This window comes from Nonomuraea sp. CX421 (assembly GCF_059358955.1).
Window position 1 is genome coordinate 1 of record NZ_JCADBK010000019.1, and the last position, 57,149, is coordinate 57,149.

Annotated in this window: 48 protein-coding genes; 25 read left to right on the forward strand and 23 right to left on the reverse strand. The window is 71.8% G+C overall.

Annotation, left to right across the window (positions count from 1 at the left end):
* Positions 1-319: 319 nt before the first annotated feature.
* On the reverse strand, positions 320-850 hold the full coding sequence (locus AC5L3X_RS27985) for a YbhB/YbcL family Raf kinase inhibitor-like protein (RefSeq protein WP_494860835.1): 531 nt from the start codon (positions 848-850) through the stop codon (positions 320-322).
* 136 nt (positions 851-986) lie between these two features.
* Complete coding sequence (locus AC5L3X_RS27990; RefSeq protein WP_494860837.1) at positions 987-2,999, reverse strand: HelD family protein; 2,013 nt, start codon at positions 2,997-2,999, stop codon at positions 987-989.
* A gap of 113 nt (positions 3,000-3,112) precedes the next feature.
* Here AC5L3X_RS27990 and AC5L3X_RS27995 point away from each other — a divergent pair, with 113 nt between their 5' ends.
* A complete protein-coding gene (locus tag AC5L3X_RS27995; protein ID WP_494860839.1) occupies positions 3,113-3,457 on the forward strand; it encodes a hypothetical protein in 345 nt (114 codons plus the stop codon).
* A gap of 198 nt (positions 3,458-3,655) precedes the next feature.
* On the opposite strand, the gene AC5L3X_RS28000 is transcribed toward AC5L3X_RS27995, so the two are convergent.
* The 5 genes from AC5L3X_RS28000 to AC5L3X_RS28020 form a co-directional block, all read right to left on the reverse strand.
* Positions 3,656-5,308, reverse strand: coding sequence for a DNA repair helicase XPB (locus AC5L3X_RS28000; protein ID WP_189128549.1), 1,653 nt, complete (start codon positions 5,306-5,308; stop codon positions 3,656-3,658).
* A gap of 63 nt (positions 5,309-5,371) precedes the next feature.
* On the reverse strand, positions 5,372-5,743 hold the full coding sequence (locus tag AC5L3X_RS28005; RefSeq protein WP_189128550.1) for a DUF4190 domain-containing protein: 372 nt from the start codon (positions 5,741-5,743) through the stop codon (positions 5,372-5,374).
* 78 nt (positions 5,744-5,821) lie between these two features.
* Complete coding sequence (locus AC5L3X_RS28010; protein WP_494860842.1) at positions 5,822-7,309, reverse strand: AMP-binding protein; 1,488 nt, start codon at positions 7,307-7,309, stop codon at positions 5,822-5,824.
* An 81-nt stretch (positions 7,310-7,390) separates the two neighbouring features.
* Positions 7,391-9,724, reverse strand: a complete 2,334-nt coding sequence (locus AC5L3X_RS28015; RefSeq protein WP_494860844.1) for a helicase-associated domain-containing protein — start codon at positions 9,722-9,724, stop codon at positions 7,391-7,393.
* 155 nt (positions 9,725-9,879) lie between these two features.
* A complete protein-coding gene (locus AC5L3X_RS28020) occupies positions 9,880-10,515 on the reverse strand; it encodes a TetR/AcrR family transcriptional regulator (protein WP_494860846.1) in 636 nt (211 codons plus the stop codon).
* A 243-nt stretch (positions 10,516-10,758) separates the two neighbouring features.
* Here AC5L3X_RS28020 and AC5L3X_RS28025 point away from each other — a divergent pair, with 243 nt between their 5' ends.
* Both AC5L3X_RS28025 and AC5L3X_RS28030 read left to right on the forward strand, forming a co-directional pair.
* On the forward strand, positions 10,759-11,376 hold the full coding sequence (locus tag AC5L3X_RS28025) for an HAD family hydrolase (protein WP_494861005.1): 618 nt from the start codon (positions 10,759-10,761) through the stop codon (positions 11,374-11,376).
* Between the two features lie 91 nt (positions 11,377-11,467).
* Positions 11,468-11,863 carry a cold-shock protein gene (locus AC5L3X_RS28030; protein ID WP_189128553.1) on the forward strand — a complete coding sequence of 132 codons (396 nt, stop codon included), beginning with the start codon at positions 11,468-11,470 and terminating at the stop codon, positions 11,861-11,863.
* On the opposite strand, the gene AC5L3X_RS28035 is transcribed toward AC5L3X_RS28030, so the two are convergent.
* The gene (locus AC5L3X_RS28035; protein ID WP_494860848.1) at positions 11,860-13,377 is read right to left on the reverse strand and encodes an MFS transporter; all 1,518 of its coding nucleotides are present in this window, start codon (positions 13,375-13,377) and stop codon (positions 11,860-11,862) included. The genes AC5L3X_RS28030 and AC5L3X_RS28035 overlap by 4 nt on opposite strands.
* Before the next feature lie 126 nt (positions 13,378-13,503).
* Here AC5L3X_RS28035 and AC5L3X_RS28040 point away from each other — a divergent pair, with 126 nt between their 5' ends.
* Positions 13,504-14,304 (forward strand): DUF3027 domain-containing protein, encoded by an 801-nt coding sequence (locus tag AC5L3X_RS28040; protein ID WP_189128555.1) that lies wholly within the window; start codon positions 13,504-13,506, stop codon positions 14,302-14,304.
* 76 nt (positions 14,305-14,380) lie between these two features.
* Entirely contained in the window at positions 14,381-17,488 is a 3,108-nt protein-coding gene (locus AC5L3X_RS28045; protein WP_494860851.1) for a sacsin N-terminal ATP-binding-like domain-containing protein, read from the forward strand.
* 85 nt (positions 17,489-17,573) lie between these two features.
* On the opposite strand, the gene AC5L3X_RS28050 is transcribed toward AC5L3X_RS28045, so the two are convergent.
* Both AC5L3X_RS28050 and AC5L3X_RS28055 read right to left on the reverse strand, forming a co-directional pair.
* Positions 17,574-19,040, reverse strand: coding sequence for an alpha/beta hydrolase (locus AC5L3X_RS28050; RefSeq protein WP_494860853.1), 1,467 nt, complete (start codon positions 19,038-19,040; stop codon positions 17,574-17,576).
* Between the two features lie 112 nt (positions 19,041-19,152).
* Positions 19,153-19,368 (reverse strand): DUF2530 domain-containing protein, encoded by a 216-nt coding sequence (locus AC5L3X_RS28055; RefSeq protein WP_225264082.1) that lies wholly within the window; start codon positions 19,366-19,368, stop codon positions 19,153-19,155.
* 143 nt (positions 19,369-19,511) lie between these two features.
* Between AC5L3X_RS28055 and AC5L3X_RS28060 the strand changes: the two genes are divergently transcribed.
* The 5 genes from AC5L3X_RS28060 to thpR all read left to right on the forward strand — a co-directional run bounded on the left by AC5L3X_RS28060 (position 19,512) and on the right by thpR (position 25,946).
* A complete protein-coding gene (locus AC5L3X_RS28060; protein ID WP_494860856.1) occupies positions 19,512-20,894 on the forward strand; it encodes an NCS2 family permease in 1,383 nt (460 codons plus the stop codon).
* A gap of 101 nt (positions 20,895-20,995) precedes the next feature.
* On the forward strand, positions 20,996-23,506 hold the full coding sequence (locus AC5L3X_RS28065) for an SCO7613 C-terminal domain-containing membrane protein (protein WP_494860858.1): 2,511 nt from the start codon (positions 20,996-20,998) through the stop codon (positions 23,504-23,506).
* 160 nt (positions 23,507-23,666) lie between these two features.
* The gene (locus AC5L3X_RS28070; protein WP_189128560.1) at positions 23,667-24,119 is read left to right on the forward strand and encodes a MarR family winged helix-turn-helix transcriptional regulator; all 453 of its coding nucleotides are present in this window, start codon (positions 23,667-23,669) and stop codon (positions 24,117-24,119) included.
* Positions 24,120-24,142: 23 nt separating this feature from the next.
* Complete coding sequence (locus AC5L3X_RS28075) at positions 24,143-25,366, forward strand: MFS transporter (protein WP_494860860.1); 1,224 nt, start codon at positions 24,143-24,145, stop codon at positions 25,364-25,366.
* Between the two features lie 22 nt (positions 25,367-25,388).
* On the forward strand, positions 25,389-25,946 hold the full coding sequence (gene thpR, locus AC5L3X_RS28080; protein WP_494860862.1) for an RNA 2',3'-cyclic phosphodiesterase: 558 nt from the start codon (positions 25,389-25,391) through the stop codon (positions 25,944-25,946).
* A 117-nt stretch (positions 25,947-26,063) separates the two neighbouring features.
* Here the strand turns inward: thpR and AC5L3X_RS28085 are convergent, their stop codons facing one another.
* A complete protein-coding gene (locus AC5L3X_RS28085) occupies positions 26,064-27,032 on the reverse strand; it encodes an aldo/keto reductase (RefSeq protein ID WP_494860864.1) in 969 nt (322 codons plus the stop codon).
* A gap of 257 nt (positions 27,033-27,289) precedes the next feature.
* Here AC5L3X_RS28085 and AC5L3X_RS28090 point away from each other — a divergent pair, with 257 nt between their 5' ends.
* From AC5L3X_RS28090 to AC5L3X_RS28100, 3 genes are all read left to right on the forward strand, one after another.
* The gene (locus AC5L3X_RS28090) at positions 27,290-27,835 is read left to right on the forward strand and encodes an RNA polymerase sigma factor (protein WP_494860866.1); all 546 of its coding nucleotides are present in this window, start codon (positions 27,290-27,292) and stop codon (positions 27,833-27,835) included.
* Positions 27,832-28,776, forward strand: coding sequence for a hypothetical protein (locus tag AC5L3X_RS28095; protein ID WP_494860868.1), 945 nt, complete (start codon positions 27,832-27,834; stop codon positions 28,774-28,776). The genes AC5L3X_RS28090 and AC5L3X_RS28095 overlap by 4 nt, the downstream gene beginning before the upstream one ends.
* A gap of 63 nt (positions 28,777-28,839) precedes the next feature.
* The gene (locus tag AC5L3X_RS28100) at positions 28,840-29,880 is read left to right on the forward strand and encodes a hypothetical protein (protein ID WP_494860870.1); all 1,041 of its coding nucleotides are present in this window, start codon (positions 28,840-28,842) and stop codon (positions 29,878-29,880) included.
* A gap of 56 nt (positions 29,881-29,936) precedes the next feature.
* On the opposite strand, the gene AC5L3X_RS28105 is transcribed toward AC5L3X_RS28100, so the two are convergent.
* Positions 29,937-30,308, reverse strand: coding sequence for a hypothetical protein (locus AC5L3X_RS28105; protein WP_494860872.1), 372 nt, complete (start codon positions 30,306-30,308; stop codon positions 29,937-29,939).
* Positions 30,309-30,458: 150 nt separating this feature from the next.
* On the opposite strand from AC5L3X_RS28105, the gene AC5L3X_RS28110 reads away from it, so the two are divergent.
* The 9 genes from AC5L3X_RS28110 to AC5L3X_RS28150 all read left to right on the forward strand — a co-directional run bounded on the left by AC5L3X_RS28110 (position 30,459) and on the right by AC5L3X_RS28150 (position 42,414).
* Positions 30,459-32,654, forward strand: a complete 2,196-nt coding sequence (locus AC5L3X_RS28110) for a S8 family serine peptidase (RefSeq protein WP_494860874.1) — start codon at positions 30,459-30,461, stop codon at positions 32,652-32,654.
* A gap of 147 nt (positions 32,655-32,801) precedes the next feature.
* Positions 32,802-33,626 (forward strand): hypothetical protein, encoded by an 825-nt coding sequence (locus AC5L3X_RS28115; RefSeq protein ID WP_494860876.1) that lies wholly within the window; start codon positions 32,802-32,804, stop codon positions 33,624-33,626.
* Between the two features lie 93 nt (positions 33,627-33,719).
* A complete protein-coding gene (locus AC5L3X_RS28120) occupies positions 33,720-34,724 on the forward strand; it encodes an NAD-dependent epimerase/dehydratase family protein (protein ID WP_494860877.1) in 1,005 nt (334 codons plus the stop codon).
* On the forward strand, positions 34,724-35,908 hold the full coding sequence (gene lhgO / locus AC5L3X_RS28125) for an L-2-hydroxyglutarate oxidase (RefSeq protein WP_494861006.1): 1,185 nt from the start codon (positions 34,724-34,726) through the stop codon (positions 35,906-35,908). Before AC5L3X_RS28120 ends, lhgO begins: the two co-directional genes overlap by 1 nt.
* Before the next feature lie 17 nt (positions 35,909-35,925).
* Positions 35,926-36,618 (forward strand): response regulator transcription factor, encoded by a 693-nt coding sequence (locus AC5L3X_RS28130; RefSeq protein ID WP_494860879.1) that lies wholly within the window; start codon positions 35,926-35,928, stop codon positions 36,616-36,618.
* The gene (locus AC5L3X_RS28135; RefSeq protein WP_494860881.1) at positions 36,618-38,039 is read left to right on the forward strand and encodes a sensor histidine kinase; all 1,422 of its coding nucleotides are present in this window, start codon (positions 36,618-36,620) and stop codon (positions 38,037-38,039) included. The genes AC5L3X_RS28130 and AC5L3X_RS28135 overlap by 1 nt, the downstream gene beginning before the upstream one ends.
* Before the next feature lie 68 nt (positions 38,040-38,107).
* Positions 38,108-38,764: a response regulator transcription factor gene (locus AC5L3X_RS28140; protein WP_494861008.1), complete on the forward strand. Its 657-nt coding sequence runs from the start codon at positions 38,108-38,110 to the stop codon at positions 38,762-38,764.
* Positions 38,765-38,824: 60 nt separating this feature from the next.
* Positions 38,825-40,678, forward strand: a complete 1,854-nt coding sequence (locus tag AC5L3X_RS28145; protein ID WP_494860883.1) for a GTPase family protein — start codon at positions 38,825-38,827, stop codon at positions 40,676-40,678.
* Entirely contained in the window at positions 40,675-42,414 is a 1,740-nt protein-coding gene (locus AC5L3X_RS28150; RefSeq protein WP_494860885.1) for a GTPase family protein, read from the forward strand. The genes AC5L3X_RS28145 and AC5L3X_RS28150 overlap by 4 nt, the downstream gene beginning before the upstream one ends.
* Before the next feature lie 16 nt (positions 42,415-42,430).
* Here the strand turns inward: AC5L3X_RS28150 and AC5L3X_RS28155 are convergent, their stop codons facing one another.
* The 3 genes from AC5L3X_RS28155 to tdh are packed head-to-tail and all read right to left on the reverse strand — an operon-like array spanning position 42,431 to position 45,816.
* Positions 42,431-43,348, reverse strand: a complete 918-nt coding sequence (locus AC5L3X_RS28155) for a LysR family transcriptional regulator (RefSeq protein ID WP_494860887.1) — start codon at positions 43,346-43,348, stop codon at positions 42,431-42,433.
* Between the two features lie 48 nt (positions 43,349-43,396).
* A complete protein-coding gene (locus AC5L3X_RS28160) occupies positions 43,397-44,566 on the reverse strand; it encodes a glycine C-acetyltransferase (RefSeq protein ID WP_494860889.1) in 1,170 nt (389 codons plus the stop codon).
* Positions 44,566-45,816, reverse strand: coding sequence for an L-threonine 3-dehydrogenase (gene tdh / locus AC5L3X_RS28165; protein ID WP_494860890.1), 1,251 nt, complete (start codon positions 45,814-45,816; stop codon positions 44,566-44,568). The genes AC5L3X_RS28160 and tdh overlap by 1 nt, the downstream gene beginning before the upstream one ends.
* Before the next feature lie 172 nt (positions 45,817-45,988).
* Between tdh and AC5L3X_RS28170 the strand changes: the two genes are divergently transcribed.
* Positions 45,989-47,158 (forward strand): Gfo/Idh/MocA family protein, encoded by a 1,170-nt coding sequence (locus AC5L3X_RS28170; RefSeq protein WP_189128573.1) that lies wholly within the window; start codon positions 45,989-45,991, stop codon positions 47,156-47,158.
* Positions 47,159-47,356: 198 nt separating this feature from the next.
* Positions 47,357-47,878 carry a hypothetical protein gene (locus tag AC5L3X_RS28175; protein ID WP_494860891.1) on the forward strand — a complete coding sequence of 174 codons (522 nt, stop codon included), beginning with the start codon at positions 47,357-47,359 and terminating at the stop codon, positions 47,876-47,878.
* A gap of 44 nt (positions 47,879-47,922) precedes the next feature.
* On the opposite strand, the gene AC5L3X_RS28180 is transcribed toward AC5L3X_RS28175, so the two are convergent.
* The 7 genes from AC5L3X_RS28180 to AC5L3X_RS28210 form a co-directional block, all read right to left on the reverse strand.
* Complete coding sequence (locus AC5L3X_RS28180; RefSeq protein WP_494860893.1) at positions 47,923-48,996, reverse strand: SPFH domain-containing protein; 1,074 nt, start codon at positions 48,994-48,996, stop codon at positions 47,923-47,925.
* A 2-nt stretch (positions 48,997-48,998) separates the two neighbouring features.
* On the reverse strand, positions 48,999-49,430 hold the full coding sequence (locus tag AC5L3X_RS28185; RefSeq protein WP_189128576.1) for an NfeD family protein: 432 nt from the start codon (positions 49,428-49,430) through the stop codon (positions 48,999-49,001).
* Positions 49,431-49,501: 71 nt separating this feature from the next.
* Entirely contained in the window at positions 49,502-50,689 is a 1,188-nt protein-coding gene (locus AC5L3X_RS28190) for a L,D-transpeptidase (protein WP_494860894.1), read from the reverse strand.
* A 71-nt stretch (positions 50,690-50,760) separates the two neighbouring features.
* Positions 50,761-51,864, reverse strand: a complete 1,104-nt coding sequence (gene fahA, locus AC5L3X_RS28195) for a fumarylacetoacetase (protein WP_494860895.1) — start codon at positions 51,862-51,864, stop codon at positions 50,761-50,763.
* On the reverse strand, positions 51,861-52,649 hold the full coding sequence (locus AC5L3X_RS28200; RefSeq protein ID WP_494860896.1) for a hypothetical protein: 789 nt from the start codon (positions 52,647-52,649) through the stop codon (positions 51,861-51,863). The genes fahA and AC5L3X_RS28200 overlap by 4 nt, the downstream gene beginning before the upstream one ends.
* The gene (locus tag AC5L3X_RS28205; RefSeq protein ID WP_494860898.1) at positions 52,631-53,800 is read right to left on the reverse strand and encodes a homogentisate 1,2-dioxygenase; all 1,170 of its coding nucleotides are present in this window, start codon (positions 53,798-53,800) and stop codon (positions 52,631-52,633) included. Before AC5L3X_RS28205 ends, AC5L3X_RS28200 begins: the two co-directional genes overlap by 19 nt.
* Before the next feature lie 99 nt (positions 53,801-53,899).
* On the reverse strand, positions 53,900-54,529 hold the full coding sequence (locus tag AC5L3X_RS28210) for an IclR family transcriptional regulator (RefSeq protein ID WP_189128581.1): 630 nt from the start codon (positions 54,527-54,529) through the stop codon (positions 53,900-53,902).
* Positions 54,530-54,613: 84 nt separating this feature from the next.
* Here AC5L3X_RS28210 and AC5L3X_RS28215 point away from each other — a divergent pair, with 84 nt between their 5' ends.
* Positions 54,614-55,747, forward strand: coding sequence for an NAD(P)/FAD-dependent oxidoreductase (locus AC5L3X_RS28215; protein ID WP_494860900.1), 1,134 nt, complete (start codon positions 54,614-54,616; stop codon positions 55,745-55,747).
* 64 nt (positions 55,748-55,811) lie between these two features.
* Here AC5L3X_RS28215 and AC5L3X_RS28220 read toward each other — a convergent pair whose 3' ends face one another.
* The gene (locus AC5L3X_RS28220) at positions 55,812-57,086 is read right to left on the reverse strand and encodes an MFS transporter (protein ID WP_494860901.1); all 1,275 of its coding nucleotides are present in this window, start codon (positions 57,084-57,086) and stop codon (positions 55,812-55,814) included.
* Positions 57,087-57,149: the final 63 nt, after the last annotated feature.

The following is a 57,149-nucleotide window of genomic DNA, read 5'->3' on the forward strand; positions in this document are numbered from 1 at the left end:
CGAGGCCGTCATCGCCGAGAAGCCCGAGAAGACCCCTGCCGCTCCCGCCATGCCCGGCGGCGGCGACATGGACTTCTGAGCCAGCTCGTCCATCACCAGGGCGGCCCGACCACATTGGTCCGGCCGCCCTTGTGGTTTTCTTTCCTTTACGGCCCAGCCAAGGAGGGCCCACCCGCCGCACATGGCTGAGGGCCTCCAGGGAGACGCCTGCTGACCCGCACCCGGCCGCCCGCCGTGACGGCGCCACGCCGGCCGTCTGGGTGGTCCTGACGGGCACCCCTGCCTGCCCTGGCGCCACAACAGGGTCTTCCGGTGCTGGTCACGTTCCGTAGTGCGGGACGATGAGGCCGCGGGCGAGGGTGTTGGCGGTGATGTTGAAGCCGACGACCGCCGGGCTCGTGTCGCTGTCGACGCCCAGCTTGTCGACACCCAGGGCGTGGACGGCGAAGACGTAGCGGTGAGGGGTGCCGGGCGGGGGCGCGGCGCCGCCGTACTCCTTGCGGTTGTAGTCGTTGCGGGCGTGCTGGGCGCCCTCGGGCAGGCCCTTGAACTCAGGCCCGGTGCCCGCCCCGGTGGGCAGCCCGGTCACCGAGGCCGGCAGGTCGAACAACACCCAGTGCCAGAACCCACTGCCGGTGGGCGCGTCGGGATCGAAACAGGTGACGGCGTAGCCCTGGGTGCCCTCGGGGGCGCCCGACCAGCGCAGGGCGGGCGAAAGGTTCTGGCCGGTCATGCCCCAGTCGTTGAAGACGTGGAGATCGCCCAGTCTCTCCCCGTCGGTGATGTCGTCGCTCTCGACCACGAGGGCGGGAACCGACGGCAGGTATTCGTACGGAAGCGGTGCGGGCACGGCATCCTCCTTGGGTGAGATCCTCTTCGTCATCCTAAGACCGCCTCCCGGCCTCGCCAGGAGGCCAGGGTGGGCCGGCACCTCCAGCCCGGCGGGAGGCGGTCAGGAGGCCAGGTGGACCCGCACCCCAGCCCGGTCAGGAGGCCAGGTGGGCCGGCAGCGGCCGGTCGTGCAGGACGGTGAGAGAGGTGACCGCTCGGGTGAGCACCACGTAGAGCCGGGCCAGGCCGCGCGGCTCCGCCTCGACGATGTCGGCCGGCTCCACCACGATCACGTGGTCGTACTCCAGGCCCTTGGCCAGCGTGGCCGGGATGACGAGCAGCCGGTGCTCCTCGGTCGAGTCGGGCCCGAGGACGGCGTGGGGGAGGCCGGTCAGCGCCTCGGACACCCGGCCGGTCATGGCGTCGGGCACGATGACCCCGATGGAGCCCTCGCGGTCGAGCGCCTCGCGGGCCGCCGCGACCACGTCGACGGCCGGCCGTACGGTGAGGGAGCCCGCGCCGGGGCGCAGCGAACGCGGAGGGGCCAGGCCCGGGGCGATCGAGGGGAGCAGGCGGGCGGCGAAGTCGAGCACCTCGCGCGGCACGCGGAAGCCGAGCGTCAGCTCGGTGACCTCGCCCTCTGGCTGGCCGAGGTGCTTGAGCACGGTCTCCCAGGAGCTGGTCGACCAGGGCGTGGTGCCCTGCGCGAGGTCGCCGAGGACGGTCGCCGAGCCGTTGCGGCAGCGGCGGCCGAGCGCGCGCAGTTGCATCTCCGACAGGTCCTGGGCCTCGTCCACGATCAGGTGGCCGAGCGACGGGGTGCGTTCGATCAGGTCGCCGAGCTCGTCGAGCAGCGCGGCGTCGGCCGCCGACCATTTCGCGGACCGCCATCCCCGGGGCGGCTTCGGCCAGAGCAGTGACCGCTGCTCGTCGGGCGTCAGGTCGTTCCGCGCGGCCCTGGCCAGGAACTCGGGGTCGGACAGCAGGCGGTGGAGCACCTGCTCGGGCGCCAGCTTGGGCCAGACCGCGTCGACGAGCTGCTTGACCGGCCTGGACCTGGCCACGGCGTCCTGCACCCGGTCGTCGGGCGACTCGCCGCGCTGCTCCATGCGGACCAGCACCTGGTGGGCCAGCCGCTGGGCCAGGGCAGCCCGGCCGGGGCCGTAGCGGGTGGTGCCGCGCAGCGAGGCGACGATCTCCCGCACCTCGTGGTCGGCGACGCGGTGGCGGTAGGCGCCCTTGCTGAACACCAGGCCCTCTTCGGGCTTGACGATGTGCAGCCAGAGCGCGCGGTCGAGGACCGCGGCCATCCGGGCGTCGCCCTTGATCGCCGACACCGAGGGGTCCTCCGGCGCGGCGTGCTCGCCGAGCAGGCCCGGGACCGTCGTCTGGTCGACCTTGACCTCGCCCAGTGCGGGGAGCACGGAGGAGATGTAGGACAGGAAGGCGCGGTTGGGGCCGACGATCATCACGCCCGACCTGGCCAGCCGCTCGCGGTGGGTGAAGAGGAGGTAGGCGGCCCGGTGCAGCCCGACCGCGGTCTTGCCGGTGCCGGGCGCGCCCTGCACGCACACGGTCTGCGCCAGGCCGGAGCGGACGATCTCGTCCTGGTCGGGCTGGATCGTGGCCACGATGTCGCGCATGGGGCCGGTGCGCGGGCGTTCGATCTCCTCGGTGAGGATCCGGGACGGGCCGATCTCGCCCCCCTCGGCCAGCGGCTCGTCCTCGAACGCGGTCAGCCGGCCGCCGTGGTAGCCGAACCGGCGCCGACGTACGACGTCCATCGGCTGGGCGGGGCTGGCCTGGTAGAAGGCCCGGGACACCGGGGCGCGCCAGTCGATGACCAGCGGACGGCTGGCGCCGTCGTGCACGTGGCGGCGGCCGACGTAGATGGTGCCCGGCAGGTCGTCGTCGGCGGAGCGGTCGAGGCGGCCGAAGAACAGCGGCGTGTCGGGGTGGTCGGCCAGGGCGGCCACCCGCTGGTCGAGCAGCGACTGGAGGATCTGCTGCGAGACCCAGTCGCCCGCCGCGTCGGCCGACAGCGACTGGGCGTGCGCGCGCATCGCCCGCAGCGCGGCCCTGGAGTCGGCCAGGTGCGCCTGTTCGGCGGCGAGCACGACGGAGGGTAGGTCGGAGGGTATGTCGGGTGCCAACTGGTGTGCGGGCATGCGGAAGGGCCTCCCAGGTGAGAGTGGACGGAGGTGGTAGAGGTAGCGAGCGGGCCATTTTAGTCGTCGGCCGGGCAGGCTTCCACAGCATTTAGCCGGGGTACAGGCAGGGCGTGGGACGCGTCCACCGGGGCTTCTCGCCGATCATTCCCACCATCGCGAGTCTCCTGCTCGCGTCACTCTGGGGGCTGTCGGTGTTCGCGGGCTGGGGGCTGGAGGCGTTCTGCGCGGTGGGCGAGCCGGCGCCGGGCTGCGCCCGGCGGCTCGGCTCGGTCTCGGCGGTGTCGGGGCTGTTCGCCGTGCTGGCCGCCTGTTGTACGGCCGGTGCCTGGCTGGCCCCGCGGGCCAGGCAGGATCCACGCGTGTTCACCTGGTTCATGGGCGCCGGCCTGGCCGCCTGGATCGCGGCCGAAGGAGTGCTCTTCGTCGGCGGTCTGCTCGCCATTGCGCGAACCTGAGAACTGGCCGATAAAACCGAAACATTCGGGCATATCAGGTGGATTTGTCGGATCATGAGGGTATGTCGCTGGGCGGTTGATTGCGGCGGCAACAGTACGCAGGTGAGGGGGGTGGTTCGATTGTCGACGGCCCGCGGAGTCTCGTGGACGTGACACGAATGCCGGTGCCTGGCCGCTCCGAGGATGAGCGGCCGGGCCTCACACCCCGCCGAGCACGTCGTCGGCGTCGATGATCTGATAGGCGTAACCCTGCTCCGCCAGAAACCTCTGCCGGTGCGCCGCGAACTCCTGGTCGACCGTGTCCCTGCTCACCACCGTGTAGAAGCGCGCCCCGCCGCCGTCGGCCTTGGGCCGCAGCACCCGCCCGAGCCGCTGCGCCTCCTCCTGGCGTGACCCGAACGTGCCCGACACCTGGATGGCCACCGCGGCCTCCGGCAGGTCGATGGAGAAGTTGGCCACCTTGGAGACGACCAGCACCTGGATCTCCTTGTCGCGGAAGGCCTGGTAGAGGCGCTCCCGCTCCTTGACCCTGGTCTCGCCCTTGATGACCGGCGCGTTGAGGTGCTCGCCCAGCTCGTCGAGCTGGTCGATGTACTGGCCGATGACCAGCACCTGCTCGCCCAGGTGACGGCGGACCAGCGCCTCGGTGACGTGGGTCTTGGACGGCGTGGTGGCGCAGAACCGGTAGCGCTCCTCGGACTCGGCCATCGCGTAGGCCAGCCGTTCCTCGTCGCTGAGGGTGACGCGGACCTCCACGCAGTCGGCGGGCGCGATCCAGCCCTGGTTCTCCATCTCCTTCCAGGGCGCGTCGTAGCGCTTGGGACCGATCAGCGAGAACACGTCGCCCTCGCGGCCGTCCTCGCGCACCAGCGTCGCGGTCAGGCCCACCCGGCGGCGGGCCTGCAGATCGGCGGTCATCCGGAAGATCGGCGCGGGCAGCAGGTGCACCTCGTCGTAGACGATCAGGCCCCAGTCGCGCGCGTCGAACAGCTCCAGGTGGCTGTAGACGCCCTTACGCCTGGTCGTCATCACCTGGTAGGTGGCGATCGTGACCGGGCGGATCTCCTTCTTCGTGCCCGAGTATTCGCCGATCTCGTCCTCGGTGAGCGAGGTGCGCTTGATCAGCTCCTGCTTCCACTGGTGGGCGCTCACTGTGTTGGTCACCAGGATCAGCGTGGTGGCCCGGGCATGGGCCATGGCCGCCGCTCCGACGATCGTCTTGCCGGCGCCGCAGGGGAGCACGACCACGCCGGAGCCGCCGTGCCAGAACGCGTCGGCTGCCTCCTGCTGGTAGGGCCGCAGGTTCCAGCCGTTCTCGGCCAGCTCGATCGGGTGGTGCTCGCCGTCGACGTAGCCGGCCAGGTCCTCGGCCGGCCAGCCAAGCTTGAGCAGCGCCTGCTTGACGTTGCCCCGGTCGCTCGGGTGCACGATGACCGAGTCGGCGGTCAGGCGCTCGCCCAGCATCGGCTGGATCTTCTTGGACCGCAGCACCTCTTCGAGCACGGCCCGGTCGGTGGAGGTCAAAACCAGGCCGTTGACGGGGTCCTTCTCCAGCTTGAGCCGGCCGTACCTGGCCATGGTCTCGGCCACGTCCACGAGCAGCGCGTGGGGCACCGGATAGCGGCTGAAGCTGATCAGCGCGTCGACGACCTGCTCGGCGTCGTGGCCGGCGGCTCGCGCGTTCCACAGCGCGAGCGGAGTGACACGGTAGGTGTGGACGTGCTCGGGCGCGCGCTCCAACTCGGCGAACGGCGCGATCGCCTTGCGGCACTCGTCGGCCTTCTCGTGGTCGACTTCGAGGAGCAGCGTCTTGTCCGACTGGACGATGAGCGGGCCGTCGTTCACTGACATCCCTTCAAACGGTTGACGCCTATCCAACACATCCGAGGGCAAGAACAGTCCCCGAACAGGCAATCAGCTGGGCTCTTCGTCGAAATAGCCGTTGAAACCGAGGAAGAGGAACGTGGCGATCGTCAGCACGAAACCCGTGGCGAACAGGACCCAGCTCCACACGAGCATCCCACGGGCCGCCTCGGGCTCGGTGGTGGTGCGGCCGAGCGCCATCCCCGAGAGCACGGCGCCGGGGATGGCGAGGATGTTGCAGCAGGAGACGATGGCGAGAAGGTTGAGCACGAGCGCGACGATCGCCTGGGCCCTCGGCCCCTCGGAGTGGGGTCGCGGCGGCGGTCCGTAGCCGTAGTCCTGACCGTAGTAGGGAGGTGGCTGCTGTCCGTACGGCGCCCCGTAGGGCTGGTACGGATAGTCACCGGGCGGATCCTGGTTCACGTGTTCACCTCCTGACGGTCAACATTTATCACGGAATAAGCACGCGTTCGGTCGAGATCGCTTCTTGGCCGGAGTCGATCAGCCCAGCCGCGACCGCAGGGCCTTGCGGTCGAGCTTGAGCACGCTGGTGACCGGGATCGAGTCGACGAACGTGATCTCGCGGGGATACTTCACCCGGCCCACCCGGTCGCGGGCCCACTCGATCAGCTCCTCGGCCGCGACCGTGACCTCCGGCCTGAGCTGCACGAACGCCACGACCTCCTCGCCGACGCGCGGGTCGGGACGGCCGACGACGCCCGACATCAGCACGTCTGGATGGGTGTTGAGCGCGTCCTCGACGTCACGCGGGAACACGTTGAACCCGCCCCGGATGATCAGGTCCTTCTTCCGGTCGACGACGTAGAGGTAGCCGTCGTCGTCCAGGCAGCCGATGTCGCCGGTGCGCAGCTCGCCGCCGGTCATCGTGGTGCCCTCGGGGTCGGCGGCGTGCTCGCCCCAGTAGCCGAGCATCAGCGAGTCGCCCGCGACGCAGATCTCGCCCGGGTCGCCGGGCTCGGCCTCGTCGCCGGAGGAGTCGCGGATCGTCACCTTGTAGCCGGGCAGCGGCAGCCCGACGCTGCCCACCCGGCGCCGGCCCGGCGGGTTGAAGGTGGTGACGGCGCTGGTCTCGGTCATGCCGTAGCCCTCGAGGATCTGCACGCCCGGCATCCGGCGCTCGAACTCCTCCAGCACCTCGCGGCCGAGCGGCGCCGCCCCGCAGGTCAGGAAGGCCAGGTCGGGCAGCGGATGCCGCTCCAGGGGCTCGGCCAGCAGCATCTGCAGCATCGCGGGCACCACCGTGCCGTAGCGCACGCGCTGCTCGGCGGCCAGCGTCAGGAACACCTGGGGATCGAACCAGCGCATCAGCACCGCCTGCTGCGGCACGGTCGCGTGCATCCCGGCGATCGTGACGATCAGCCCGTACGCGTGCGAGAGCGGCACCGGCACGATCGCGCGGTCCATGCCCTCCTGGTGGGACATCGCGTAGGAGTCCTTGGCCACCTGCCACAGCCCGTGATGGCTGAGCATGACGCCTTTGGCCTTGCCGGTGGTGCCGCCGGTGTACATCAGCGCGGCCAGGTCGGCGGGGTCACGCGGCACGGGCCCGTGCTCGGCGGCCCGCTCCAGCTCGCCCGTGTCGACGAAGACCGGGACGCCGGGACCGCCGGCCAGGGCCGCCTCGACCGTGGGCACCAGCTCCGGCGAGGTCACGATCGCCGCGGCGCCGCTGTCGGTCAGGATGTGACGCAGTTCCTCGGCCCCCACGAGGAACACCACCGGCGTCACCACCGCGCCGGCCGCCCAGAGCGCCTGGTAGATCAGCGGCACCTCGGGCGAGTTGGCCATCATCACCACGACCCGGTCGCCCGGCCGGATCCCCGCCTCGACGATCCCGCCGCACACCCGGCGCGCCCGCTCGGCCAAGGCGTGGCTGCGATGCCAGACCCCGTCGTAGAACACCGAGTCGAAGTCGTCGAACCTGCTCCAGGACTCCTCGGCCAACCGGCCCAGCGTCAGCTCGCTCACGACGTCTCCTCCGCCGGCCCGACCCGGGCGGCCTCTCCGCGCCCGTACCTGATCCAAACCTTGCCTGATCACCGCGGGACGTCAAGACAGGCCGGCGACCCCGGTGATGCGATGCAGGGCGAAGCGGTGCACGGCGGCCCTCGTCTCGTCGTAGGCCGTCAGGTAGCCGCCCTCCATCCTGGCCGGCTCCAGGATGCGGGAGGTGGCGTTGCCCTGGGAGTCGAGGTAGCCGATCCACACCCGCACGCCCTGCCTGATCGCGTCCTGCAGAGCCGAGATCGTGGCCGTCGCCGGGCCTCGCGGGACGCTGCCGCCTGGGGCCTCGACCGGCTCGCGCCGGGCCAGGTGGGCGGCGTCGCCGGCCCGCAGCGCCCGCACGGCCGCGGTCGCCACCTCAGGGTCGAGGCCGTTGGGGGAGGAGACCACCCGGGCGGCGGGCAGCGCCTCGACGCGCCTGCTGTCGAGCTGGGAGATGATCACGTCGCCGTCGATCGACTCGGCCACCGGCGCGTAGCCCATCGCGCGCAGCGAGTCGACCAGCGTGGCCCTGGGGGTGCGGGAGGCGATGACGGTCGGGGCCAGCCGGCGCAGCCGCAGCGCGGCCGAGCGGCGGTCGGCGGTGATCTGGTCGAGCAGGGCCGGGTCGTCGCAGCGTACGTAGGCGCTGGCGGTGCCGACCCGGATCCGGCCGTGACGCCGGGCCACGTCGGTGACCAGGTAGGACAGCGCCTGCGGCACCGGAGTGGCGGAGTGGCGCTCCAGCATGGAGAGCAGCTCGTCGCCGCCCTGCCCGGCGTCGAGGGCGCGCCGGATGGAACCGTCGCTGAACCGGTAGACGGTCGCGGTGCCCTTGGACTCGACGTCGGCGGCCAGCGTCATCCAGCGGTTGAGCCCGCTGGTCAGCGGGCCCGGCGCGACCGCGGTGAGGTCGGCCTGGAGCAGCACGTGGTCGACGGGCTCGGGCAGCAGCGGCGCGAGCGCGGCGGCGGCGTCGTCGCCGGCGAGCAGCGCCCGCGCGTGACCGGACAGCACGCCGAGCCCGGTGAAGCCGAGCTGCTCGGCCTCGCGCAGCGCGAACTCGGTGAGCTGCTCGCGCAGCGGGCCGCGGCGGCGTGGCTGCTCCCAGGCCAGCCGGTCGAGCACGGAGTCGCGGGTCGGTGCGAGGCCGGGGGCCGAGGCGAGCACGCCCAGCGTCGCCGCGCGCACCGCAGGCATCGAGGACCTGCGCAGATCGGTGTGCAGGGCGTTGAGCGGGCGGTCGCGCTCGTCACGCTCGCCGACCAGCCCGGGGACGCGGTCCATGTGCAGCCAGGCGCGCGCCAGCGCCACCCACCGGTCGGCCGTCGCCCTGACCCGCCACAGGTCGTAGCCGTTGGTCGGCAGCCATTCGCCGTCGACGCCGCCGCCCGCGGCGACCAGCCCGGCCGCGTGGGCCACCTCCACGACCAGCGCCGCCGCCCAGTCGGGCAGGTCGAGCTCGGTCGCGGTGCGCTTCATGTCGCGCACGCCCAGCCCGCCGGTGCGCAGCACGCCCGGCGGCTCGACGCTCCACCGCTCGCACAGCTCCTCGACCGCCCGGACGAACGCGAACGCCTGCCCCGCCGCCGTCGCGTCGGCCAGCCTGGGATCGCGTGTGGCGCCCTCCAGCGCGGGAGGCACGGGCAGCAGGTCGCGGTGCACCCGGCCCTGACGCAGGTGCAGGCCGACCTCGCGGGGCAGTGCCACGCTCTCCTCACCCGTGGCCGCCAGCAGCCCGCGGGCCAGCAACTGCTCGATCGGCGAACGGGCGGAGCCGAGACGCACCTCGCGCCGGGCGTTGGGCACCCGGCCCGTCGGCGGCCCCCAGGCGAGCTGGTCGAGCGCCGCCCGGGCCTCGTCGGACACCTCGGCGATCAGCCGGCCAGGCTCGGCCAGGGCCGCGGCCAGGCGTTCCCTGCCGGTGCCCGGAGTGCCGGGCGCGATCTCGTCGGCCATCTCGTCGAGCTGCTCGGGCGGGTGGTGCCGGAACACCTCGGCGGCGGGCGGCCCGAGCCCGGCGGGGTCGTCGAGCGCCTTGCGGACACCGGGGGCCAGGTCCAGCCCGTCGTCGGGGCCGTACACGAGCGCCAGGTCACGCAGCCGGTCGAGCGCGACCGACAGAGCGGGCTCCGGCTCTGCGCCGGTGAGCGCGCGGCCGAGCAGGCCGGCCAGCCCGGACCGGGTCATGGGCTCGGTTCGTACGGCCAGCGTCTCGACGACGGCCAGCGTGAAGCGGTCGAGCCGGTCGAGCACCCTGGCGATCGCCGAAGGACTGCCCGCCCGTGAGGCGAGGCCCTCAAGGTGGGCGGGCACCGGGGTGATCAGCTCAGGACGCGCGGAGACGAGCGCCCGCAGCTGCTCGTCGGTGCGCCCCCTGATCCACTCCGTGAACTCCATCGTTGCCATGGTATGTCCCTCCCGATCGAGGCAGCATGGCTCACGCGATCGAGCGAGCGGACCGGTCGTGCTCGTCCTGTTGAGCTGGGGCTGGGCGGTGCGCGGTCGGCTGATCGGGCTTGGCGCGCTCGGGCCGGTCCACCGCCTGCCCGGCGTCAGCCGACCGGGGCCGGGCTGGGCAGCAGGCCGACCGCCAGCCGTACCCACGCGTCGACGAATTGGTCCTTCTCGGTGCGGCCGGGAGACTCGCCGACGGTCTCCTGGAAGAGCCGGTAGTGCACGACCGAGCCGCCCAGCACCGTGGAGATGCCGTTCCAGTCGACCTGGGCGTCGCGATATTCGGGCTGGGCGCGGAACCAGGTGGTGATGGCGTCGAACATGGGCTGCAGCAGCCCCTCACGCACGGTCGCGACCAGCTCGGGGAACTGGCTCAGGTCGCGGAAGAACACCCTGGTCAGCTCGGACTCCTCGCGCACCTTGGCCAGCCCGGCGCGGCACACGCGCGACAGCCGCGCCTCCAGGTCGGTGGAGGTCTCCATGTCGCCCAGCTCGGCCAGGCTCGCGGCCACCTGGATGCGGGTGCGCGCGGCGTGCTCGTTGATCACCGCGGCGAGCACCTCGTACTTCGACTTGAAGTGCCGGTAGAGCCCGCCCGCGCCGGGAGAGAGCCCGGCCGCGGCCTCGATCTCGGCCACGGACGTCGCGGAGTAGCCTCGCTCGGCGAACAGCCGCAGCGCCTCGTCGATGATGCGCTCGCGGGTGGTCATGGTCGTGCCGGTCCTGGTCGGCACGTTGCGAGCCCTCTCGGACCGAGCTCCTGCGCCTGACGATCTGGTCATGTCCTGCGTGACACCTCCGTTAGGAGCGTAGTCGTCGTGGCACGGTGCGCCGGTTCGGCCCTGCCGCGACCGTGCCGACGGGCGACCAGACCGGCGCGGCTCCCGATAAGTAATTCCTTTCTGCCCATTCCGAACGGTCCCACAACAAGCGCCGTTACGCGTGACTCCCGGAGGTTTGGCATCCTGCGATCTGTGATGACTTCGGTGGGTTTCGATCTGGACATGACATTGGCGGACACGCGATCGGGCATCGCCGCGGTCTACGACGAGGTCGCGGCCCGGCTGGGCGTGCCCATCGACAGCAAGGCGATCATCACCAGGCTCGGGCCGCCGCTGGAACACGAGCTGGCCAACTGGCTGCCGGCCGAGGCGATCCCGGCCGCGGCCACCCTGTTCAGGGAGATCTATCCGGAGGTGGCCGTGCCGGCGCACACCGCCATGGCGGGAGCGCGCGAAGCCATCGAGTTCGTACGCGCCGGGGGCGGCAAGGTCATCGTCGTGACCGGCAAGAACCTCAGAGACGCGACCAGCACGGTCATGACGCTCGGTTTCGAGGTCGACGAGGTCGTCGGTTCGGTCTTCGGAGCCGCGAAAGGCTCGGCACTCGCGCGCTTCGGCGCCGCCGCCTATGTTGGTGACCATGTCGCGGACATCGAGGCGGCGCGGGCCGGGGGCGCGGTCAGCGTCACGGTCGCGACCGGCCCGTACACGGTGGAGGAACTACGTGCTCACGGAACGGATGTGGCACTGACCGACCTGACCGAATTCGCCAGTTGGTTCGCGAGCTGGCGGTCTCCGCACGAAGTCGGGTAATTGTCCGTCAATTACCCGGTCGCCCTGGAGCGCTGCGGGGCATAACCTACATCCATTCATCCTTTTCGACTGTTTGAACGAGGTCCCTCCTGTGCCGAGTGGCAAGGTCAAGTGGTACGACGCCGACAAGGGGTTCGGCTTCCTCACCCGTGACGACGGCGGTGAGGTTTTCGTGCATTCCTCCGCGCTGCCTGCCGGTGCCGGGCCACTCAAGCCTGGCCAGAAGGTCGAGTTCGGCGTGGCGGAGGGCCGGCGCGGCCAGCAGGCCCTCTCGGTCAGGATCCTCGAGCAGCCGCCGACGCTGGCCAAGGCGAAGCCCAAGGGCAAGCGCAAGAAGCCGGACGAGATGGTCGTCATCGTCGAGGACCTGATCAAGCTCCTCGACGGGGTCTCGACGTCCTACCAGCGGGGCAAGCAGCCCGACCCCGTCCACGCCAAGAAGATCGCGCAGGTGCTGCGGGCCGTCGCCGACGACCTCGACGCCTAGGCGTTGGGGTTGGTCAGCGGCTTGGTGGGGTCCATGGTGTCACCGCGGTTGTCCGGCAGGCCGGCGTGCCTGCCGGACAGGTCGGCGTGGTGGCGCCGGTTGGCCGCGCGGATGCGCTGACGCCGGCGGACGATCAGCCAGGCGAGCGCCGCGGTCAGCGCCACGGCCAGCGTGACCAGCCCGGCCACGCTGTTCTGGGCGAGTGACAGCACCAGCCCGACCAGCCCGCCGAACACCCAGGCCAGCTGCAGCAGCGCCTCGACCACGCCGAAGGTGGACGAGCGCACCTCCTCGCCGATCTCGCGCTGCACGATCGCGTCGAGCGCCAGCTTGCCCAGCTCCTGGGCGAACGCGGTGACGACCGAGATCAGCACCGCCGTCCACAGGCCGAAGAACACGGCGGTCGCGATCGTCGTCAGGCCGGTGAAGGTCAGCGTGAGCAGCACGATCAGCTGCGGCGAGTGGTTGCGCGTCCAGTTGGCGACCACCGCGCCGACCAGGCCGCCCAGCCCGGCGGCCGCCGCGAGCAGCGCGATCGTCTTGGGCACGTCGAAGAACGGGTCGGGCGGAGCCAGCCACGGCACCCCCTTGTCCTGCACCAGGAACAACAGGAAGAACAGCAGAAAACCGGAGAACAGCCGGATCGCCACGTTGGCCCAGACCGCCTCGGCGACCGTGGGGCCCACGTTGAGCAGGGTGCGCCAGCGCGGCGGCCGGCCCTCCTCGGCCTCCTCCTCCAGGTCGGGCGAGTCGACGTGCCGCGGCAGGCGTACGGCGAAGACCCCGACCAGGAGGAACACGACCATCGCGATGCGCAGCAGCGTGGCGCTGCCCAGCCAGGCGGCCAGGCCCGCGCCCACGGGCACCAGCACCCCGGCCGAGACGAGCGAGAACAGCGCGACCCGCGCGTTGGCGGAGACCAGCGTGATGTCGGCGGGCAGGACACTCGGCATGATCGCCGCGCGTGACACGTTGTACGCCTTGGACAGCACCAGCACGCCCAGCGCCCCGGCGAACAGCGTCACCAGGTCGCCCGGCCCCACGGCGGCGGCCATCGCGAAGCAGAGCAGGCCCCGGCCGAACAGCGTGCCCGCCATGACGTAGCGGCGGCCGGACCGGAACCGGTCGAGGATCGGCCCCACGAACGGCGCCAGCAGCGCGAACGGCAGCATCGTGATGACCAGGTAGAGCGCGACGGGGCCGCGGGCCTCGCCCACGGGCAACCCGAAGAAGACGGTGCTCGCGAGCGCGACCGTGACCAGCGCGTCGCCCGCGCTGTGGCCGGCGGTGAGCTCGATCAGCCGGCCGAGGCCGGTGCGGTCGGCGCCGTTGGCATGGGTCAGTCGGCGGGCGGCCCTGCCGATATTGCGGGCGCCCCTGGCGGTGGCCTGACCTGCGCGCACGCCGCCGCCGACGGTGGCCCGGCCGGCGCGGACGGTCGCGCGACCGGCCTCGGCGACGCCGCGGCCGAGGCGTCGCGAGATGTCGCGCGTCTTGTCCCACCCACCCTCCACGCATACAAGTCTTACCCGATCGGAGATCGGACTCGGCGCCGGATGGGCACTGTGGGTGTCGGCGGGTCCGGGCATGGGTGAGAATGAAAGTGTGAGCGAACAGCACCTTTCGGCGGAGGCGGCCCGATGAGCCGGACCAGGACACGTGTCTCCGTCCCCGACCAGGCCTGTGTCGCCGCGGTCGACCTGGCGCGTGCCGCGGCCGAGGAGTTGGCGCGGCCGGGTGAGCCGGGCGAGCATCTCGGCTACGAGGCCGAGGGCGACCGCATCGTCACCCACTACTTCGCCTGCCTCGACCGCGCCTACCGAGGCTGGCGGTGGGCGGTGACCGTGACCCGCGCCTCGCGCGCCAAGAAGGTCACGGTCAGCGAGGGCGTGTTGCTCCCCGGCCCCGGGGCGCTGCTGGCCCCCGAGTGGCTGCCGTGGAGCGAGCGGCTGCGCCCCGGCGACCTCGGCGTGGGCGACCTGCTGCCGACCTCCGAGGACGACGACCGTCTCGTGCCCGGCTACACCGAGACCGACGACGACGTAGAGCACCAGATGGTTTTCGAGTACGGCCTGGGCCGGGCACGTGTGCTCTCGGCCATCGGCAGGGAGCGGGCTGCCAGGCGCTGGCACTCCGGCGAGCACGGGCCGCACACTCCGATCGCACACGCCGCTCCCGCGCAGTGCTCCACCTGCGGCTTCTACTGGCTGCTGGCCGGCGAGCTCCGGCTGTCGTTCGGGGTCTGCACCAATGAGTACGCCCCCGACGACGGCAAGGTGGTGGCCGCCGACCACGGCTGTGGCGCCCACTCCGAGGCCGCGGTCATGCCACCGGCCGTCGAGCAGGCCACGCCGATCCTCGACGACCTGGGCTTCGACCTGATGGAGGTGGAGGCCGGCTCGGTCGACGAGACGGCCACCGAGGAGCTCGGCCACTCCTGATCCCGTTTCGTCAGGGAGTGTCGGTGCGGGCCGCTAGCCTACGGTGGCCCCCTACCCTCTATCAGGATCGTGATCGATGACCGACACCTTTGGCACCGACCGGATGCGGGCCGCCGTGCTCGCCGCCTGGACGGCCTCGCCCGCCCGTTTCCGCGAGGACGCCAACGCCGAGGAGGACTTCGCGCTCGGCGGCTACCGCGACCGGCTGATCGTGGAGCTCGCGCAGAACGCCGCCGACGCGGCTCTGCAGGCGGGCAACCCCGGGGTGCTCCGGCTGACGTTGCGTGACGGCGTGCTGACGGCCGCCAACACCGGCGCGCCGCTCGACGCGACCGGGGTGGAGGGCCTGTCGACGCTCCGCGTCTCCGGCAAGCGTGACGACGCGGGGGCCGCCGGCCGGTTCGGTGTCGGCTTCGCCGCGGTCGTGTCGGTCTGTGATGAGCCGTTCATCTGCTCCCGTGACTCGGGGGCGGTCCGCTGGTCCCGCGACGAGACGGCCGCGCTGGTGTCCTCGGTGCCGTCGCTGGCCGCCGAGCTGACCTCCCGCTCGGGCCACGTGCCCCTGCTCCGCCTCCCCTTCGCGGCCGACCCGCTGGAGGTGCCCGAGGGGTTCGACACGCTCGTACGCCTCCCGCTGCGTGACGAGGCGGCCGTCGCGGCGGTCCGGCGGCTGCTGGAGGAGGCGAGCCCGGCCCTGCTGCTGGGCCTGCCGGCGCTGACGAGCATCGAGATCGACCTCGACGGCTCGGTCCGCACGGTGGTCGCCGACGGCTGGCACGTGGTGTCGGAGTCGGGCGCGTTCACACCCGACCAGGTGGCCGCCCTGTTCGCCGACCGGCCGACCGAGGAGCGGGCCCGTCCGTTCTGGTCGCTGCGCTGGGCGGTGCCGCTCGCCGGCGCCCCGGGCGAGCCGGCCTCGGGCGAGCCGACCTCGGGGGAGCCGACCTCAGGAAAGTCGGCCTCGGCGGAGCCTGGGCCGCTGCCCGCGACCGTGCCGCCCGTGGTGCACGCGCCGACCCCCAGCGACGAGCCGCTCGACCTGCCGGCGCTGCTCATCGCGTCGTTCCCGCTGGCCACCGACCGGCGCCACGTGGCCAAGGGGCCACTGACCGACTTCCTGGTCGAGCGGGCCGCCGACGCCTACGTCAGGCTGCTCCAGGAGCTGCCGCGCACGCCCCGGCTGCTCGACCTGGTGCCCTCGCTCATGGGCAAGGGCGAGCTCGACGCCCGCATCCGCCGCGCCATCCTGCGACGGCTGCCCGAGGTCCCGCTGCTGCCCGCCCTGTCGGCTCCCGCGCCGGCCGTGCAGACGCCGTCGTTCGCCGACGCCGAGGTCTACGAGCCCGACGCCGAGTGGCGGGTCGAGCATCCGGCCAGGGAGCCGCACGCGGACGGCTGGGTCGTGACCGGCCGGGAGGCCGCGGTGGTCGCCGGTTCGGGTGAGCTGCTGGCGGTCATCGCCGCGTTCGTCCCGGGGCTGCTGCCCGCGGGCTGGCCCGCCCGGCACCCCGCGATGGGGTCGCTCGGCGTACGCCGGGTCGAGCTGGCCGAGGTGGTCGACCTGCTGTCCGGTGAGGCGGTCGAGGGCAGGGAGCCGGGCTGGTGGCGCTCCCTCTACGACGTGTTGCCCGCCGACGACCCCGAGTCGCTCGGCGCGCTGCCGGTGCCGCTGGCCGACGGCCGCGTGGTGCGCGGCCCGCGCGGCACGCTGATCCTCGACCTCGCCGGCACGGGCTCATCGGGGGCCGGGCTCGATTTGACGCCGCTGGGGTTGCGCATCGTGCATCCCGAGGCGGCCCACCCGGTGCTGCTCAGGCTCGGTGCCGCCGAGGCCACGCCGCGCACCGTTCTCGAGGACCCGATCACCAAGGCGGCCGTGTCGGAGTCGCTCGACAGCTCCGACCCCGAGCCTGTGGCGCGGGCCGTGCTCTCGCTGGTCGAGGCCGCGGGGCTGGCGCCCGGCGAGGCGCCCTGGCTGGGCGGGCTGGCGCTGCGCGGAGCCGACGGCGAGCTCTATCCCGCGGGCGAGCTGATGCTGGCCGAGGGCGCGCTGGCCGGGCTGCTGGAGCCTGACACGCACCTCGGCGTGGCAGCGCCCGAGCTGGAGGAGACCTACGGATCCCGGGTGCTGGCCGCCGCCGGTGTGCTCGACGGGTTCGCCGTGGTGCACGACTCCGACGTGCTGCTCGACCACGACGACTGCGACCATGACCTCGACGGCGAGGACGAGTGGCTTGACCATGTGCTCGACCTGCTGCCCGAGCTGGATGTGCCGCCCGTGGTGCCGGAGTTCGCGGCGGTGCGCGATCTGGAGCTGGTCGCCGACTGGCAGGCCGCGCTGACGCTGCTGACCAGGCCGCCGCTGCGGGCCGCGCTCCATCCGCTGCGGGTCGAGGGCGTCGAGGTGCCGTCCTACACGGCGTGGTGGCTGGCCGGTCACCCCGTGCTGGGCGGGCGCCGGCCGCGCGAGCTGCGGCTGCCCGGCGCCGACCCGCTGCTGCAGGGCCTCTACGGCGACGCCCCGGCAGGGCTCGACGAGGGCGCGCTGGCGATGCTGGGTGTCCGCACCACGCTCGCCGAGCTGCTCGACTCGCACGGCGGCCCCGAGGAGCTGCTCGACCTGATGGCCGACGAGTCGATCGAGGTCGACCGGGCCCAGCTGCGCGCGCTGTGGATCGCCCTGGCGGCCGTCGCTCCCTCGCGGGTGGCGCCGCCGTCGCGGGTGCGGTCGGTGCTGCGGGGCGAGATCGTGGTGGCCGCCGCCGACGACGCCGTGGTGGTGGAGGCCCCCGACCTGCTCCAGCTGGTCGCCGACCACGCGCTGGTGCTGGCCCCCTACGACCTGGCCGAGTCGCTGTCGGAGCTGCTCGATCTGCCGCTGGCCGGCGAGCTCGCGCCCGGCGAGGTCACCTCCGAGGGCGAGGTCCGGCAGGTGCCGCCCGAGGTGCGCTCCCTGCTCCCGACGGCCCCCGAGACCTACGTCGAGCACGACAAGCTGCTGGTCGACGGCGTCGCCTGTACATGGCGGTTCTTCGAGGGATCGGTGCACTGCACCGGTGTCGAGGGGCTGGCCCGCGGCCTGGCGTGGGCGACCGGCCAGTGGAACGACCGGCTGGCGGTCGCCGCGCTGCTGCGCGACCCGACCGCCGTGCCGCTCCTGCTGGCCGAGGCCGACCTGTCCTGACCGGTCCGCCGCTCAGCCGGCCGGGCGGGTGGACGGCCGGCCCGCCCGTTCAGCGGGCGGGCAGGTGGAGCGACAGGTCCGCCACTCAGCCGGCCGGGCAGGTGGCGCCCTGGCCGGGCGTCTTCCCGGTGAGCAGGTAGGCGTCGACCAGGCGGGTGACGCAGGTGCTGCCGCTCAGATAGGCGCCATGGCCCTCGCCCTCGTAGGTGACCAGGACGCCCGTCTTGAGCTGCGCGTTGAGTGTGGTGGCCCAGCGGTAGGGGGTGGCCGGGTCGCCCTTGCCGCCGATCACCACGATCGGCGCGGAGCCGGTGGCGTCGATCTTTTTGGCCTCGTCGTCACCGGGTGCCGGCCAGTCCTCGCAGGGCGCGGCGGTCCCTTCGACGGCCAGGATCGGGAAGATCTGCTCGATCCGGTCGTTGATCCTGGCCGTCTCGGCGGCGGTCGGGCGCTCGGTGGTGTCCGCGCAGTTGATCGCCTGCAGGCTGCTCATCGCGGTCGAGTAGGTGCCGTCGGGCCTGCGGCCGGTGTAGGAGTCGGCCAGCGCCAGCAGCGTGGCGCCGTCGCCCTTGAGGGCCGCCGCGGCGGCCTGCTCCAGCATCGGCCAGGTGGCCTTGGCGTACAACGGGGTGATGACGGCGAGCTGGGCCAGGCCGTAGGTGAGGCTGCGGTCGCCGACCTGGAGCGGCTTCGTCTTCAGCCCGTCGAGCAGCCCCTCCACGGTCCGCTCGACGGCCGCCGGGCTCGTGCCGAGGTCGCAGCCCTGGGCCACGCAGTCCTTGGCGAACGCCTCGAAGGCCTGGTCGAACCCGGTGGCCTGGATCGCGGCCCGCTCCTCGAAGGTCACCGCCGGGTCGTAGGCGCTGTCGAGGACGAAGCGGCCGACGTTCTTCGGGAACTTCGTGGCGTAGACGGCGCCGAGGTGCGTGCCGTACGAGAGGCCGAAGTAGTTGAGCTTCTGTTCGCCGAGGGCGGCGCGGATCAGGTCGAGGTCGCGGGCGGCGTTCACGGTGCCGACGTGGGGCAGCACCTTGCCCGAGTTCTTCTGGCAGGCGGTGGGGAGCTCCTTGGCCAGCCTGTCGCTCTCGGCGGCGCTGGGAGCGGCGAGGATCTCGGCCATCTGGCCGCCGCAGGTGACCCCGGCGCTGCGGTCGACGCCGCGCGGGTCGAAGCTGACCAGGTCGTAGCGGGTGCCGAGGCTGCCGAACGCCTGGGCGGCCTGGGCCAGGATGTCGACGCCGGAGCCGCCGGGGCCGCCGAAGTTGAACACGAGGGAGCCGGAGCGGTCGCCGCGGGCCTTGACGCGGATCAGCGCGAGGTCGATCTGGTCGCCGCCGGGCTCTGCGTGGTCGAGCGGCACCTTGATCGTGCCGCACTGGACGGAGTCGTCGGGCCGGGCCGGCTTGCCGTCGGGGCCGCTCAGGCCGGTGCACGTGCTCCAGGCGACCGTGCCGGTGTCCTTGACGGCCTCCTTCGCGGCGGGCCCCTCGGTGAGGCCGCATCCGGCGAGCGCCGTCAAGCACACGAGGGACGTGACTAATGTCTTGTTCATGTCATAAGGATGGTCTGGGTGTTGCGGCCCAGGTAGTGGCCTGTGACAGCTCTTGGCGATGACTTCGGGGATCGGCCGGAGATGACGTATGTCAACCGCGAGAGCGAGCGTGTCAGCCGCGAGAGGCCCGCCTGCGGACGTACCCGAGGCCGAGCAGGCCCAGGCCGACTCCCGCGACGCAGGTCCAGATCCACCAGGTGTCCTGCGGAGCCGGGCGGAAGACCAGCAGCACCGCCAGTGCGACCACCCAGAGCGCGATGCCCACGAGGACGGCCTTGCTGTCGTTGGTCTCGATGGGCTCGGGGTCGGGATGCCACTCGCGCTTCACGGGATCCAGCCTAGCTTCCAATCCGGTTTCGATCCGATCACCGGCCCTTTGCCCAGGTAGGCCACTTCTGTCACTCTTCGCGCGTGAGTGACATTAAGTCTAAAATCGACCAATTCTTCGCAATCTCCGCACGGGGCTCGACCATGTCCCGTGAGGTACGTGGCGGACTGGCCACGTTCTTCACCATGGCGTACATCGTCGTGCTGAACCCGATCATCATCGCCAACGGCAAGGACATCGAGGGCCAGGTCATCGGCGACGGCACGCAGCCCAACGTGGCGCTGGTGGCGGCGGGTACGGCCTTCGTGGCGGGCATCCTGACCATCCTCATGGGCGTCGTGGGCCGGGTGCCGTTCGCTCTGGCGGCCGGACTGGGGCTGAACGCCTTCGTCACCTTCAACGTCGCCACCCTGATGAGCTGGGAGGAGGCCATGGGACTGGTCTTCCTCGAAGGCATCATCATCGGCCTCCTGGTGCTGACCGGCTTCCGGGTGGCCGTGTTCAACGCCATCCCGGGCCAGCTGAAGACCGCCATCAGCGTCGGCATCGGCCTGTTCATCGCGCTGATCGGCTTCGTGGACGCCGGGTTCGTCCGCCGCGTACCGGCCGGGCCGCCGCTGGAGATGGGCATCGGGGGCAACCTGACCTCCTGGCCGATCTTCGTCTTCGTGGCCGGGCTGCTCGTGACCGCGGCGCTGGTCGCCCGCAAGGTGAAGGGCGCGATCCTGATCGGCATCGTCGGCACCACCGTGCTGGCCGTGCTCGTGGAACTGGGGGCCAAGGCAGGCCAGGCCACCGCCGAGAACCCGGGCGGCTGGCAGCTGAACGTGCCCACGATGCCGGAGCAGATCCTCGGCTTCCACAACCCGCTGACGCTCTTCACGGAGTTCGACCCGTTCGGCGCGTTCAGCCGCGTGACGGTGCTGCTGGCCGTCCTGCTCGTGTTCACGCTGCTCATCACCGACTTCTTCGACACCATGGGCACCATGGTCGGCGTCGGCAAGCAGGCCGGGCTGGTCGGCGAGGACGGGATGCTGCCGCGCACCAAGCAGATCCTGCTCGTCGACTCGCTCGGCGCCGCGGCGGGCGGTGCGGGCTCGGTGTCGTCGAACACGACCTACATCGAGTCGGCCGCCGGCGTGGGCGAGGGCGCGCGGACCGGCCTGGCCAGCGTGGTCACCGGGCTGCTCTTCCTGGTGGCGATCTTCTTCGCGCCGCTGGTGACGATCGTGCCGTACGAGGCCGCCGCGCCCGCGCTGGTCGTGGTGGGCTTCCTGATGATGACCGCGATCCGCGACATCGACTTCACCGACTACGAGCTGGCCATCCCGGCCTTCCTCACCATCGTCGTCATGCCGTTCACCTACTCGATCTCCAACGGTGTCGGCGCCGGTTTCGTCAGCTTCGTGCTGATCAAGCTGGTCCGGGGCAAGGTGCGGGAGATCCACCCGCTGATGTGGGTGGTCTTCATCCTCTTCGTGCTGTACTTCGCGCTCGGCCCGATCAAGGCGTTGCTCGGGCTCTGACCTGCTGGGAGCCGCCCCTTTCGATGGGGGCGGCTACCGGTGCGAGTGAAGATCTCCTCGGTGCGTACACGAGGTGGGGTGAAGGGCGGCATTGTTCTCCTATGCGTGGAGATGTGAAGTGTCCTGGCTGCGGTGCCGCCCTGGCCGGAGACCGGCCTCCCGCGCCCGCGTCGCCGCTCAGGTGCGCCGAGTGCGCGCTCCCGCTGTGGGGACCCGTCGCGCACGAGTTGTGGCGCGTGGATGAGGCGCTCGCCGGGATACGTCTCCAGGAGACGCGGCTGCTGACCCGCAGGGAGGAACTGCTGGGCAGCCTGCGCGCCGGACGCACGGGGGAGACGGGCCCCTACCCGGGAGCCCCGGGTGGTCAGGGCGGTGGCGGGGGTGCGGGCCCGGATGCCCCGCCGTGGGCGGTCCCGGCGCCGGGCCCGCATGCTCCGCGGCCGGGGATCTCGGCGCCGGGCCCGGTCGCCCGGCCTCGGGAGGTCTCGGCGGGAGCCGTACAGAATCTGCTGCTCATTCTCGGCGGGCTGCTGCTGACGGTGGCGGCGGTGGTGTTCACCGTGGTGAGCTGGGGACTGCTGGGCATCGGCGGGCGGGCGGCCGTGCTGGCGGGGTTCACCGCGCTGGCGATGCTGGCGCCGGTCGTGCTGATCCGGCGCGGGCTCACCGCGACGGCCGAGACCGTGGCCGGGTTCGCCGTCGCGCTGCTGCTGCTGGACGGGTACGCGGCCAGGCGGGTCGGACTCCTTGGGGCCGACGCCATCGAACCGCTGGACTACGCGGCGGGGGTGTGCGGGCTCATCGCGCTGCTTCTGACGGCCTATGCCCGGGTCGTGCCGCTTCGCGGCCCCGCCCCGGTCGCCGTGGTGCTGGCGCAGCCGGTTCTTCCGCTGTTGGTCGAAGACGCCTCGGCCACCTGGCTGGTGGCCGCGCTGGTGGCCACGGCGGCGCTGGACGTCCCCCTGGTCCGGCGGGGCCGGACGGGGGTGCGGACGACGGCCGCTCTCTGCGGGAGCGCGGTCGCGACCCTCGCACTGCTGGGTGGCGTGCCGTACGCGCTCAGTGCCGAGTCCCCCGGGGAGGCGCTGGGCAGGTCGGCACCGCTGATCGCGCTGGTCCTGCTCGGTGCGTGGGTGGCGCGGAGCCTGGCCGGAGCGGGCAGGCGGGATGGGGAGACCTGGGCCTCGCTGGTCACCGTCGGGACCACGCTCGCGCTGATCGCCGCCCTGGCCGCGCCGGCGCAGGCGGCGTCGAGCCCGGACTGGATCCGTCTGGCCTACCTGGTTCCGGCGCTCGTGGTGGCGCTCGCCGCCACCTGGCTGCCCTGGCGCAAGGTGCGGTCGGCCGCCCTGGCCACCGGCGGGACGGTGGCGCTGCTGACCGCGCTGACGCTGCTGCCCCGGCTCGTGGTCACCCTGGTGACGCCGCTGGCCTGGCTGGACACCCTCTGGACCGGCACGTGGGCGGGCGAGCCGTGGCTGGGAGAGGTCACCTCTCCGGCGGACGTGGTGGTGCTCGGCGCGCTGGCGGCCGGCCTCCTGCTCGCGGCCGCGCGCTTGTCCTCGCGCCGCGTCGCCGCGCGGCAGGCCGCACTGCCGGGCGGCGCGAGCGATGGGGGGCCGGCGCGGACGGCGCTGATCGGCGCGCTCGTGTCCGGCGCACTCGCGGTCGCGGTCGCCCCCGCGGCCTTCGCGATGGTCCACCCGGCCGCGGTGGCGGTGCAGGTGCTGCTGGCCGCCGCCCTGGCCGTGGCCGCCCTGCTGGGCCGGAGGCCCTGGCGGGCGGTGGCCTGCGCGGTCGTCGCCGGCGCGGCCTCGGTGGAGGCGGTGGCGTACGCGTTCGGCAGCAGGCCGGCGACGCTGGTCGCGCTGCCGATCCTGGCGGTGCCGGCCGCCGCCCTGGCCCTGGCGGCCAGGGTGACGGCACTGCGGGTGTGGGGGCTGGGCGCCGCCGTGCTGTTGCTCGGCCTGGAGGCGACGGCGGTGGGGCTGGCGGTGGGCGCACAGGTCAGGGTGGCGGCGAGCGTGGGCTGCGCGGTGGCAGGAGTGCTCCTGCTGGGCAGGTCGCTGTGGCGGGGCCGGGCCGGTCGGGACGGGGCGAACCTGGAGTGGCTCAGGTATACGGGCACGGCCCTGTTGCTGCTGGCCTCGTGGTTACGGCTGTGGGCCGGAGAGGTCACCGTCGTGGAGGCGTACACCGTGCCGTGTTCGCTGGTCCTGCTGGGATTCGGCTGGTGGCGGCGGCAGAGTGCGCACATCTCGTCATGGGCCGCTTATGGCGCGGGGCTCTCCTGCACGATGCTGCCGAGCCTGTTGGCGGTCTACGCGGACACGGAATGGCGGCGGTCGCTCGCCCTCGGGGTGCTGGCGCTGGCGGTCCTGCTCGCCGGAGCCCGATCCCGGCTCCAGGCGCCCACGGTGATCGGTGGTGTCGCGCTCGCCGGGGTCGTGGTGCGGGAACTCGCTCCGTACGTGTCGGAGATGCTGCTCACGGTGCCGCGCTGGGTGCCGATCGCCGTGGGCGGGCTGCTCCTCGTGGCGGTCGGGGCGACCTACGAGGCGCGGAAGCGAGACCTGAAGCGGTTGCGGGACAGCCTGTCGAGGATGGGTTGACGTCCTCGCCCAAGGCGCTGCCCTGGCTCTGACCTGGCTCTGACCTGGTGCTGCCGGGCGGATGGCGAGCCCGCCCGGCCATGGTGCGGGAACCCCGGGGGGCGATAATGAGTTGGGGAAATATCCCGGCCTCCCGTATAGTTAGCAAAGGTAATGACTCATGCTAACCAAGAACCAGTCCCAAACGGATCTCCGCAGCGACGCGGGTCTGGCATCAGCTCTACGCGTCTCGATGGCGCGGCTCAACCGGCGGCTCAGGCGGCAGGCGGCGGTGCACTCGCTGACTCCCACGCAGTTCGCGACACTGGCCGCCGTCGAACGGCATTCCGGGATAACCCCCGGCGAATTGGCCGAGCTCGAAAAGGTGCAGCCACCCTCGATGACGCGGGTGGTCGCCGCGCTCGAGGCACGTGGGCTGCTCTCCCGTTCACCGCACCCGACCGACCGGCGCCAGGTGACCGTGACCGTGACCGAAGAGGCCCAGAGGCTGCTGAAGGAGGAACGCCGCCGCAAGGAGGCGTGGCTGACCCGGCAGCTCAAGGAGCTGACACCTCAGGAGCGGGCCATCCTCAGGCAGGCGGCGCCGATTCTGGAGAAGCTCAGCAGGATCTAGAGCCCGAAGAACCCGAGACCGGGATGTTCCGGTCGCTCAAGATTCGCAACTACCGCATGTTCGCCGCCGGAGGCGCCGTCTCCAACGTCGGCACCTGGCTCCAGCGCACCGCCCAGGACTGGCTGGTGCTGGAGCTCACCCACGGCAGCGCCGCGGCGCTCGGCACGGCCACTGCCCTGCAGTTCCTCCCGATGCTGCTGTTCGGCATGTTCGGCGGCGTGCTCGCCGACCGCTACCCGAAGCGGCCCATCCTCATCACGGCGCAGTCGATGATGGCCGGGCTCGCGCTGACCATAGGCGTGCTCACGATGATCGGCGCCGCCCAGGTCTGGCACGTGTACGTCATGGCGTTCGCGCTCGGGCTCATCTCCTGTGTCGAGGTGCCCACGCGCCAGGCGTTCGTGGTCGAGATGGTCGGCCGCAAGGACCTGAGCAACGCGATCGCGCTCAACAGCTCGATCTTCAACCTGGCCCGCGTGGTCGGCCCGGCGATCGCCGGCGTGCTGATCTACGTGCTCGGCGGCACAGGGCCGATCTTCCTGGTCAACGCCCTGACGTTCGCCGCGGTGATCTCCAGCCTGGTCTTCATGCGGAAGTCCGAGCTGCACCTCGCCCCGCCAGTGCCGAGGGCCAAGGGTCAGCTCCGCGAGGGGCTCAGGTACGTGCTCCAGCGCGAAGAACTGCTCATGCCGATCCTGCTGGTCGCCTTCGTGTCGATGTTCGCCCAGGCGTTCTCGATGTCCATCGCCCTGATGGCCCGCGAGGTCTTCAAGGCGGGGGCGTCGTCGTTCGGGATGGCGTCGAGCATGTTCGCGATCGGCGCCCTGGGCGGCGCGCTGCTCGCCGCGCGCCGGGCCCGGCCGTCGCGCCGGATGCTGGTCGCGGGCGCGATCGGGTTCGGGTTGTTCCAGATCGCCACCGGGCTCGCCCCCTTCTACCCCGTCTACCTACTGCTGCTGATCCCCACCGGCATCGCGCTCATCACCTTCAACACCTCCGCCAACGCCGGCGTCCAGCTCGCCACCGCGCCCGACATGCGCGGCCGGGTCATGGGCATCTACATGCTGGTCTTCACCGGTGGCGCGCCGATCGGCGCCCCGCTGGTCGGCTGGCTGTCCGAGCTGGGCGGCCCCAGGGCCGGCGTCATGCTCTCCGGCGTGCTGGTGGTGGTCGGCACCGGCCTGGCCATGCTGCTCACCCGGGTGATCACCGCCCGCAGGGCCAGGCTGACGCTGGCGGCGGCCTGAGCCCGTTGCACAATCAGTGGATATGAGGCTCTTCGCGGCCGTGGTGCCGCCGATCGGCGTGCTCGACGAGCTCGAACGGGCGATCGCCCCCTATGTCGGGCAGGTGGAAGGGCTGCGCTGGCCCGACCGCGACACCTGGCACATCACGCTGGCGTTCTTCGGCGAGGTGCCCGAACACGTGCTGCCCGGCCTCCAGGTCCGCCTGGCGCGGGCCGTACATCGTTACGACGCCCTGGACCTGGCCTTCACCGGGTTCGGGGCGTTCTCGTCCGCCCGCCGGGCCAGGGTGTTCTGGGCCGGGCTGTCCGGCGACCCGATGGGGCGGCTGGCTGACTCGGTCAGGGCCGCGGGCCGCCGGGCCGGCGCCGCGCAGACCGACGAGAAACGCTTCCACCCGCACCTGACGCTGGCCCGGTCCAAGGCCGAGACGGACCTCCGCCCGCTGGTCGAGGCGCTGTCGGGATTCAGCGGCTCGCCATGGCGGGCGGAAGGTGTCCGGCTCGTGCGCAGCCACCCGGGACCGCGGGTGAGGTACGAGTCACTGGGCGAATGGGCGCTGGCACCGGCGCGGCGGGGCTAGGCTCCACAGCGTGGACCGTCCTCGCCGCTGGCTGCTGCCCCTCGTGCTCGGCCTCCTCCTGTTGATCGTGGTCGTCGGCGCCGTGCTGGCCTGAGCCACCGGTCGTGATCACCCGAGCTACCAGGCGTAGTCCTCCGGCGCCGTCCGGTGGCCCGGGAAGATCTCGTCCAGCCGGGCCAGCGCCTTGTCGTCCAGCGTGATCTCCAAGGTCCGCATGGTGCCCTCAAGCTGCTCCAGCGTGCGCGGCCCGATGATCGGGGCGGTCACCGCGGGCCGCGTCAGCAGCCAGGCCAGGCCCACGTGCGCGGGGTCCTCGCCGAGGTCGTCGCAGAACTGCTCGTACTGCTCGATCTTGTCGCGGTGCTTCTCCAACTGCGCGACCATCTGGTCGGTCGCCGACCGGCCCTTGTCGATCTTGCGGAGCACGCCGCCGAGCAGGCCGCCGGCCAGCGGGCTCCACGGGATCACGCCGAGGCCGTAGTCCTCGCAGGCCGGCAGCACCTCCAGCTCGACCGCCCTGGTCAGCAGGTTGTAGTGCGACTGCTCGCTGACCAGGCCGAACGTGTTGCGCCTGGCGGCGGTCTCCTGGGCCTTGGCCAGATGCCAGCCGGCGAAGTTGGACGAGCCGACGTAGAGGATCTTGCCCTGCTGGCGCAGGATCTCCATGGCCTCCCAGAACTCGTCGAACGGGGTGTTCCGGTCGACGTGGTGTGCCTGGTAGATGTCGATGTAGTCGGTCTGCATGCGCTGGAGCGAGGCGTCGCACGCGCGGCGGATGTTCAGCGCGGACAGCTTGTCGTCGTTGGGCCAGTCGCCCATCGAGCCGTAGAGCTTGGTCGCGATGACCGTCTTCTCCCGGCGCCCGCCGCCCTGGGCGAACCAGTTGCCGAGGATCCGTTCGGTGATGCCCTCGCCCTTTTTCCAGCCGTACACGTTGGCCGTGTCGAAGAAGTTGATGCCCAGCTCGTGAGCCCGGTCCATGATCGCGAAGGAGTCTTCCTCGCTGGTCTGGGGGCCGAAGTTCATCGTGCCGAGGCAGAGTGGACTGACCTGGAGCCCACTGCGTCCGAGGTTCACGTAATCCATGCACTCCACCCTAGGCACCTGGAGTCCACTCCAGGCCATAGGCTCGTCCTGATGATCCCCGGCATCCCGCGTGCGGCGGTGCCCCTCTGCCTGTCGATCACCGGCATCTCCCGATCTGCTTTGGGCGCTCATGAACATTTCTTGGCTCTGACGAGAAATGATGGCCTGACTCCTTACATAGGCACAGATGTCCACTGATCGCACTGTCTAGGAGTCGGGCATGGGGATGCCGAGGAGATCGGGCCTGGGAATGGCCCGTGGATAGCGAGCGGGCCAGATTCGAGGCCGTCTACCGCGAGACGTATGGCCGGATCACGGCGTACGCGGCCCGTCGCTGCGACTCACCGCAGGACGCGGCGGACGTGGTGGCGGAGACCTTCACCATCGCCTGGCGGCGGATGCGTGAGCTGCCGGACGGCGAGGAGGCCGCGCTGTGGCTGTACGGCGTGGCACGAAAAGTGCTGGCCAACCACTATCGAGGTGAGATTCGCCGCCAGGCTCGCAGCGTGGAGCTCGACGCCGAGATGGCCGACCTGTACGGAGCCTCGCCCGACAGCGGGGTCGAGCTGAAGGCGATCACGCAGATCTTCCGGACCCTGTCCGATGACGATCGCGAGTTGCTGTCGCTCATCGCCTGGGAGGGCCTGGACCGGCAGGAGATCGCCGCCGTGCTCGGCCTGTCACGCAACGCCGTCCGCATCAGACTCCACCGCGCCCGTAGGCGCTTTGCCCGTGCGCTCGCCGAGGCGGATGTCCGCTTCACGGCAGAAAGCCGGTTGATCCCGGCGGAGAGGTCGCTATGAAGGACATCGACGCGATCACGCGCGCGCTGGCGCGGGTGGAGCCGGGGCAGCCGGGAGGCCAGGCGTCCGACGCGGGGGCGCGGACACTGCTGGCCTCGATCACCGCCGAGGAGCCCGGCCCGTTCGTGGCCCGTCCTCGGCGGCGCCGTCCCCGGCGGCCGGCCCTGGTGCTGGCGGGCGCGGGGCTGCTCGCCGCGGGCATCGTGGTGGGGCCGAGCCTGCTGGAGAACGGCGTGTCCCCGTCCTACGCGGTCACCAAGGGCTCCGACGGCGTCGTGTACGTCAGGGTCCGGGATTTCCGTGACGCCGAGGGGCTGACGAAACAGCTGGCGGAACTCAAGGTCCCGGCCATGGTCGACCACGTGTCTCCGGGCAAGCAGTGCCAGGAACCACGCGGAACCTATGTCGAGAACATCCCTCCTGGCCTCTACTCCGTGCCGGAGAACATCCCCGGGGAGGATCGCGGCAGCGGCTGGCAGATGCGGATCGACACCAAGCTCTTCAAGCCCGGTCAGACCTTCGTCTGGACGATCAGCGAAGGGTACACCAGCACCATCCTCATGACCGGCCCGATCGCGCCGTGCGTGCCGGTGGACCGGCCCGAACCGAAGGAGATCAAGCCCGACTACCGGCTGGCGACCCTGAAGGGGCGCTCGCTTGCCGGTCTCCGGGTGGACGAGAAGACCGTCGGAGAGGTCCTGCCCGAGCTCAGGAAGCGCGATCTGAAGATCATCTACCTCGTCATGGCCATCCCGCCGGGCAATCCCGGAGGCTTCGGCGAACTCCGCACGCAGTCCACTCCCGTCGACGACGACTGGATCGTCTGGGAGGCGGAGGAATCCATCCACGAGCCAGGAGTGATCCGCCTGCTCGTCACCGACAGACGCTACGACAGGAACCCTGTCTACGGCGGTCCACGCGACGACGTCATCAAGGAGTAGGACCGCCTACTCCCGCCAATGGCGCCCGGATCGGGCGGGTTCCGGTTGCGGCATGATGGCGGCGTGGGGGATGTCCTGATCAGAGCGCTCGCCGTGACCGCCGTGACCTGTGCCGTGACGGCGGGCCCGGCCTTCGCCGCCGACGACGCCGGGGAGAAGCTGTTCACGTTTCGGGACTCCCGGATCACCGAGTCCAGCGGCTTGGCCGTGTCGCCCACGCACGACGGCGTCTACTACACGCACAACGACAGCTCGGACGCGCCGGTCTTCTACGCGGTGGGCGCCGACGGCCGGACGAAGGCGACGTTCCACCTGCGGGGGGCCGAGGCGCGTGACTGGGAGGCGATGGCCGCGACCAAGGACGCCGCGACCGGGCGGGGCGTGCTCTGGTTCGCCGACATCGGCGACAACCTCGACGGCGCCTGGTCCGACATCTCCGTCTACAAAGTGACGGAGCCGCGGAGCCTGCGCGACGCCACGCTCCCAGCCGTGCGCTACCGCTTCCGCTACGAGGACGGCGCCCGCAACGCCGAGGGCCTCATGGTCCATCCCAGGACCGGGCGGCTCTACGTGGTCTCCAAGGAGTTCGCGGGGTCGGTCTACGCGGCGCCCAAGCGGCTGCGCACCGACCGGACCAACATCCTGCGCAGGGTCGCCGCCGCGCCGCTCATGGCCACCGACGCCGCCTACGCGCCCGACGGCTCGTCGTACGTCGTCCGCACCTACTTCTCCGCCACCCTCTACAAGCCCTCCGGCGAGTCGATCGCCAAGGTGTCGATGCCGGAGCTGGCGCAGGCCGAGTCGATCGCCTACACGGCCGACGGCAGGTCGCTGCTCACCGGGTCGGAGGGGAAGTCGAGCCCGGTCTACCGGGTACCCATCCCGGAGCAGGCCCTCCCGGCGACTCCGGAGTCGCCAGCCTCCTCGGAGCCGCCGGCCCGTTCGGAGTCGCCGGCCGCTTCGCCCCGGCCCGAGGCCGCCGCCGAGTCGTCGCGGCCCGTCGCCGGGCAAGGCGGGCTGACCCTGCGTGACGTGCTGGTCTGGCTGGCCGCCGCCGTGGCCGCCATCGGGGTGATCGCCTTCATCGCCCGCCGTACGCGCTGAGGTCCTCGGCGGCCCGGCCGTACGGTGCCGTCGGGGACGTGCGAGCGTAACGCACGTCAGGGGTGGCGCATGGTGGCGGTGAAGAGGTCGCCGCGCAGGGCGCGTTCGACCGCTTGGATCGAGCGCGACAGGCGGACCAGTCGCGGGCCCTCCTCGCGGTAGGCGTCAAGGACGGCCTGGATCGCGTGGGGTGGCAGGTGGCCCTTGAGGTCGACGGCTGCGCCACGGTAGCCGGCACGGGCCGCCTCGACGGCGGCGTTGACGTGGTGGCTCGCCATCCTGGCCAGCGCGATCGGGTGCCGCCTGAGCACCTCGTAGGCCCGGTAGTCGGGCGGCACGGCGTCGAGCAGCCAGGCCACGGCGGACGTCTCCCAGTCGGGGACGCTCGGCGGGCGGACCTCGGCGGGCCACTCTGGCGGGACGTACATGAGGCTATCGTACTCACGTTCGATTCGATTGCCGGAACGTGGTGCTTGGGTGGCCAAAAAAATATGGCGCGCCCGGCTGACTGCAGGGAACCGGCGCGGTCGCTCGCGGCAATTACTGCCGAAGATCGATCATCAGCGCGAGGAGACCGAGTGAGGTTCACACGAGCGGCGGTTCTGGGGACGGTGATGGCCGCGGGCATGGTGACCGCGCCGCCCCCTGCCGCCGGAGCGGCCGAAGCCGCGCAGGCGCAGGTCAGGAATGCGATCACCCTCATCACGGGCGATCGGGTGATCGTCTCGGGACCGCCGGGCAAGCCGTCGTACCAGGTCGAGGCGGGCGCCGGGCGCCGGGTCTCGTTCTCGATCGGCACCTGGGGCGGGCACACGCACGTCATACCGTCCGACGCGGCGGCGCTCGTCGGCAAGGGCCTGGTCGACCGGCGGCTGTTCGACGTCACGCAGTTGCTGGAGTGGCGCTACGACGACGCGAGCCGTCCGGACATCCCGATCATGACGCAGGGCGGGGCCGCGCCGAAGGCCGCCGAGGCCGGCAGGAGCGTGGCCACCGTCGGACTGTCGGCGGCGCGCGTGGACAAGGCACGCGCGGCGACCGTGTGGCAGGAGCTGGGCCGCGGCGCCGGCGCCAGGACTCTCGCCGCCGGGGTGACCAAGCTCTGGCTCGACGGCCGCCTGTCCTACTCACTGGAGAAGGGCGTCGCGCAGATCGGCGCTCCGGACGCCTGGCGGCGCGGGCTGTCGGGCAAGGGTGTCACGGTGGCGGTCCTGGACACCGGGTACGACCCCGCTCATCCTGACCTGCAGGGCGTCGTCACCCAATCGGCCAACTTCTCCGACGAGCCCGACATCGCGGACAACGTGGGCCACGGCACCCACGTGGCCTCGATCGTGGCAGGGTCCGGGCAGGCGTCCGGCGGCCGGTACCGAGGGGTCGCGCCCGACGCGAAAATCGCCGTCGGCAAGGTCGGGGGGGCCAAGGGCATCCATGAGTCGGCCGTGATCGCCGGCATGGAGTGGGCCGCGACCCAGGCGAAGGCGGCTGTCGTCAACGTCAGCCTCGGTGCCTACGACACCGAGGAGATCGACCCGATGGAGCAGGCCGTCAACACGCTCAGCGAGCGGACCGGCACCCTGTTCGTCGTCGCGGCGGGTAATGACAGCGTCCGGGGAACGATCAGCAGTCCGGGCAGCGCGGACGCCGCCCTGACCGTCGGAGCGGTGGACGGCGACGACCAGCGCGCCTCGTTCTCCAGCCAGGGTCCACGTGCCGGCGACCGTGCGGTCAAACCGGACATCACCGCCCCGGGGGTGCGGATCACGGCGGCGGCCGCGAAGGGCGCCTATGTCGCCTACAGCGGCACGTCCATGGCCGCCCCGCACGTCGCCGGCGCCGCGGCCATCCTGGCCCAGCTCCATCCCGACTGGACCGGCGCCCAGATCAAGGCCGCGCTGATGTCGTCGGCCAGGCCCGGCGCCGGGCTGACCCCCTACGAGCAGGGCGTGGGACGGGTGGACGTGGCCCGTGCCGTGACCCAGCCCGTCACGGCCGACCCGCCCAATCTGTGGGCCCAGGTGCCGTGGCCGCCGACCGGCGTACCACTCACCGAAGAGATCACCTACACCAACGCCTCGTCCGAGCCCGTGGACCTGACGCTGACGAGCGACGGGCCTTTCGCCCTATCCGCCGACCGGCTCTCCGTCCCGGCGAACGGCCGGGCGGCCGTGACCCTGACCCTGCCCGCCGATCTGAAGACCGGCGCCCATCCGGGCAAGGTGACCGCGACCTCGGGTGATCTCACCGTACGCAGCCTGGCCGGCGCCTTCGTCGAGCCGGAGTACCACACAGTTACCCTGACCGCGATCGGCCGGACCGGAGAGCCGGTCGACGCCGCCATGTCCGGCCTGTACAACCTGGAGACCGGCGAGTACGAGGACCTGTTCGGCTTCGAGGGCGGAACCGCGAAGGTGCGCGTGCCGAGTGGTGAATGGCACCTGCAGGCTCACCTCTTTGAGATGTCCGCGTTGACCACGATGAGCAAGGTCGTCCACGTCGGCTCTCAGGACGAACAGGTCACCATCGACGCGCGCGAGGGCAGGCCCGTCCGGTTCTCCCTGGACGACCCGGCGGCTCAGCCCGTCGGGGTCCTCCAGTTGAGCACCCGCGTGACGCGCGACGGCCGGAGTGCGGAAGCGGGGCTGGTCGTGTCGCCTGGCCCGGAGCAGACGGTATACGTGATCCCCGGCTCCTACCCCGGCCTCGAATTCATGGCGCTGTCGGCGTGGGAGAAGAGCGGCACGCCGGCGATCCGGTACGACCTGGCCGACTAACGGACCGGCGGCATCCCGTCCGATCCAGGCGTACGGGCGAGAACCGCGGACCTGGCGAGGGTCACCGCGACCTTCCGGGCCCAGACCGCGAGCTCCGTCCCGGCCGCCTTCGAACGCAGCGCGGCCTTCCGGGACGGTGGCCGGGTCATGTTCAACGGCCCCACCGCCGTACAGGCTCCCGGCATGTTGATCAACTACGTCACCCCCCACCGTGAGCTGCTGTGGCATGGCCGGTTCAGCGACGCCTCGGGCGCCTACCAGCTGTCGGACGAGCAGGGGCGCGCCCTGCGCCGCGGACACCACGCCGAGCTGTGGAACGCGGCGGTCACCGGCCCCGCGGCGCCCACCCTCACCCGTACGGAGGACGTCCTTCACTACACGATGGACGACCTGTTCACCGACTCGGGAGCCGGCCGCACCGGCTGGGACGGCGACGTCACCGGAACGGTGACCCTCAGGAAGGACGGCGACGTCCTGCACGACGCCCGGCTCGAGAACTGCCGGCTCGACCGCCGGTGCGGCTTCAAGACCGAGCTGGCCGGGGCGGCCGCCACGTACACGCTCGGCGTGTCCGCCCGCAGGGACGTCGCCCACTCGTCGCTGGCGACGGCGATCGACTCGGTGTGGACGTTCACCTCCGGGCGCGCCACCGGCACCCAGGCTCTCGACCTGCCGTCGGTGACGTACATGCCCGAAGGTCTGGACGCTCACAACAGGGCCAGGGCCGGGTCGGACACCACGATCACCATCGCCGGGGACGGCGAGGCGCTGCGGACGCTGCGGGTGGAGGCGTCCTTCGACGACGGCCGCACCTGGCGGCCCCTGCGGGCGCGACCGGCGGCCGGAGTCTGGAAGGTGTCGATCGACAACCCGTCCACCAGCGGATTCGTGTCGCTGCGCGCCACCGCCGGCGACGACGACGGTGATCGGGTCAGCCAGACCGTCCTGCGGGCCTACGCCGTGCGGGGCTGATGGGCTCGGCGGTGAGGCGCGGCCCGCAAGCCCTCACCGCCGTTCCCGGACCCTGCTTGATAGGTAGCCCAACTGAGCGCTAGCTTGGCTGGCATGCGCGTCCTGGTGACCGGTGCCTCGGGGTTCGTCGGCGCGCACGCGACCGTCGCCCTGGCCGCCCTGGGGCATGAGCCCCACCTTCTGGTGAGAAATCCGGAGAAGGCGGTACGCGTCCTCGCAGCCCTGGCCCCGCCCCAGGAGTGGCCGATCCACCAGGCCGACATCCGCGATGCCCCGGCCGTACGGCGGGCCCTGGAGCGGTGTGACGCGGTGCTGCACGCGGCGGCCGACATGGGCGTCACCGGTCACGCCACCGACCTGCGCGGCACGAACGTCACCGGGCTCGCGAACGTCCTCGGCCTGGCCGCCGAGCTGGGCCTCGACCCGATCGTGCACGTCTCCACGGTGGCCGTCTTCGTCCCGCCCGCAGGGCCGATGATCACCGCGGACAGCCCGCTGGCCTCCCCACGCAACGGGTACGGCCGGTCCAAGGTCGAGGGCGACCGCTACGCCAGGGACCTGGGCGGCGTCACCATCGTCTATCCCGGTGGCGTCGCCGGGCCGCACCAGCCCACGCTCGACGGGCTCAACGAGGGGCTCCGGGCGGGGCTGCGCTCGGGCTGGCCGATCGTGCCGGGCGGGGTGAGCGTGCTCGACGTCCGCGACCTGGCCGTGGCGCTCGCCCGCTGCTTCGTGCCCGGCCAGGGCGCCCGCCGTTACGTACTCGGGGGAAATTTCCTGACCTGGGCGGAGATCGCGTCCCTCTCCCGGCAGCTCACCGGGCAGAAGGGCAGGGCGCTCAGGATGCCCGGCACGCTGCTGCGCGCGCTGGCGGCGGCCCTCGACGGCGTCAAGGGGCTGGGCCTGCGGGTCGCCTACCCCCTCACCCGCGACGCGGCCGATTTCATGCTGACCCTGGTCCCCACCGACGACACCATCGCGCTCAAGGAGCTCGGCGTCACATTGCGCTCAGCGGATGACACCGTTTCGGATACATTGCGGTGGCTGGTAGCGGAAGGGCATCTGAAACCTCGCGAAATCGGCAGACTGGCGCCGTGATGGAGAAGATCGGAGTCGTCGGGGCAGGCATCGTCGGGCTGGCGGTCGCTCGCGAGCTGGCCGCCAGGGGTGCCGAGGTGACCGTGCTGGAGAAGGAGCACCGGGTCGCCGCGCACCAGACCGGGCACAACAGCGGCGTCGTGCACGCGGGCATCTACTATCCGCCGGGCTCGCTCAAGGCCAGGCTGTGCCGCGAGGGCGTGGCGCTGCTCAGGGAATACTGCGCCGAGCACGGCCTGCCGTACGAGGAGGTCGGCAAGCTGGTCGTGGCGAGCACCCGCGCGGAGCGGCCGTTGCTGCGGGAGCTGGCCGAGCGGGCGCGGGCCAACGGTGTGCCCGGTGTCGCCGAGCTCGACGGGCTCGGGCTGCGCGAGATCGAGCCGCACGCGGTCGGTGTCGGCGCTGTCCACTCCCCGCGCACCGCCATCGCCGACTTCCCCGCCATCGCGCGCCGGCTCGCGCTCGACGTGGTCGAGCTGGGCGGTTCCGTACGGCTCGCGCACCCGGTCAGGGCCATCAGGGAGAGCTCCGGGGGTGTCCAGGTCATGGCGGCCCGCCGGAGGTTCACCTTCGACCGGCTGGTGGTCTGCGCCGGGCTCGGCACCGACGCGGTGGCCGCCATGGCGGGCCGGCCGGGAGAGGTGCGGATCGTGCCGTTCCGCGGCGAGTACTACGCGCTGGCCGGCGCGGCCCGTGACCTCGTGCGCGGCCTGATCTATCCGGTGCCCGACCCGCGGTACCCGTTCCTGGGGGTGCACCTGACCCGGCGCCTCGACGGCGAGGTCCTGGTCGGGCCGAACGCCGTGCTGGCGCTCGCCTACGAGGGATACAGCTGGCGGGATGTTCGTGATCTCGGGCAGATCGCCGGCTGGCCGGGCACCCTCCGGATGGCCCGCCACCACTGGCGCACCGGCGTCAAGGAGATCTACGGCTCGCTGGCCAGGCGTTCCTTCCTCAACGCCGCCCGCCGCTACGTGCCCGAGCTGCGTGCCGGTGACCTGCGGCGGACCGAGGGCGGGGTGCGCGCCCAGGCCGTGGCGAGAGACGGCGGCCTGGTCGACGACTTCGCCGTGGACGTGCAGGGCAGGGTGGTGCTCGTCCGCAACGCACCCTCGCCGGCCGCCACGTCGAGCCTCGCCATTGCGCGGCACATCAGGGGGATTGTCCCAGCACTCGTCCGATGAGGGCATCCTTGGGGGTGATGGACGCACGTTTGCTGATCGTCGAGGACGATCCCAACATCCTCGAACTTCTCGCCGCGAGCCTGAGGTTCGCGGGCTTCGACGTGACCACGGCCAAGAACGGGCTCGACGCCGTCGCCTCCGTGCAACGGCACCAGCCGGACCTCGTCGTACTCGATGTCATGCTGCCCGATCTGGATGGGTTCGAGATCGTACGGCGGATTCGCGGCGGCGGAATGCACACCCCCGTGGTCTTCCTCACCGCCCGCGACGAGACCGAGGACAAGATCCGCGGCCTGACCATCGGCGGCGACGACTACGTGACCAAGCCGTTCAGCCTGGAAGAGGTGGTCGCCCGGATCCAGGCGGTGCTCCGCCGCACCTGCGGTGACATGCCGGCTCCGCCGCCCAGGCTGACCTTCGCCGACATCGAGCTCGACGAGGAGAGCCACGAGGTGTGGCGCGGCGGCCACGCGGTGGCGCTCTCGCCGACCGAGTTCAAGCTGCTGCGCTACTTCATGACCAACGCGGGCCGGGTGCTGTCCAAGCCGCAGATCCTCGACCACGTCTGGGACTACGACTTCCGGGGCGAGGTGGGCATCGTCGAGTCGTACGTGTCGGTGCTCCGGCGCAAGATCGACAACCGCACTCCGAGGCTCATCCACACCCTGCGAGGCGTCGGATACGTGCTCCGCCTGCCACCGGCTTCCTGATGGCCGGACTGCCGCTCAGGTTCAAGCTGATCGCCGCGATGCTGGCCCTGCTGGCGCTCGGGCTGACGTTCATCGGGCTGGTCAGCGTCTCGGTCCTGCACGGCTACCTCATGGACCGGGTGGACAGCCAGGTGCACCTGGTCTCGGTGCGGATGCAGAAGAAGCTGGAGTACGACCGCGAGCGGCGGGAGAAGGGCAAGAAGGTGAGCGACAAGCCGTTGCTCATCGAGTCCGACACGATCGTCCTGGTCCGCGATCCCGCCGGGACGCTGACGCCGCTGCAGGTCGAACGCGACGTCGACATCAAGCCCAAACCGGTGCTGTCGGCGGCGCCGGAAGCCGTCATCTACACCGCCCCGGCCATCGCGGGCGACGGCCAGTGGCGGGTGCTGGAGACCTCGGCCGCCGGCACCGAGTTCGTGGTCGCGGCGGACCTGACCGAGGTCACCGAGATCACCCGGCGGCTCGCCCTCATCGAGTTGCTCGGCGGCAGCGGCATCCTGCTCATCCTCGCCGTCGGCGGCGTGACGATCGTCCGGCGGAGCATGCGCCCCCTGTCCGAGATCGAGCACACGGCCGAGGCCATCGCCGCCGGCCAGCTCGGCCGCCGGGTGCCCGATGGCGACCCCCGTACGGAGGTGGGGCGCCTGGCCCGCTCGCTCAACGGGATGCTCGCGCAGATCGAGACGGCCTTCGCGGCGCGCTCGGCGTCCGAGGCGGCGGCCCGCCGCTCCGAGGACCGGATGCGCCAGTTCGTCGGCGACGCCTCGCACGAGCTGCGCACCCCGCTGACCTCGATCCGCGGCTTCGCCGAGTACGCCAGGCAGAACCCGGGCGCCGACCCCGCCGAGCTGATGCAGCGCGTGGAGAAGGCCGCCGGCCGGATGAGCCTGCTCGTGGACGACCTGCTGCTGCTCGCCCGCGTCGACCAGCAGCGGCCGCTGCGCATGCGGCCCGTCGACATGCTGGCGTTGGCCGCCGACGCCGTGCAGGAGGCTCGGATCCTGGCGCCCGGACGCACCATCGGCCTCGACGTCGTCGGCGGCGCCGCCCTGATCGTCTCTGGCGACGAGGTACGGCTGCGCCAGGTCGTCACCAACCTCATGACCAACGCCCTCATCCACACCGACGAGGACAGCCCGATCACCATCCGGGTCGGGGCCGGAGCCGACACCGTGTTCCTGGAGGTGGCCGACAAGGGGCCCGGCCTCACCTCCGAACAGGCCGAGAAGGTCTTCGAGCGGTTCTACCGGGCCGACTCGGCCAGGTCGCGCCGCCGCTCGGGCGAGGACAGGGGCAGCGGGCTCGGGCTGGCCATCGTGCAGGCGCTGGTGTGGGCCCACGGCGGGACGGTGACCCTGGAGAGCTCCCCGGGGGTCGGCTCCACCTTCCGGGTCGAACTCCCACTCGCCTTGGAGTGAGCCTTCAGCTATTCCTCAGGTCGCTGGGTCACGCTAGGCAGGTGACCCAGGGACCTGAGGCGCTGATCATGGTGGTGGACGACGAGCCCAGCATCAGGGATCTGCTCTCCGCCAGCCTGCGCTTCTCCGGTTTCGAGGTGCTGACGGCAGCCGACGGCTACGAGGCCGTCGAGGTGGCCGAGCGGGCCTCACCCGACCTGGTGGTGCTCGACGTGATGCTGCCCGACCTCGACGGGTTCGAGGTGGCCAGGCGGATCACCGCGCCGGTGCTCTTCCTGACGGCGCGCGACGCCACCGAGGACAAGATCGCCGGGCTCGGCGTGGGCGACGACTACGTGACCAAGCCGTTCAGCCTGGAAGAGGTGCAGGCCCGGATCCGGGCCGTCCTCCGCCGCACCCGGGGCGAGAGCACCCCGGTCAGCCGGCTGAAGGTCGCCGACCTGGAGCTCGACGAGGACTCCCGCGAGGTGTGGCGGGCCGGCCGGTCGGTCCGGCTGTCGCCGACCGAGTACAAACTGCTCCACTACTTCATGTCCAACGCCGGTCGGGTGCTGTCCAAGGCGCAGATCCTCGACCACGTATGGAACTACGACTTCGGCGGCGACGCGGGCGTGGTCGAGTCCTACGTCTCCTACCTGCGGCGCAAGGTCGACGACGTGGAGCCGCGGCTCATCCACACGCTTCGCAGCGTCGGCTACGTGCTGAGAGAGCCGCCGACGGGCTAGGCGCGAAACGCCGCCACCTGCGGTGGACCGCCGAACACCGTCCCCCGTAGCGTGGGCGGTATGGACCTGCTGGGCGCGTTGGAAGCACTACGCCGCCGGCTCGACAGCGAGTTGTTCCCGCTGGAGATCGGCGAGGCCGCGGCCGACCGGCGCGCGCTCCGGGAGCTGACCGGGCAGCTCGACGACTACCTGCTGCCCCGGCTGCGCGCGATCGACGCGCCGCTGCTGGCCGTCGTGGGCGGCTCCACCGGCGCGGGCAAGTCCACCCTCGTCAACTCGCTGGTCGGAGCCGACGTGGCCGAGCCCGGCGTGCTGCGGCCCACCACGCTGGTGCCCACGCTCGTGGTCAGCCCGGCCGACCACGACTGGTTCATGGGGCCGAACGTGCTGCCCGGCCTCTCCCGCGCCACCGGCTCCGCCGTCGGGGCGCTGCGGGTGGTGACGTCCGAAGCCCTCGGCGAGGGGCTGGCGCTGCTCGACGCGCCCGACATCGACTCGGTGGTGACCGCCAACCGGGAGCTGGCCGCGCAGCTGCTCGCCGCCGCCGACCTGTGGCTCTTCGTCACGACCGCCGCCCGCTACGCCGACGAGGTGCCGTGGAGCTTCCTGCGCTCGGCCCGCGAGCGCAGCACCGCGCTCGCCGTGGTGCTCGACCGGGCGCCGCCGGAGGCCGTGGAGCCGGTCACCCGCGACCTCGAACGCCTCCTCGTCGCCAACGGGCTGGACGGCACCCGGCTGTTCACCGTTCCGGAGGCGGTGCTGTCCTCCGAACGCGCCCGGCTGCCCGCCGAGCTGGTCGAGCCGATCGTCAGCTGGCTGACCGAGCTGGCCGCCGACGCGGCCGAGCGGTCCCGGGTCGTCCGCCAGACCCTCTCGGGCGCGCTCGACAGCCTGGCCGCGCGGGTGCCGTCGCTGGCCGCGGCCGTCTCCCGGCAGCAGGCCGGCTTCGACGGGCTCCGCTCGATCGTGGCGGGGGCGTACGCGGGCGGGATGGCCGACTTCGACGAGGGCATGCGCGACGGCTCGCTGCTGCGCGGCGAGGTGCTGGCCCGCTGGCAGGACTTCATCGGCACGGGCGACCTCATGCGGTCGCTGGAGAGCCGGGTCGGCTGGCTGCGTGACCGGATCGTCGGGTTCTTCACCGGCCGGGTCCCTGCCGTGGAGCTGCGCGACGCCCTGGAGAGCGGGGTCGAGTCGCTGATCAGGGGGGCGGCCGACGCCGCCGCTGAGCGCTCCCTGGACGGCTGGTCGGCCGCGCCCGGCGGGCCCGGCATGATCGAACGGGTCGGGGCCGTGGAGGCCGCCCGGCTCGGCCGCGCCTCCGCCGACCTCGGCAAACGGGCCGAGGCCGCGGTGCGCGGCTGGCAGGAGTTCGTCCTCGACCTCGTACGCCTGGAGGGCGGCGAGCGGCGCACCACGGCCAGGGTCGCCTCGTTCGGGGTCAACGGGGCAGGGTTGCTGCTGATGCTGGGCGTCTTCGCCTCGACCGGCGGGCTGACCGGCATCGAGGTGGGCATCGCCGGCGGCACCAGCGTGCTGTCGCAGAAACTGCTGGAGGCGATCTTCGGTGACCAGGCCGTGCGCACGCTGACGGCGCGGGCGCGAGACGATCTGCGGGAGCGGGTGCAGGGATTGCTGGACGAGGAGGCCGCGCGCTACACGGCGCTGCTGGAGTCCATCGAGCCAGCCGAGGGCACGGCCGACGCCCTGCTCGCCGCGGGCGCGTCGGTGCGTGCGCACAGCGGCGAGCTGCCCGCCGCATCCGTCCGGCCGTTGTCTCCCGGCGCCGACGCGGGCCGTCCTGACGCGGCCAGTCCTGAGACGGGTGGTCCTGAGACAGGTGGTCCTGACGCGGCCAGTCCTGAGGCGGGTGGGGACGGTTCGGCGGGGTCTCCTGGTTCGGAGGGATCGTGAAGTTGCTGCGCCGCAGGGAGGGGCCGTCGCTCGACTCGCGGCTGGCGGCCCTGCTGGAGGCCGCCGAGCTGGGGGAGGGGCGGCTGCCCGAGGAGGCCGTGTCGGGGGCGCGGGCGGTGGCCGAGCGGGCCGGCGTGCGGCGCGACCTGTCGGTGGCCCACACGGTGGTGGCCCTCGCCGGGGCCACCGGGAGCGGCAAGTCGTCGCTGTTCAACGCGCTGGCCGGAGAGCAGGTGGCGGTCGTGGGGGTCACCCGGCCCACGACGTCGGCGGCCCAGGCGGCCCTGTGGGACGGCGCGGGCGCGGGCCCGCTCCTCGACTGGCTCGACATCTTCGAACGCCACACCGCAGCCCCGTCGCCGGCCGCCACCGGCGACCTGTCCGGACTCATCCTGCTGGATCTTCCCGACCACGACTCCATCCGGCTCTCCCACCGGCTGGAGGTCGACCGCCTGGTGGAGCTGGTCGACCTGCTGGTGTGGGTGGTGGATCCGCAGAAGTACGCCGACGCCGCGCTGCACGAGCGCTACCTGCGCCCGCTGGCCAGGCACCGCGACGTGATGGTGGTGGTGCTCAACCAGATCGACCGGCTGCCGCCCGACGCGGTTCAGCGCTGCCTCGACGACCTGCGCCGCCTCCTCGACGAGGACGGCCTGTCCGGCGTCCCGCTGCTGGCCGCGTCCGCCCGTACGGGCGTCGGCGTCGACCGGCTCCACGCGCTGCTGGACGAGCGGGTCTCCGAGCACGTGTCCTGGGCGGCGCGCGTGTCGGCGGACGTGTCCACCGCCGCCGTCCTGCTCACCGACGCCGCCACCCACCGGCCCGGACCAGGGGCGTCGGGCGAGCACGGGCCGAGGCCGTCGGGCGAGCACGGGCCGGGGACGCTCGCTGTGGGCCGTGACCTCGCCGTCTCCGGTGAGCCCGCCGCTCTGCCCGCCGTCAACGGTGGCGCGTTGGCGGGGCGGAGGCTCACGAAGGCGCTGTCGGAGGCCGCCGGGGTGCCGCTCGTCGTGGCGGCCGTGGCCAAGGGGCACCGCCACCGGGCCGTCGTCGCCACCGGCTGGCCGGTCACCCGGTGGCTGCGCAGGTTCCGGCCCGACCCGCTGCGCCGGCTGCGCATCGGCACGGGCGCCTCCGGCCGTGACGGCGCCCCCGAGATCGTCGGGCGCACGTCCGTGCCGGCCGCGAGCACTGTACAGAAGGCGCAGGTCGACTCCGCCATCAGGGACGTCAGCGACGCCGCGGCGGACGGGCTGCCCGAGCGGTGGGCGGCGGCGGTGCGGCGGGCCGCCCGGTCGCGGTCGGCGGAGCTGGCCGACGCCGTCGACCGGGCCGTGGCGACGACCTCGCTGCGCGCGACCAGGAGACCGCGCTGGTGGACGGCGGTGGGCGTGCTGCAGTGGCTGGTGTTCGCGACCATGGCCGTGGGCGGGCTCTGGCTGGGCGTGCTGTTCGCGATGGACTATCTGCGGCTGCCCCAGCCGCCGCTGCCGACCGTGGGCGAGGTGCCCTGGCCGACCGTGCTGCTCGCCGGAGGCGCGCTGGCCGGCGTGCTGATCGCGCTGCTGTCGCGGCTGGCCGCCTGGGCGGGCGGGCGTCGCCGTGCCCGTCGTACGGCCAAGGCCCTGCGTGCCGCGATCGACGAGGTGAGCGGCGCGTACGTGCTGCGGCCCGTGGAGGAGGAGCTCGCCAGGTACACCAGGTTTCGCGACGCCGTCGCGCTGGCCCGCGCCTGAGGGACGTCAGGACGGGTCAGCCGCCGCCGAGCGGGCCGGCGACCGCGAGGAGGGCGTCGAGCAGGGGGCGTAGGAGGGGGTGGGCGTCGGCGCCGCGCCGGATGGCGGCGAAGACGCGGCGCTCCGGCCCGGGAGCGGGGCGTACGACCACGCCGGAGAGCGCCATGTCCCGCAGCGCGAGCCGGGGCACGAGCGCCACCCCCGAACCGGCGCCGACCAGTGCCACCACGGCCCGGAAGTCGTCGGAACAGTGCGCGAACCGCGCGGTGAAACCGGCCCGCTCGCAGGCGAACGCGATCACGTCATGCACAGGATTGCCGGGATACGGCCCGATCCACGTCTCGTCACCCAGGCTGACCAGCGAGATCGTCCCAGCCGGGTCGCCGGTGGCCAGCGGATGGCCGTGCGGGAGCACCAGGTCGAAGGGCTCGGCGTACAGGGGAAGAAGGGACAGGCGGCGGTCGGCGGCGTCAGGGGCGCCGCGGTATTCGACCGCGATCGTCAGATCAGCCGTGCCGTCGAGGAGCATGGTCAGGCCGTGGTCGCCCTCGGCGTCGCGTACCCGGATCCGCAGGCCGGGCGCCTCCTCGCGCAACCGGCCGATCGCGGGGGAGAGCACGGCGCTGATCGCGGTGGCGAAGCAGGCCACGGTCACCTCACCGGCCGCGCCGGTCGTGTAGGCGGCGACCTCGGCCTGCGCGCGTTCGAGCTGGGCGAGCACCTCGTTCGCGTGGCGGATCATGATGCGCCCGACGGCGGTGAGATGCACGCCGCGCCCGTCGCGGGTGAGCAGCCGGTGGCCCACCTCGTGTTCGAGCGCGGCGAGCTGCTGGGACACGGCCGACGGGGTCAGGTGGAGGGCGGCGGCCGCGGCGGTGACCGTGCCGTGGTCGGCCACCGCGCGCAGCGTGCGCAGGCGCCGCGTGTCTATCACGGAGCGAGGATACAGAGCGCGCGGCGCCCGGCCGTCACGGCCAACCGGTCAGCCGCGCGCCTGGACGAACGCCTCCACGGCCCGGTCGATGTCGTCGGCCGTGTGCGCGGCCGACAGCTGGACCCGGATCCGGGCCTTACCGTGCGGCACCACCGGGTAGGAGAAGCCGATCACGTAGATGCCCAGCTCGAGCAGGCGCTCGGCCATCGCGCCGGCCGCCGCGGCGTCGCCGATCATCACCGGGACGATCGGGTGGTCGCCGGGCAGGAGGTCGAACCCGGCCCGCGTCATCTTGTCGCGGAACCTCGCGGTGTTGGCGCGCAGCCGCTCGCGGGCCTCGCTGGACGTCTCCAGCAGGTCGAGGATGCGCAGCGAGGCGGAGGCGATGACGGGGGCGAGGGAGTTGGAGAACAGGTAGGGGCGCGAGCGCTGGCGCAGCAGGTCGCAGATCTCCTTGCGGGCCGACACGTAGCCACCGCTGGCCCCGCCGAGCGCCTTGCCGAGCGTGCCGGTGATGATGTCGACCCGGTCGGTGACGCCATGCAGCTCGGGAGTGCCCCGGCCGGTGGGGCCGACGAAGCCGACGGCGTGCGAGTCGTCGACCATGACCATCGCGTCGTAGCGGTCGGCCAGGTCGCAGATCTCGGCGAGCGGCGCGACATAGCCGTCCATGGAGAACACTCCGTCGGTGACGACCAGCCTGCGCCGCGCGTCGGACGCCTCCTTCAGCCGCGCCTCCAGCTCGGCCAGGTCACGGTTGGCGTAGCGCAGCCGCCGCGCCTTCGACAACCGGATGCCGTCGATGATGCTCGCGTGGTTGAGCGCGTCGGAGATGACCGCGTCCTGCTCGTCGAGCAGCGTCTCGAAGACGCCGCCGTTGGCGTCGAAGCACGAGCTGTAGAGGACGGTGTCCTCCATGCCGAGGAACTCCGACAGCCGGGCCTCGAGCTCCTTGTGCACCTCCTGGGTGCCGCAGATGAAGCGGACCGAGGCCATGCCGAAGCCCCACCGGTCGAGCGCCTGCTTGGCGGCCTCGACGACGGCCGGGTGGTCGGCCAGGCCGAGGTAGTTGTTGGCGCAGAAGTTGAGGACCTCGCGCCCGGCCACGCTCACCGACGCGCTCTGCGGGGTGGTGATCACTCGCTCGGGCTTGAGCAGCCCGGCCTCGGTGATCTCATCGAGGGTCGTACGCAACTGCTCGCGCACGTTCGTGAACATCAGGTGCCTCCGCTCGTGTCGATGGTCGCGGCCGCTTCGGCCTTCGTTGGCTCGTGCCTCGCTCTCTCAGGCCGAGCTCCTCCGCTCGTGTCGATGGTCGCGGCCGCTTCGGCCTTCGTTGGCTCGTGCCTCGCTCTCTCAGGCCGAGCTCCTCCGCTCGTGTCGATGGTCGCGGCCGCTTCGGCCTTCGTTGGCTCGTGCCTCGCTCTCTCAGGCCGAGCTCCTCCGCTCCAGTCCAAAATGACCTTGCCGGTGCGGCCGCTCGCGGCCGTGTCGAAGGCGGCGTCGAAGTCGTGGTAGGAGAACCGGTCGGTGATCACTGGTGACAGGTCGAGCCCCTTCTCCAGCAGGACCGACATGTTGTACCAGGTCTCGTACATCTCGCGGCCGTAGACGCCCTTGATGGTGATCATCGACGTGACCACCGTGGCCCAGTCGATCGCGAACTCCTCGGCGGGCAGCCCGAGCATGGCGATCCTGCCGCCGTGGGTCATGTTCGCGATCATGTCGCGCATGGCCTGCGGGTTGCCCGACATCTCCAGCCCCACGTCGAAGCCCTCGCGCATGCCCAGCCGGCGCATGCCGTCGGCGATCGAGGTCTGGCCCACGTTGAGGGCGAGGGAGACGCCCAGTTTCGCGGCCAGGTCGAGACGCTCGGGGCTGACATCGGTGATCACGACGTTGCGGGCGCCCACGTGGGTGGCGACCGCCGCCGCCATCAGCCCGATCGGGCCCGCGCCGCTGATCAGCACGTCCTCGCCGACCAGCGGGAACGACAGCGCGGTGTGCACGGCGTTGCCGAACGGGTCGAAGACGGCCGCCACGTCGGGGTCGACCGGGGTGCGGTGCACCCACACGTTGGAGGCGGGCAGCGTGACGTACTCGGCGAACGCGCCGTCACGGTGGACGCCCAGGCCCACGGTGTTGCGGCACAGGTGGCGCCTCCCGGCCATACAGTTGCGGCACTTGCCGCAGACGAGGTGGCCCTCGCCGCTGACCAGGTCGCCGACCGAGATGTCCTCCACGCCGGGCGTGACCTCGACGACCTCGCCGCTGAACTCATGTCCCACGATGAGGGGAAGTTTCAGGGTGTGTTGGGCCCAGTCGTCAAATTTCCGGATATGAAGGTCGGTGCCGCAGATGCCGGTACGCAGCACCCTGATCAGCACCTCGCCCGGACCAGGCACCGGCTCCGGCACGTCGACCAGCCACAGACCGGCTTCGGCCCTCTCCTTGACCAGCGCTTTCATGGCTCAATCTCCCCCTCATCCGAACCCTACGCACTGTGCCCGGTCCCCAGCGGGCATGTCCATCGAGGGATTCTTAAGTGCCCCCACAGCTCCGCTTCACGCCGCAGGCCGGATGGTGAGGCGCTCGGGACAGGGGGCTAGATTGCTGCCGTACCTGGAGGAGAGGACGTCTGTGGAAGACCTGCGCATCGGAGTCGTCGGCCTCGGCCTGCGCGCCAGCCTCGCCCTGGCCGCGCACCGGCCGGGACGGGGGTCGGTGGTGACCGCCCTGTGCGACTCCGATCCGGCGGTGCTCAAGCGCCAGGCCGAACGGTTCGACGCCGACTTCCTGACCGAGGACCACCGCCGGCTGCTCGATCGCGACGACCTCGACGCGGTCATCGTGATGACGCCCGACGACACCCACGAGCGCGTCGCGATCGACTGCCTCCAGGCCGGCAAGGCTCTCTACCTGGAAAAACCGCTCGCCATCACCGTCGACGGCTGCGACAACATCCTGCGCGAGGCCCGCCGCACCGGCACCCGCCTGTACGTCGGCCACAACATGCGTCACATGGGCGTGGTCCGGCTGATGCGCGACGCCATCCGGCGCGGCGACATCGGCGAGCCGAAGACCGTCTGGGTGCGCCACTTCGTCTCCTACGGCGGCGACTACTACTTCAAGGACTGGCACGCCGACCGCAGCCGCACCACGGGCCTGCTCCTGCAGAAGGCCGCGCACGACCTCGACGTGATCCACTGGCTGGCCGGCGGCTACACGACCAGGGTCAACGCCCTCGGCGACCTCATGCTCCACGGCGACCTGCCCCGTCGCGCCCCGGGCGAACCACGCCCCGAGGGGTGGCTGCGGGAGTTCGAGTGGCCGCCGACCAGCCGCACCGGCCTCAACGACGTCGTCGACGTCGAGGACGTGTCGGTGATGAACATGCGGCTGGACAACGGTGTCATCGCGGCCTACCAGCAGTGCCACTTCTCGCCTGACTACGTGCGCAACTACACGGTGATCGGCACCGAGGGACGGCTGGAGAACTTCGGCGACCGGCCGGGCGACACCGTCAAGGTGTGGAACACCGGGCCGTCCGCCTATCGGGACGACGCCGACGTCACCTACCGGGTGCCCGACGCCCAGGGGACGCACGGCGGGGCGGACACGGCGATCATGGCTGAGTTCTGCCGGTTCGCCAGGGAGGGCGGGGTGACCGACACCTCGCCGGTGGGGGCCCGGATGAGCGTGGCGGCGGGCTACATGGCCACGATGTCGCTGCGTGACGGCGGCATGCCGTACGACATCCCGCCCCTCGATCCGGAGCTGGCGGCCTACTTCGACGCCGGCCAGCGCTGACCGCTTTGTGTAGTCGGTACGGAACTTTTAGTAGGGGCTCCAGGGGTGGAAAGGGTGTGCCAAGCCTGCAACGCTGTTGCAGGGTTGCTACATGGTCGGTCGAGGTGGACACCGGAGCAACGAGCTCAACGCGGTGCTCAAGGCCTTCCGCGAGATCAACAGTGGCGAGTGCGTGAGTGATGAGCAAGAGGAGACCTCATGACCATCTGGGACTTCCGGGTCATGCTCAACCGTGAGCCCGACTCTGATGAGTACGACCGGCTCGTTGAGGCGGGCATGGACGACTGTGTCCTGACCGGAGGTTCCCAGCCCTCCCTGATGTGTGATCGTGAAGCGGACAGCCTCCTGGAGGCCGTCGTGTCCGTCCTCGCCCAGATCAGACAGGTCAACGGACTGTGGGGCGTCAGCGTCGGGCATGGTGACGCGGTGACGCTGGGGGATGCGGCTCGGCGGCATGGGGGGCGCACTCAGGCGAGCCTGCGGCAGCTCGCCAGCGGTCAGCGCGGCCCGGGCGGCTTTCCGGAGCCGCTCATGGAGGCCGACAACGTCAGCGTCTACTCGTGGGCCGAGATCTCCGACTGGCTGCGCACCACCATGGGCGACGACCTCCCGCACGGCAACCGCGACCTCGCCCTCGCCGACGCGGCGGTCAAGCTCGCCTGCCGGGCCAGGGCCATGCGCCAGGAGCCCCTGGTGCGCCGCCTCCTCGAAGTCGCCTGATCGCCCCGGCCCTGGCCGCTCCGCCGTTCGGATGGAGTGGCGGGTCAGCGTTCCTGGTGTTCGCGGTCGAGGTCGGCGAAGGGCGTGGCCGGCTCGTTGGCGGCCTGGGTCAGCTGGCGGGGGCCGGCGGGAGTGCCGGCGTCCTGGGCGTCGGCCACGGCCTCGGCCGCCGCCTCCGAAGCCTTGACGACCTCTTCCTCCTCCATGGCGGACGACTCGGGCGCCTCGCGGGTGGCGGCGGACCTGGGCAGCGACTCGGTGAACGCCTTGGACACGCCCTGCAGGGCCGAGGTGACCTCGCTGGGGATGACCCAGAACGTGTTGCCCTCGCCCTGGGCGAGCTGTGGCAGCACCTGGAGATACTGGTAGGCGAGCAGCTGGGGGTCGGGGTCGTTGCGGTGGACCGCCTGGAAGACCTGGTCGATGGCCCGTGACTGACCTTCGGCCTCGAGGATGGCGGCGGTGCGCTGGCCCTCGGCCCGCAGGATGCGGCTCTGCTTGTCACCCTCGGCCGTGAGGATCTGCGACTGTCGCTGGCCCTCGGCGTTGAGGATGGCGGCCCGCTTGTCACGTTCGGCCCGCATCTGCTTCTCCATCGCGTCCTTGATGGTCTTGGGCGGGTCGATCGCCTTGACCTCGACGCGGTTGACGCGGATGCCCCACTTGCCGGTGGCCTCGTCGAGGACGCCACGCAGCTGGCTGTTGATGGTGTCGCGGGAGGTGAGGGTCTTCTCCAGGTCCATCGAGCCGATCACGTTACGCATCGTGGTGACGGTGAGCTGCTCGATCGCCTGGATGTAGTTGGCGATCTCGTAGGACGCCGCCCGAGGATCGGTGACCTGGAAGTAGAGCACGTTGTCGATCTCGACGACCAGGTTGTCCTCGGTGATGACCGGCTGCGGGCGGAAGGTCACGACCTGCTCGCGGAGGTCGATCATGGGGTAGACGCGGTCGATGTAGGGGATGACGAAGTTGAGGCCTGGCTTGAGCGTGCGGTGATAGCGGCCGAGGCGCTCCACGTTGCGCGCTCGGGCCTGAGGAACGATCCGCACGGCCTTGAGCACCGTGAACGCCGCGAACAAGATGATGAGAATCCCGACTACCAACACCGGATCCATGATCACTCCCGGGGATATACGAGGGCCGTCGCGCCCTCGATCTCGATGACGTCTACGGTCGCCCCTGCGGGGATCACCAGGGTCTCGTCATAGGCGCGGGCCGACCATTCCTCGCCGCCGATGCGCACCCTGCCATCGCGCCCGGTGACCTCGGCCACCACGTAGGCCGGCTTCCCGACCAGTGCTTCCACGCCGAAGCGTTGCAGCTGTGGCTGACGGACGTTACGCATGGCGATCGGCCGGATCAGGACGAGCCCGGCCGCCGAGGACAGGATGAAGACGAGCAGTTGGAAGGGAACAGGCAGACCGATGGCGGCGGTGGCCGCGGTGAGGAGGGCGGCGGCGCCGAGCAGACCGAGCGCCATGGTGACCGTGAAGATCTCCGCCACTCCGAGGACTACCGCCAAAATTATCCAGATGATCCATTCATCCATGCTTTGGCCCTCCTGTTAGGACAACGGGCCTGTGTCCATGACTGTTCCCTTCCCCTACCGTAGTCGCCGTTTCACCGCTGCGGCAGGGGTGAGGTGGTGCCGGCGATCATCTCATGGGGGTCGGCGAGCGCGCTGCCGACGAGCCACCTGTCCCAGGGCAGCTGCCAGAATCCCCAGCCGTTGTTCCAGGCGAGCTCGCGGTCGGTGCCGGTGATCGTCACCGGGTCGCCGCGCAGGCTGCCGGCATAGAACCAGGCGGCCTGGTCGGGCCGGGCGTTGACGCAGCCGTGGCTGACGTTGGCCCTGCCCTGGGCCCAGAGGTTGTCCTTGGCGTGTACGTACTCGCCGCTGTCGGAGATGCGGACGGCGTGGTTGATCAGCACGTCGTAGTAGCCGGGGTCGCCCTCCTCGCGGCCCGGCGAGATCATGCGGACGGGGTTGCCCTTGTCCATGGTCAGATGGACGCCGCTGGTCGTGGTGTATTCGGGGGTGGTGGCCATGCCGGCGCTGATCGCCATGCGTTGCACGACCCTGCCGCCGCGCCGGACCTCCATCTGGTGGGTGCGGGTGTCGACCGTGCTGGTCTGCTCGCGGCCCACGGTGAAGGCGAACGTGCGGTCGGCCGTGCCGTGGACGCCGGGGGCCGCGCGCACCCCGGCCAGGTGGGCGGTGACGGTGACCTGCTGCCGGGGCGCCCAGTAGGCGCGGGGCCGGTAGACGGTCTGCGTGTCGCTGGTCCAGCGCCAGGCGCCCTCGACGGGGCGCGCCGTGCTGACCTCCAGCGCGCGCTCCACGGCCGCCTTGTCGCGCACCGGGGTGTCGAAGTCGAGGATGATCGGCATGCCCACCCCGACGGTCTCGCCGGGCATGGGCACGGCCGAGGCCAGCCCGAAGGCACGCTCGGCCGGGCGGGTGCGGAACCGGCCCACCGTCACCGTCGGCGCGCCGCTCGGGGACGCGGCGGTGACGGACACCGTGTATTCGGTCGCCGGTTTGAGGGTCCAGTCGGAGCGCCAGAAGGTGCCGGTCGCGTCGAGTCTGCCCGGCACGGGCACGCCCGCGGCGTGGGCGACCACCTTGCGCAGCGTGCCGCCCCGCGCCCTGACCTGCAGCCCTTTCTCGGTGGGGGCCTGCTTGACGTCGAAGGCGGGTGACACCCGGACGACGGCGGGTGCGGGCGACGGCGCCGGGGCGGTCACCGCGGCGCAGCTCGTGGTGACGAAGAGGGCGACGACAAGGATCATCGCGGCTCGCCGCATCTCACTCCTGCTCTCCGGGGAAGGGAATCCTCAGAGTAGCGGCGAGTCGCGGAGTGAGCACGTCGAGTGATCTATCGGACGGTTCCGACAACCTCTCCCAAGGAGCGTCCGGCGGCGGTGGCGCGGAGAGTCACGGTGTCGCCGTCCTCCAGAAATGTCCTGGTCTCGCCGCTCGCCAGCTTGATCGGGTCGCCGCCGTTCCAGCTCAGCTCGATGAGCGAGCCGCGCTCCTCGCGTTGCGGGCCGGAGATCGTGCCGCTGGCGAACAGGTCGCCGGTGCGCAGCGACGCGCCGTTCGAGGTCAGGTGGGCGAGCATCTGGTCGGGTGTCCAGTACATGCTCGGGTACGGCGGCCGGGAGACGATCTCGCCGTTGAGCCACACCTCGACCGTGATGTCCAGCCCCCAGTCGCCCTGCCTGCGCAGGTGGCCGAGCGGCTCGGGCTCCTGCGGACGGCCGGGGATCCGGGGCAGCGCCTCCAGCGGGGTGATCCAGGGCGAGATCGAGGTGGCGAACGACTTGCCCAGGAACGGCCCGAGCGGCACGTACTCGAAGGACTGGATGTCGCGCGCGCTCCAGTCGTTGACCAGCGTCACCCCGAACACGTGCTCCTCGAACGCCCCGGCCGGGGAGCCGAGCTCCGAGGGGACACCGACGACGAAGCCCAGCTCGGCCTCGATGTCGAGTTTGGCGCTCGGCCCGAACACCCCGGCCCGCAACTGGCCGCTCGGCCGCCTGATCGGCGTGCCGGACACCACCACGGTGCCCGCCCGGCCGTGGTAGCCGACGGGCAGGTGGCGCCAGTTGGGCAGCAGTGGCTCGGCGTCCGGCCGGAAGATGCGGCCGATGTTGGAGGCGTGGTCGAGCGAGCAGTAGAAGTCGACGTAGTCGGCCACCTCGAACGGCAGGTGCAGCCGCACCTGCTCCAGCGGGATCAGGTGCGCGTCGGTGACCGAGCGGTCGGTGGAGAGCTTCTCCTGGATCAGCGCGCGCGTGTCGTGCCAGGCGGTGTGCCCGCGGGCCATGAAGGGGTTGAGCGAGGGGGCCGCGAACACCTCGTCGTGCAGCGCGGCGGCCAGGTCGAGCACCTGGTCGCCGTAGCGGACCCCTACCCGGGGCGCTTCGCCGCGCCGGGAGAACACTCCGTAGGGCAGGTTGTCCAGTCCCCAGCTCACGCTTCCTCCTCGATCAGTCCGAGTGCGCGCAGGTCCTCCAGGGGCGCGCTGGTGTTGCAGGAGCCGTAGCTGACCAGCAGCCGGCGGGCGTGCTCGGCGGTCTCCGGGGAGACCGACTCCGCCATCCGCACCAGGTGGCCCACGTCGGTGGTGCGCAGCATCGGCGCGGGGTCGCGGTGCTCGGCGGCCTCGCAGACGGCGAGCAGCAGGTTGAGGAAGCCGTGGCGGTCGACGCCGAGCGACGGGTCGAAGTGGCGGATGGCGTGGTGCAGCCCCGCCGTGGCCTTGAACGGGATGTCGTGGTCGGCGCAGAACCGGATGAACGCCGCGAGGTGTTCGACCGGCGGGAACGCCTCGGCCGTCTCGCCGCCGCAGCGCACCTTCAGCCCGACGCCCTCAGGCACGTCGGCGTTGCCCTTGCGGGCCGGCACCTCGACGAACAGCCGCACCCCCGGCGGCAGCCGGTCGGTCATCTTCCGGGCCAGCTCGGCGACCGACATGTCGGGCGGCAGGCGTACCTCGACCAGGTCGACCGGCAGGTCCTCGAACGGCGGGAGGTCCGGCGTGTCGACGATCAGCCCGAGGCGGCGCGGCAGGAAGCTCTCCCGGCGCAGGCCGTCGAGGCGGCTGGTCGGGCAGAGGAAGCGCTGGGTCAGGAGCGGATTGTTCCTGGCCTGGTCGCGCTTGTGGCGGCTCAGCGCCTCGTCCATGTGCAGGGAAGTCGGCGGGAACAGGCCCGCGTCGTCGACCAGTGCGGAGAAAAGACTCATCGTGACCAGGTCCATGCGTAGCCGGGATCCTCGCAGGACAGGGCGCCCTGACCGAGGTCGAGCGGGCGGAACGTGTCGACCATCACGGCCGTCTCACTGGTGGTCGTGACGCCTTGGGCGACGGCGTCGATGACCGCCTCCACCGCTCCTGGCTGCGGCCCGTGGGTGAATCCGGCGGGATGCAGCGAGATGGAGCCGACGTCGATGCCGGAGCCCCTGCGCGCCGTGTAGTCGCCACCGACGTAGAACATGAACTCGTCGGAGTCGACGTTGTGGTGGTTGTACGGGATCGGCACCGATTCGGGATGGAAGTCGAGCGGGCGCGGGCAGAACGAGCACACCACGAAGCCGGGTCCCTCGAACGTCTGGTGCACCGGCGGCGGGGCGTGGGTCCGCTTCACGATCGGCTCGAAGTCCTCGATGTTGAACGCGTACGGGTAGAGGCAGCCGTCCCAGCCGACGACGTCGAACGGGTGGTGGCGGTAGACCAGCCTGGTCAGCCCGCCCCGGGTGCGCACCAGCACCGGCACCTCCTCACCCTCGGCGAGAAGCGGCTCGGCGGGCCCGCGCAGGTCGCGCTCGCAGTAGGGGGCGTGCTCCAGAAACTGGCCGTGCTGCGACAGGTAGCGCTTGGGCGGCCTGATGTGCCCGGACGCCTCGATGACCAGGGCGTTGACCTGGCCGGCGGGCACCCAGCGGTGGATCGTCCCGGTCGGGACGACGACGTAGTCGCCCTCGCCGGCCTCGATGACGCCGTACGTCGACTCGAACCTGACCCGGCCGCGCTGGATGTAGACGCACTCGTCGCCCATCGAGTTGCGGTAGAGCTCGCTGGGCGCGTCGCTGGTGGCGTACGACAGCCGGACGTCGGCGTTGCCGGCCAGCAGGATGCGGCCGGACACCAGGTCGCCGGCTCCGGTCAGGTCCTGGGTGCGGAAGTGGCGCGGGGACAGCGGCAGGTTGGGCTCCAGGCGCGACTCCGTGACCGGGGTGACCGCCTCGGCCTTGATGATGGCGGTGGGCAGGTGGCGGTGGTAGAGCAGCGAGGAGTCGGACGAGAACCCCTCCTCGCCCATCAGCTCCTCGGCGTACAGGCCGCCGTCCGGTCGCCTGAACTGCACATGACGCTTACGGGGCACCTCGCCCACGACGCGGTAGTACGGCATCCGCCCCTCCCCGGGAGTCCGTTTATCGGACGCTTATGTCCTCTATATGTGATTACCGTCGTTCATCGCCCACACGATGTCAACCCGGCACGGGCGTGGTCAGCCCAGCGCGTCGGCCAGTTCGGCCGCCGCCGCGACGACCCGTGGTCCGGCCGACTCGTCCAGCGAGCCGAAGGTCACCACCCCCACTGACGCCTCCAGCCACGGCAGGCCGCTGACCGGGGCCGCGATGCCCCGGGCTCCCTCCTGCAACTGCCCCTCTGTCACGAGATAGTCCGTCCGGCCTTGGCGAAGGCCCAGGATCGCCTGCCCCGCCGCGCCTTTCGCGAGCGGATGCCGCGAGCCCTCCCGGTAGGCCACGTGCATGTCGGTCCACGACGGTTCGACCACGGCCACGGCCAGCCCGTCGTCGCCCTCGGCCACGGTCAGGTGCGCGGTGGCGCCGACCTGCTCGGCCAGCCGGCGCAGCGCGGGCAGCGCCGCCTGGCGCAGCAGCGGCTGCACCGCCTGGGCCAGCAGCAGCACCCCGAACCCGAGGTGCACCCGGCCGTCGGCGTCGCGGCGGACGAAGCCCTCGTTGAGCAGCGTGGTCAGCAGGCGATAGACCACGGGACGCGACAGCGACAGCTCGTTGCTCAGCTCGGTCGGCGTGCGCCCGCCTCTGCCGTCGGCGAGCAGGCGCAGGAGCCGGAGTCCGCGTTCGAGAGTCTGGGCTGATTCAGCGGGCATGAAGCCGATTATCTATGCGGGTCGTCCGATTGATGATCGCCTGACCCCTTGCGCCGGCAGGGATCCTCCGGTCACGGTGGTCCCATGAAATCGGTCATTGTGGTCGGAGCGGGCATTTGGGGGTCGTCACTGGCCCTGCGGCTCGCCGAGACGGGCTGGCGGGTGACGCTGATCGAGCAACACAAACCCGGACATGTACGGCAGGCAAGCGCGGGCGAGACTCGGCTGCTGCGCTGCTCCCACGGCGCCGACGACTGGTACGCCCGGCTGGCCTGGAAGGCCCGGGACGGCTGGCGGCGGCTGGGCGAGCGGGCCGGCGAGGAGCTGTATCACGAGGCGGGCATGCTGTGGTTCGCCGGCACACCGGACGGCTGGGAGAGCGCCAGCGCCCGAGTCCTGAGAAATTTGGATATTCCGTGTCAGGTGCTGGACCCGGCCGACGGGGCCCGGTTCTTCCCCGACTTCCGGGGCGACGACCTCAGTTTCCTGCTCTGGGAGCCGAAGGCGGGCGTGATCAGGGCCCGCCGGGCGACCCAGGTGACCGCCAGGCTGGCCGAGGCGGCCGGCGTCAGGCTGGTCAGGGCGCGGGCGGTGCCGGTGGCCGGGGCCGAGTCGCCGTACGCGTGCGCGGTCGACGTCGACGGTGAGGTGCTGCGCGCCGACCGGGTGGTGTGGGCGTGCGGCGCGTGGCTGCCCCAGCTGTTCGACCTGGGCGACCAGCTGACCGTCACCAAGCAGGACACCCTGCACTTCGCGGTGCCCGCCGCGTGGACCACGCCGGGCACGCCCGCCTGGGTCGACTACGGCGCCTCCGCCTACGGGCACGGCGACGTCGACGGGGTCGGCATGAAGGCCACCTCCGACGTGGAGGGCGGGCCGTTCGACCCGGAGGACGGCGAGCGGGTCGTCGATCCGGCCGGGGTCGAGCGGGTCAGGGCCTACCTGCAGCGCAGGTTCCCGTCGCTGGCCGAGGCGCCCGTGCTGTTCAGCCAGGTCTGCCAGTACGCGCTCACGCCCGACGCCGAGTGGATCGTCGCGCAGACGTCGCCCGGCGTCTGGCTGCTCGGCGGAGACTCGGGCCACGGTTTCAAGCACGCCCCGGCGCTGGCCGAGTACGTGGCCGGCGTACTCGACGGCGCGTACGAGCCGGAGCCGCGCTTCGGCCCGCACGACCGCGTGCCGTCGCGCGGCCTGCGCACCAGCGGCGACACCGGATGACGGCGCCCAGCCGGAGGCAGGCCGGATAGCGGCGCCCAGCCGGAGGCGGGCCGGGTGACGGCGCTCAGCCGGAGGCGGGCTGGGGAGCGGTGGACTGGGCGGCGGTGGCGGCGGCCGGAGCGCGCAGGTTGCGCACCCCCGGCGACAACAGCGCCGCGAGCGTCGAGAGCAGGACGATGACGCCGCAACCGATCAACGCGGACCGCGTGCCGACCAGCGCCGCCACCGGCCCGGCCAGCATCAGTCCGATCGGCCCGAACATCAGCGACCCGAGCGCGTCGTAGGAACTGACCCGCGACAGCGACTCCGCCGGCACCTCCCGCTGCATGGTCGTGTACCAGAGCACGCCGAACACGTCGAAGCAGACGCCGAGCACGAACGCCCCGCCCACGATCACCCAGAGCGGCGTGCTGAACCCCAGCATGAAGTACGGCACGGCGATGGGCAGGCAGAGCAGGGTGGCCATCAGGATCGGGCGGCTGGGCCGCAGGCGCAGGGAGAACAGCACCCCGGCCATCGTGCCCACCGCCTCACCGGCCAGGAACGCCGACCAGGCGGGGGCGCCGCCCAGGCTCTCCTTGGCCAGCAGCGGCCCGAGCACTCCGTGGCCCGCCTGGATCGCCATCACCATGACGGAGAACTGCAGGACCACCACCCAGATCCACTGCCGGGACCTGAACTCGTGCCACCCCTCGCGCAGGTCGGCCAGCACCGAGTGGCGCTTCTCACCGGCGGGACGTTCGCCGGGCGTCATCTTCAGCGCCGCGATCAGCAGGCCGGCCACGGCGAACATGGCGCCGCTGACGGCCAGCGCCCAGCCGCCTCCGAACAGCACCACCGTGATGCCGCTCAGCACCGCCCCGGCCACCCGGGAACTGTTGGCGCCCAGGCCGAGCAGCGCGTTGCCGGCCTGCAACTGCTCGGCGGGCACGATGTCCGGGATGATGCCGGTCAGCGCCGGGAACAGCACCGCCATCGCCACGCCGCCGATCGCCGCGGCCGTCACCAGGGCGGGCAGCGGGGTCCAGCCGGTGAGCAGCATCGCGGCCAGCGCGAAGAAGGCCAGCGCGTTGACCAGCTCGCCGACCATCATCACCCGGGAACGCGGGAAGCGGTCCGCGATCACCCCGCCGACCAGCATGAACACCACCATCGGCAACGCCTGGGCGGTGAGCACCACCGACAGCGTGGTCGCGTTGGCGCCGGGCAGGCCGAGGACGCCGAAGGCGAGCGCCACGGGGGCGAAGGCGCTGCCCAGAACGGAGATCGTCCGCGCCGACAGAAGCAGCGCGAAACGCCGATCCCGGAGCAGCCCGAGATCGCGACGGTAACTGTGCACGTGGTGGCCCCCTCGACGCCCGATCGTCCTATTGTGCCCGCCCGTTATAACTCCTGTCGTCCC

Coding starts and splice junctions, on each gene's coding strand:
- thpR (WP_494860862.1), top strand. CDS start 25,389: ATGAGGCTCTTCGCGGCCGTGGTGCCGCCGATCGGCGTGCTCGACGAG.
- AC5L3X_RS28075 (WP_494860860.1), top strand. CDS start 24,143: ATGTTCCGGTCGCTCAAGATTCGCAACTACCGCATGTTCGCCGCCGGA.
- AC5L3X_RS28140 (WP_494861008.1), top strand. CDS start 38,108: ATGGTGGTGGACGACGAGCCCAGCATCAGGGATCTGCTCTCCGCCAGC.
- AC5L3X_RS28085 (WP_494860864.1), bottom strand. CDS start 27,032: ATGGATTACGTGAACCTCGGACGCAGTGGGCTCCAGGTCAGTCCACTC.
- AC5L3X_RS28190 (WP_494860894.1), bottom strand. CDS start 50,689: ATGCGGCGAGCCGCGATGATCCTTGTCGTCGCCCTCTTCGTCACCACG.
- AC5L3X_RS28050 (WP_494860853.1), bottom strand. CDS start 19,040: ATGAACAAGACATTAGTCACGTCCCTCGTGTGCTTGACGGCGCTCGCC.
- AC5L3X_RS28215 (WP_494860900.1), top strand. CDS start 54,614: ATGAAATCGGTCATTGTGGTCGGAGCGGGCATTTGGGGGTCGTCACTG.
- AC5L3X_RS28210 (WP_189128581.1), bottom strand. CDS start 54,529: ATGCCCGCTGAATCAGCCCAGACTCTCGAACGCGGACTCCGGCTCCTG.
- AC5L3X_RS28060 (WP_494860856.1), top strand. CDS start 19,512: ATGTCCCGTGAGGTACGTGGCGGACTGGCCACGTTCTTCACCATGGCG.
- AC5L3X_RS28160 (WP_494860889.1), bottom strand. CDS start 44,566: ATGTTCACGAACGTGCGCGAGCAGTTGCGTACGACCCTCGATGAGATC.
- AC5L3X_RS28000 (WP_189128549.1), bottom strand. CDS start 5,308: ATGTCAGTGAACGACGGCCCGCTCATCGTCCAGTCGGACAAGACGCTG.
- AC5L3X_RS28175 (WP_494860891.1), top strand. CDS start 47,357: ATGACCATCTGGGACTTCCGGGTCATGCTCAACCGTGAGCCCGACTCT.
- AC5L3X_RS28200 (WP_494860896.1), bottom strand. CDS start 52,649: ATGGACCTGGTCACGATGAGTCTTTTCTCCGCACTGGTCGACGACGCG.
- AC5L3X_RS28070 (WP_189128560.1), top strand. CDS start 23,667: ATGCTAACCAAGAACCAGTCCCAAACGGATCTCCGCAGCGACGCGGGT.
- AC5L3X_RS28015 (WP_494860844.1), bottom strand. CDS start 9,724: ATGGAGTTCACGGAGTGGATCAGGGGGCGCACCGACGAGCAGCTGCGG.
- AC5L3X_RS28045 (WP_494860851.1), top strand. CDS start 14,381: ATGACCGACACCTTTGGCACCGACCGGATGCGGGCCGCCGTGCTCGCC.
- AC5L3X_RS28065 (WP_494860858.1), top strand. CDS start 20,996: ATGCGTGGAGATGTGAAGTGTCCTGGCTGCGGTGCCGCCCTGGCCGGA.
- lhgO (WP_494861006.1), top strand. CDS start 34,724: ATGGAGAAGATCGGAGTCGTCGGGGCAGGCATCGTCGGGCTGGCGGTC.
- AC5L3X_RS28120 (WP_494860877.1), top strand. CDS start 33,720: ATGCGCGTCCTGGTGACCGGTGCCTCGGGGTTCGTCGGCGCGCACGCG.
- AC5L3X_RS28115 (WP_494860876.1), top strand. CDS start 32,802: ATGTTCAACGGCCCCACCGCCGTACAGGCTCCCGGCATGTTGATCAAC.
- AC5L3X_RS28185 (WP_189128576.1), bottom strand. CDS start 49,430: ATGGATGAATGGATCATCTGGATAATTTTGGCGGTAGTCCTCGGAGTG.
- AC5L3X_RS28135 (WP_494860881.1), top strand. CDS start 36,618: ATGGCCGGACTGCCGCTCAGGTTCAAGCTGATCGCCGCGATGCTGGCC.
- AC5L3X_RS27990 (WP_494860837.1), bottom strand. CDS start 2,999: ATGCCCGCACACCAGTTGGCACCCGACATACCCTCCGACCTACCCTCC.
- AC5L3X_RS28105 (WP_494860872.1), bottom strand. CDS start 30,308: ATGTACGTCCCGCCAGAGTGGCCCGCCGAGGTCCGCCCGCCGAGCGTC.
- tdh (WP_494860890.1), bottom strand. CDS start 45,816: ATGAAAGCGCTGGTCAAGGAGAGGGCCGAAGCCGGTCTGTGGCTGGTC.
- AC5L3X_RS28130 (WP_494860879.1), top strand. CDS start 35,926: ATGGACGCACGTTTGCTGATCGTCGAGGACGATCCCAACATCCTCGAA.
- AC5L3X_RS28145 (WP_494860883.1), top strand. CDS start 38,825: ATGGACCTGCTGGGCGCGTTGGAAGCACTACGCCGCCGGCTCGACAGC.
- AC5L3X_RS28025 (WP_494861005.1), top strand. CDS start 10,759: ATGACTTCGGTGGGTTTCGATCTGGACATGACATTGGCGGACACGCGA.
- AC5L3X_RS28205 (WP_494860898.1), bottom strand. CDS start 53,800: ATGCCGTACTACCGCGTCGTGGGCGAGGTGCCCCGTAAGCGTCATGTG.
- AC5L3X_RS28180 (WP_494860893.1), bottom strand. CDS start 48,996: ATGGATCCGGTGTTGGTAGTCGGGATTCTCATCATCTTGTTCGCGGCG.
- AC5L3X_RS28040 (WP_189128555.1), top strand. CDS start 13,504: ATGAGCCGGACCAGGACACGTGTCTCCGTCCCCGACCAGGCCTGTGTC.
- AC5L3X_RS28095 (WP_494860868.1), top strand. CDS start 27,832: ATGAAGGACATCGACGCGATCACGCGCGCGCTGGCGCGGGTGGAGCCG.